Source organism: Rickettsia amblyommatis, from assembly GCF_002078335.1.
Lineage (GTDB): Bacteria > Pseudomonadota > Alphaproteobacteria > Rickettsiales > Rickettsiaceae > Rickettsia > Rickettsia rickettsii.
The window spans coordinates 57,672-115,342 of the sequence record NZ_CP015012.1 but is presented as its reverse complement, the minus strand read 5'-3'; the positions used below and the strand labels follow the sequence as shown (position 1 = coordinate 115,342).

Genomic DNA, 57,671 nt, shown 5'->3' with positions numbered 1-57,671 from the left:
GGTACACTAAATTTAGTATCAGGCAGTACTTTAAATATATCTGGTGAGGGTACATTAGGGTCAAATATTGTTTCAAAAGGTATAATAGAAAATATAAATAATGGGCAATCAGTAATGCACAAAGGAATAACTTCTGAAATTCTTTTAAATAATACTATTGCACTCAATTTAAATTTTATGGAAGAAAATACGGATAGTAATTCAGATACAACAATATTGGGAAATACTGATCCGGAGATTTAAGAAATATATATTGCAAGTTCTTTCTAAACTCTATTTTTATTCGCAACTAGGGATAAGATTTAAAAAAAAATCTTATCCCTTTTTTGCCGGTTACTTTATAGCCTTATTTTCAATGCTATTATCTATAATTATCAACTCTCAATTTTTATAAATACTATATAGCTTTATATGATTTTTTCTTATTAAAAACTTAACAGCTATTAATAAAATACCAACCCTATCTTGACTTTTGTAAAAAATTACCATAAAATATGGTAATTAAGTTAATTATATAAGAATATAAATATGCAAAAAATTTTACTTCAAGGCCCAGATATAAGTATGACAAATGAAAATCCTGATATCCAGGAAATAAAAACCTTAGCTGACTTACCTTCAGGTACAGGTAGTGAATATTTTATAAATGCACATGGATCAGAGTTTTTCTATAAACCTACTAATTTAGGTTTATGGGGAAAAATTAAATCATATTTTATGTCTGAGCCTTCTTACTTATCAATGAGTATATTTTCTGATAAAGGTACAACTTCTGTGTTAGATATTACACTGCTTAATAAAATACAAAATAATACCACTGCAAATCAATGTAATATTGTTCATATATTTTCTTGTCATTCAGGCGCCGCTCAACATCATTTAGATTGGGTACAGGGCAATATGGTGTTATGCACTTATAATAAGGCCAGCGATGCAAATATTATACGATTAGCTCAAAATAATTACGATGCTAGAACAAAAAATGACTCTTTATTGATTGAATATGTAAGAGATAATTTTCATTTACTAGTAGCGTCAGATTTTAGTATAAGCTATAAATTAGACGATCAAATTTATAGTTTTTCTTTAAGTGCTAATAAAATTAAAAATATGAAAAGCATAGTGGAGTTGCCGGCTTTTCTACATAAAGAATATAAAGCTTTTGTAAAATTTTATAAAAATATTCATTCGGAATATCATGAATCATATCCTGAAATATTTAACTTAAATATAGAAACAAAGCCGAAAGAATTAACATACGCTGACTTAATCAGGGTATTTAGTAGAGCTTTAACCTTAGAAACATATAATTTTAATAAATTTTCTCTAAGCAAGATAGAGACTATGTTAAATCAGAAAGGATTATACACTGATACTAGTATAGGGCACGCTATAGAGCAAGGGAATTCTGAACTATTAATTTGTTTACTTAATTATGGTAATACTAAAATAAATTCCTATAATCTTGATAAGGCTATAGAGAAAGGTGATTTAGCTATTCTCAAAGCTGTACTTGAGCATAGTACTACAAAAATAGAATTATATAATCTTGATAAGGCTATAGAGAAAGGTGATTTAGCTATTCTCAAAGCTGTACTTGAGCATAGTACTACAAAAATAGAATTATATAATCTTAATAAGGCTATAGAGAAAGGTGATTTAGCTATTCTCAAAGCTGTACTTGAGCATACTACTATAGAGGTAAGTAGCTATAATATTTATAAGGCAGAAGAGACGCATAATTTAGACGTTATCGAATTAGTAAAAAAATATTATAATTCTACTATAAATACTATTACGTCTGAAGAAAATACTATAGATACAACACTTACTGTAGTAGAAGAAGTACCAGTATTAGGAGAGGGGACAGAGGGAGTATAAGTAATAAAATTCAATATTATTCCCGTGGAAGGCTTGCTTGCATGAATATCCAAGTCGTCATTGTGAGCGACTAAAGGCTTTGTTGCATGGTTTGAAAAACCTACTCGATGTCATTCCCGCGAAAGCGGGAATGACATAAAACGAGCCATGCAACAACGCAGCGACTGCAAGGAGCGTGGCAATCTATAAAAAATAGTAAAAAATCTGTAAATCAGAATTTTTTACTGGATTGCTTCGTCAAAATTTTCAATTTCTCCTCGCAATGACGGCAAAACCAATCCACGCGAGTAATGCCAAGTCATGCAATAGACCTCTTCGGAAATTCTACTTCTAGAGGTAATTTGTACGTCGATCCGGTACTCGAATCCTCACGTACTCTTTTGTACGTTGCGGTTCTGCGTTCCGTGTCTCCTTCAAATTCCTCTCTATAAGCGAGTTTCTACAGAGGTAATAAAATCTAAATATTTCTTAGAATTACTTTACTTAATTCATAATTCAAGTGTGAGAAGTTTATCTCTTCAAATCCTTTTCTCGGAATAATAATCATTGCAAATTTTATAGCCTTAAAGCTAGAATCACTAACAATAATTCTAATTAGATGTCGTATACGCCTTTTAATTTTGTTGCGTACTACAGCTTTTTTATTTAGCTTTCTGCTAACTTTGATTCCTAAAAAGGTGTTATATTTTGATTCAAGGAAGATTTTTGGAAGTTTTTTGGCGATTACCAAAATAAAATACCTCTCATGGAGCTTCTTTCCAAGCTTATTTATAAGCTCAAATTCTTTTTGATTTTTTAAAGAGGTAATAGACAATTTGATAAGTCAGATTATTTTAAGCAGATAATTTATGTCTACCTTTAGCACGACGTTTTCTTAAGATTGCTCTTCCAGTTGGAGTAGCCATTCTAGATCTAAAACCATGTCTTCTTTTTCTAACTAAATTACTAGGTTGAAATGTACGTTTCATAATATTTATACCGAACGAAAATAAAAATTAATTATTATAAATATGTCATCCCGTGGTCCAGCCACGGGATGACATTAAATACTCAAATATGTGCTTTTGCTTTTTCTACGATACTTACGAATCCGTCACTGTTATTGACGGCAAGTTCTGCAAGCACTTTACGATCTATATCGATTTCTGCTTTTTTAAGAGCTCCCATAAATTGAGAGTAAACAAGCCCATGTTCTCTTACTGCTGCATTTATTCTTTGAATCCATAAGCCTCTAAAATCACGTTTACGGTTTCTACGATCTCTATAAGCATATTGGAGGGCTTTTTCTACTTTTTCAATAGCTACTCTAAAACAGCTATTTGCTCTACCTCTATAGCCTTTGGCTAATTTAAGGATTTTTTTATGTCGATTTTTGGAAATTTTTCCTGATTTTGCACGTGTCATTGCTTTAGCTCCTAGTTAATTAATTTATACCGTACGGTATAAAATATTTTTTAATATTATATCCGTCTTGAGGACAAAGTATTGTAGTTCCTCTAAGGTTACGAATTTGAGCTTTAGTACGGCGACGCATAAAATGTTTTTTACCTGCTTGAGATGCAATAACCTTGCCGCTAGCAGTAAGTTTAAAACGTTTTTTTACGGCAGATTTTGTTTTTAATTTAAGCATATTGTTCCTTATAATTGGTATTTCTAGGTTTAAACGGTAAAACATTAGGCATACCAAAGCCATATTACCGATGAAACCTAGATAATAGTTTTTTTTATTAGTTATTGCAAGATTTTTTTATAAAAATGTACTATAATGTTTTTAATCAATCGATAATAATTTAAAAATGTTTGGACAAAATCCTAAAAGAAGCATATTAAACGGTGACGGTACTAAGTTAGAGGTACAGTCTATTTTTAAGACTATACAAGGGGAGGGCATTTTTGTAGGTTATCCTGCGATCTTTATTAGGCTTGGAGGATGTAATCTTGCTTGTAATTTTTGTGATACGGAGTTTGAAGATTTTGATTTAGTAGATATAGATAAGATTTTGAATAAAGTAGAAAGCCTGGCATTAAATTCTAAAAATGAAAAATCGATTAATTTAGTAGTAATAACCGGCGGTGAGCCGATGCGTCAACCTATAGAGTTATTATGTCAGAAGTTATTAGACCGAGATGTTAAAGTGCAAATAGAGACTAACGGTACGTTATATCGTTCTTTGCCGAAAGAAGTGTCTATAATTTGTTCGCCGAAGGCAGGTAAAACCGGTTATAGTAAAATAAGAGAAGATTTATTGCCTAAAATTAGTGCGGTGAAATTTATCGTTGCTAAACATATTTTAGAATATAGTCTCATACCGGAAGTAGGGCAAACCTCTTATAATATACCGGTTTTTATTCAACCTATGGATCAAAACGACCAAAGACTTAATGGCGAAAATAATGAGTTAGCAGTAAAATTAGCATTAGAAAGCGGTGCTATATTATCTCTGCAAACTCATAAATTTTTAAATATCCCATAGATTTAGGTCGCCGTATGACCCCTTTTCATCACCTAATAATATTACTATTCCAACGTTACCATTGTCAGCATTAGAAGGGTAAAGCTTTAGAAGGGTAAAGCTCTTTAAAAATTTTAATTATATTTTCACCGACTCCATCACTTTCAGAACGATATAATTTCCCTAATTGTCTTTGTTGTTCTATAGAAGGGCAAGGTAAGATAATTTTGTCAGCATCTATGTTGCTTTTTGATGTTGATGTTATCATAGATTCAATTGAACTTTCGGTACAGAATTGTTGGAGTTGTGCTACATGTAATTACCTGCTTTTCATTGTCTAAATTAGAAACCTCCGTATTTTCTGCTTGTTCTCTAACATTTGCTTAGTAGCACATACGTAATGTACTAACTAAATCTAAGTGAATTTTGCATTCCGGTTCTTTAATTTTAACAAGAGTATTGATGCATAAGAATCGTCATCTTCACTATCCTCACTCTCGCTGTCACTCCCAATATAGTCAGCGTCAGAAGAGTACATAATAGATTCAAGGAGAAAATCCTTATTATATACCTTGGCAGCAATTTCTTCTCCACAGTTTGAAGGATTTGCAATACGCTTAGGTTGTATCTGTTCATAATTGCCTTACAAAATAATTTCGGTTAGAACTAAATTTCTTTATCCAATAAATTAAAGAATTTTAACTAAGGAATATATTACTCCTATATTCTAGTCAAAAATTAATTTACTTGAATTTTTAATTGTACTTAAGTATAATAATGAAGATTTATTATAAGTTAATACGGAGTAATAATGAGTGAAATATTAGAACTTGAAGCGGAATCCCGCACGGAATTCGGTACGGGAGCAGCAAGAGCATTAAGAAGAGCAGGGCGTGTTCCGGCTATTATTTATGGAGCGGGTAAAACACCTGTTAGTATTTCTTTGGAAGAAAAGGAAATAACTAAATATTATAGAAAACCGGCTTTTATCTCTCAGTTAATTAATTTAACAATTGATAAGAAAAAATATAAAGTATTGCCGAAGGCTGTAGAATTACATCCTGTTACGGATATAGTACGCCATGTTGATTTTGTCTTTTTAGGAGAAAAAAACCAAAAAATGGAAGTACCTGTAGTATATGAAGGGAAAGAAAGAGCTTTAGGCGTTAAAAGAGGTGGATACTTTAATATAGTAAAAAGAAGAGTTACTTTATTATGTGATGTTAATAATATCCCAAGAAACGTAACTATAGATGTTACTAATATGCCTATTGCTACTTCGCTAAAATCGTCAAAAATAGAATTACCGAAAGGATGTAGTTTTGTTACAAAAAAAGAATTTGTCCTTGCAACTATTATAGGACGTAGAGGAGCAAAAACTGAAGCTGAAGGGGAACAACAAGCCGCTGAAGCAGGGAAGTAAGATAATGCTCACGATAAGGACTTGCTTAGATACTTAAATCGTTATTGCGAGGATTCGTAGGCGTTGTTGTTTGGCTCGTTTTATGCCATTCCTAGCTAGAAGCGGGAATCCGGTAATCTTTAATTGTTATACTGTGAGCTTGTAGCGGTATCCAGTCTTTATTAATTTTTTTTCTGGATACCGTGGTCAAGCCACGGTATGACATCGAGTAGGTTTTTCAGTCCACGCAATAATGCTGAGCTAAGAATGACATTATTCTGTACTTCTTGCAAATCAATATTTCTTCAAATATTTTCCATTACTATTTATTAGGTAAATTATTATGATTCTTGTTATTGGTCTTGGTAATCCAGAAAAAGAGTATCAATATACTAGGCATAATGTCGGCTTTATTGCTATAGAGAAAATAGCAAACCAATATAATTCATCATTTAGTACAAAGAAAAAATTCAATTGTGAAATTGCTGAAACTATTAGTGATGGACAAAAGATAATTTTTATAAAGCCCACCATCTATATGAACTTGTCCGGTAAGTCAGTGATATCGGTGAAAACATATTATAATATCCACCCCGCAAAAATCTTTGTTATTCATGATGATATTGATTTAGAAACGGGTAGAATAAAATTTAAAACCGGTGGTGGTAATGGCGGGCATAATGGTTTAAAGTCGATTGATGGGGTTATAGATAATAATTATAACCGGATTAGGATTGGAGTCGGTAGACCGCAAAATAATCAGGATGTAGCAGATTATGTACTTAATAATTTCTCTAAACCGGAGTATGAAATAGTAATGCAAGCTATAGATAGAATCACTAGTAACTTTGGTTTAATATTAGAGAATAAGTTAGAAGAATTTAAGAATAAAATAGCTTGATATATTCAATGTTATTCCTACGACTTGATCGGCGTTGCTGCGTGGATACCAACTCGTCATTGCGAGGAAAAACTGTAAGTTTTGACTAAGCAATCTCAGGAATTCTATACTACTTCACGAGATTGCCACGTCGATGCTACGCATCTCCTCGCAATGATGGGAAAACGATATTAAAACTAAACAGCAAAGATTTATGACACAAAATTTTGAAATTGTTTATGCTGATGAAATGGATAGAACTCATAGAACTATAATTATTGAGGCTTTGAACAAAGATGCTAGAGAACAAAAGGGGTGGGTAGGAGATATTGAATCTTTTTCATTTTCCTGTTTAGATCAGGATAAAAATTTTGTTGTAGGAATTAGCGGTATGAGTTGGGGGGATTTTATATTGATTCACTCTTTGTTAATGAAAAATAAGAAACTAAAATTATGGTACTGTACCAATACAAAAGGCTGAGGATTTAGCACGTGAACGAGGCTGTAATTTTATTCATCTTGTTACTATGGACTTCCAAGCAAAATCGTTTTATGAGAAACTGGGGTATAAAATTGAATTTGCTATGTACGGTTACGCAAAAGATTCTATAATGTATTATTTACGGAAAAATTTATGACACTAAAACTCGGAATTGTTGGGTTGCCGAATATCGGTAAGTCGACGTTATTTAATGCCTTAACGGCAAGTCAGGCTGCAGATGCCGCTAATTATCCGTTTTGTACTATTGAGCCTAATAGCAGCAAAGTTTTAGTGCCTGATGAGCGTTTGCGTAAACTAGCAAGCTTAGCCGGAAGCGGTAAAATTATTCCGTCTTATATTGAGTTTGTCGATATTGCAGGGCTTGTTAAAGGAGCAAGCAAAGGGGAGGGGCTAGGTAATAAGTTCTTATCTCATATCAGGGAAGTCGATGCAATACTGCACGTACTGCGTTGTTTTGAAGATGAGGATATAACGCACGTACATAACAAAGTCGATCCGCTGTATGACCTCGAGATTATTGAAACGGAATTAATACTTGCCGATATAGAATCGGTTGAAAAGCGTTTAGCTACAAGTGAAAAACGCTTGAAGTCAGGCGATAAAGCAATGGCAGCGCAGCTAGAGCTGTTAAAAGAGGTTTATAAGGTATTAGGTGAGGATAAACCTGCAAGAGTGCTAAATGCAGCTTTAGGAGTTGATAATTTAAAACAATTGCAGTTAATTACCTCTAAGCCCGTTTTATATATATGTAACGTACTTGAAAAAGATGCAGCTATAGGTAATGAATTTACAAAATTAGTAGCGGAAAGAGCAAAGCAAGAAAATGCTAAAAGTGTCATAATTTCTTCAAAAATAGAAGCTGAAATTGCTTTACTTGAAAGCATGGAAGAAAAGGAAGAGTTTTTAAAATTTATAGGTTTAGACGAAACAGGGCTTAGTAAAGTCATTAAAGAGGGGTATAATCTTTTAAACCTTAAAAGCTTTTTTACTATAGGACCAAAGGAAGCCCATAGCTGGACTTTTAAAGACGGCACACTTGCACCGACTGCTGCCGGTATTATTCATACCGATTTTGAAAAAGGTTTTATCAGAGCAGAAGTTATCGGTTATAAAGATTACATAAATCTCGGTAGTGAAGCAAAAGCCAAGGAAGTAGGTAAGATGCGTTTAGAGGGTAAAGAATATAAAATGCAGGATGGGGATATAGTACATTTTAGATTTAATGTTTAAATAACGATCAGCTATGAAAACAATTTGACCAAAACGGTCTCTTGAAGTTCAAGATAGGCTTGATTATATAGTGCAGCAAATTTTGGCTGTTGCCAAGGATAAAATTGCCCTGATTATCTTGTATGGCTCGTATGCTAGAGGTGATTGGGTTAAAGATATGTATATGGAAGATCATATTACTTAGTTATACAAGTGATTTTGACTTTTTAGTAGAAAAAAAGGTAAATTTAAGGAGCATGCTACTTTAAGGGTAGAATCTAAGATAGAAAAAAGGTTAGGATAAACAGGCTTAAGAAAAGCCGAGGTTTTTTCGCTAGAACCTTGGATATCTATAATATGCGAATCTATAAGTGAGGTAAATGATAAGCTTGAAAAAGGGCGTTATTTTTATACCGACATTAAGAATGAAGGTATTCTTTTATATGATTAGTGGCGTGTTGCAGCTTTCTCGAGCTAAAAATTTACCTTGGAGTGAAGTAAAAGAAATGGCTAAAGAAGATTATGAATACTGGTTTGGTAGAAGCAAGAGTTTTTTATTGATTGTAAATACCCATTAGAAAGAGGTAATTTTAGTAAAAGTGCTTTTGAGCTGCATCAAGCCACTGAAAGTGTTTACAGTAGCATTTTATTAATTTTTTCCCGTTACAAACCAAAAATTATAGAATTAGCAGAGAGCAGTTACTTTACTTGATTGAGAGAGTAGAAAGATTAAAAATGATAACGGAAAAAATTTGTTTGGAGCGGATTAATCGATAAAACTCGCTGAACCGAAATAAAAAAATCATTTATGAAAATTATTGCGAAGATTCCAGCATGGATGCTCCTATGCTTATCTATTTTATCACCGACTACGGAAACAATTTATACTTCAGGATTACCGAGTTTAACCAAATATTTTGGCGTTGACGGCGGTATCACTCAAATTACGTCTACATTATATTTTCTAGGGTTTGCTCTTGGTATATTATCACTCGGCAGATTATCGGATATTTACGGCAGGAGACCTATAGCTTTATTAGGGCTTTTTATTTATGTTGTATCTTCAATTATTAGCATTTTTGCAGTTAATATAGAAATGCTGATGATAGCTCGTTTTGTGCAAGCTTTCGGTGTAAGTGTAGGTTCTGTTATTGGGCAGGCTATGGCTAGAGACTCCTATCAAGGCTCAGAGTTATCATATGTCTATGCTAGCTTATCTCCGTGGCTGTTATTTATCCCTTCTCTCGGTTCATCTATAGGGGGCTATATTATAGAATATTCAAGCTGGCATTATGTTTTTGTATTTTTTAGCCTTACTGGTACTATATTATTAGCTTTATATTATAAAGTTTTACCTGAAACAAATTCTTATATAGATTTTTCCCAAAGCAGTAAATATTTTGAGGTTTTGCAGGTAATTATTAAAGATAAAATTCTTGGGTTATATGCTTTTATCATCGGTGCATTTAACGGCATATATTACGGTTTTTTCATAGAAGCTCCTTTTATTTTTATTGATAAAATGAAAGTTTCACCATCTTTTTACGGTAAATTAGCGTTTTTGTTATCTTTTGCCGCTATCTTTGGAGGCTTTTTAGGAGGGTATTTAATAAAAAAACGCCATGTACACGATAAAAAAGTTATGGGTTTAGGATTTATTTTTAGTTTGTGTGGTTGTATATTATTTGCGGTAAATGCTTTTATATTAGAAGTTATTTCAACGAGTCATAATCTTGCAATTGCTATGATATTTGCACCGATGATGATTCATATGGTTGGGCATAATCTACTTATCCCTATGACGCTTCGTTATGCACTGGAGGATTATGCTAAAGTAACAGGTACAGCAGGATCTATATTTGGTGCAATATACTACGTAGTTATCGCTGCTGTAACTTATTTGGTTTCTAAAATACACGGCGCAACGATAAGCAATTTTGCTTTATTATGCTTCGTTTTAAGTATTAGCTCTGCTATTTCGTTTTACTGTATTTGGATTTTATATAAGAAACAGTCAAATATTCCTAACTAAAAACAGGTGTCGTCATTGTGAGCAGCTGTGGCGTGTGGCATGGCTCGAAGAAAGCGTTCGATGTCATTCCTGCGAAAACAGGAATCTAGGGTAAAGAGAGATAAATCGAGCGTTTAGTTTTAAAAGTCTAGCATATTTATACTTTTTTGACTGGGGATTCCCGCCTGCGCGGGAATGACATTAAGAAAGTTAGAGATAACCTGATACATCATCTGTATGCTCTTCACCCTCAAGAGTCATATCCTCTTTTAAGGCTTCCATACTACAGCTAATAAATACATCAAGGTTATTCTGCTCGGCTTGCCATTTTAAGCTAGCTTCTTTAAAACTAACAATACCGTTTTCAATTTCTGCTAATGTCAAATTTTTTATTTCGTGTAAAAAATTCTCTATATCTGCTTTTGCTTCTGGATTTTTTTCGATGCATGGATTAAGAAACTCCTTGATACCTGCTAATAATTCTTCTTTTCCAGGTTCTATATCTTTAGAATCTAGAGCTTGAGCTATCGGTGTATTAACTGCATCCTCATTGTTTGCTGCTATATCCTCTTCCTTTTCAAAACTTTTATCAAGTGCGTTATTAGAAGTATTAATATGGAATAACTCTTTATAAAAATCGTTCATAACAATTTGGGCGTTAGGGTTATTTGCATTATAATTATTTATTATTTTATCAACAGCTTCTTTAAACTTTTCATTATAAGGTGCATATCTAAAGGTGGAGCTTTCATATATAGATTTTTTAGCAAATTCTTTTAGTGCTTGCAGATTTTCAGTACTAGAATTACTCATCTCAGCATGTTTTTCCGGAATATCAGTAGCTATTTCTATTAATTTATCACCCAAAATGCTTTGAGCAGTTATTTCATCAGCTTGTTGTGTTGCTGCTAATATTTTACTGGGCATATTATTTTGTAATAGTTCTATTATTCCTCCGCCGCAACAAACAGTTTGGTAATTATCATTATTTTCTTCTTTTAATGATAAATACAAAGCATTGTCTATGTGGTAGTTATTTTCTTTTAATAATTTCCATGTTTGTAAGGTTGGGTCATTAGCATATACTCCACCATCAATAATTTTATGTAATTTAGTATTGGTTATATTACTGAAATTGTGGCTGGGGAAATATCCAGGTGCTGCAGTGATGCCTTGTACTATATCTGAAAGGTAATAATCATGCTCTTCACTTTGTCTAGCCTCTATAGTAGAGAAGGTCATAAGAGGATTTTGTTTATTATTTAGATCATAACCTGTAACTATAACATCACCGATTAAATCCTTGAGGGTATAATCCTTACAATATTTTTTCAATAATTTTACTAATGGTTCAGGAGAAAATTTATGGCTGAATAAGCCATTAAAACTCCAAAATTTTCTAAAAGTTAATCCTGTCGGAAAAATATCGTGTGCCATTTCTTCAAACAGTTCTTGAGCTTGCTCTGCACTGAATAAAGGTTTTCCAGGATTATTAGGATCTGGTAAATTAAGCAAAATAGGAATAAGTCCTCCAACACTGGTCCCTCCAGTAAAATCGAATACCTCACAAGTAGGCTTACCGGTTATTTGCTCTATTATTTTTAATTTTTCTAAATGGATATTTCCTTTTACTCCACCGCCTTCAAATAGTGCTAAGCTAATCTTATTATTGTTTATATCGACCATAACCACCTTTCAAAATACTAAAGAGAGCAAAATACAATAAAAATTAACTTTTGTCAATAAATTTATCTGTATAAACTGAACAAAGTTTAACTTATAGTAAAGAAAACTTGATTAATATTATAACTCTAATGGTATGAGATATGCTAAGTCATCCTAGTAATATAGATCCTCAGTTATTAGCTCAAGAAGTAAATACAATGATGCCCTTAGTAGAGAAAGATTTAGCTGATGTTGAAGATACAATAACTTATGGCAAAGAACGATTATTTAAATTTGTTAAAGATAAGAAAATTATGGAAGCTTTGGCATTTATGTATTGTTTTGAGGGAAATACTGGACAAACTTTAGATATTAAAGAATTTTGTACTACAAATAATTTATTATTATAGAGATGATTTCAGCGCCCTTACGGAGACACTAGATACTTTAACCCCCCCTACAGGGATATTTTTGCTAAATAATTTAACACTAATTCTACTATAAATAATAATACTAAAATACGAAAACTTTGATCGCTCCTCTAATGAAGAGTTAAAAGAAAATTATACTTTACCTAATAAGTATCTTATTTTTTACTTAAAAATATACTAGATATTCATTATATATATAACTCTGAAGATTTTAAACTTAAACTAGGTTTAGTATTACATAATTTAGCTGATAGATTTTTTAAATATTCTACTATTAGAAATATTTATAAAAAAAATTAAATCTGAAATATTAGTTGTAGATAATGATTATTACGAAGAAAATTTAATATTATCAAAACTGCTTTTAATAAACATAATTATTTAAAATTATAACAAAGAAAATATAAGTGATAAGGATTATCAAAAGCTATTGCACGGTGTATTTAATCCAAATCACTCTATTCCTAAGATATATGCTTTAGCAGACGGTATTACTGTTCAGCATGCAAAGAAAGTATTATTACAAGAATTGCAAAACAGTAATATCAACTTAAAAAAGTATAAGTAATATAACCCATGAAATTTTACAATACATAATTCTAAAGGACTTTTAGCTTTTGCTGAAATGATTGGCAGGAATAATAAAAATCAGCTAAAGCACCGGATTTTAGAAGAAATAAATAGTGATTTATCTACTATATGTAAGATCTCAAATACTAAAGAAGAAACTTTTACAATTAATCATATAGTACATTATAAAACCGGTAATGTACACACAGATGTATCTGGCTTAGGAAAGTATAATGAAATTTTATCTAAATTTGAGCAAGAACATGAATATAAACATGCTATTATAAAACGTATATTTGCAATTGTGCATGCTAAAGCATCGACACAAAATATAGAAGAATTACCGCGAAAACTAAATTACTTTGCAGAAAAGTTAACACATTTGTTATTTATGTTTGCAACGCATAGAAATAATGCAACCTTATTTACGGCTCCTATGTTTTTAGACCTTATTGATAAAAATAGTATATTTTTATCATATAAGGCGTTTTTTCCTATGTCTGCTGAGCATGCCGTTGCTCAAACAAGAGGTATACTGAAAAACTATAAATATGTGTTACCAAATTCCTGTCCAATAGATTATGACACTACAAATGTACAAAATGGTAATCTATTACCTATTAAAGAAGGTAATAGATTAATAGAATGGCTTAGTAAAAAATTAAATAATTATAAACTAGCAAATATAGCACGAATATTTGACATCTTAGCTTCAATGTAATTTTACAAAAATATGAATAATGTAAAAAGCAATGATATAAAATCTTTTTTAGAAAAAGTTCATCAATTAGAGACTTGTCCTATAAATTTGTTAAATTCATTAGACCAAAATTTAACTGCTTTAATTCTTAAAGTAAACAATATAGGAGAACGCAATTTAAAGCTTACAAAAATTAAATTGCTTGAAAAAAAGGATTTTCTCAAGATTTAAAGGATTTAATTGAAATAACCTACTTGGAATTTACTGAAAGCTTAAAAAATATTGAAGGGTTTTTAGCTCAAAAACAAGCATCTCTCAAGAAAGAAATTAAAAAAATCCTACCTGCAATTCTACAAATTTTATGTGCTAAAATAAAAGAATGGTATGACATTGATGCACCTGAATACGCTAAGAATATATTACAAGATATTACCCCCAAATTTAATCAAACTATTTCTCCTACCTCGTCTCAAAAGAGATTAAAACTTTCCTTTTCTAAAAGAAAAGATATATATGGTGCAAATGATGATGATAATAATTAAACTTTGGAAACAACTGATATAGACAATAGTATGAAAGAATATTTTAAACTAATTGGAGAACATACTAATACTATATACGATTAAAAACAGTATTAATATTATGGTCTTTTTGAAGTCCTAGAACTTGGTAGCTAAGAGTAAATGAATCAGGATTTAAAAATACATAGGTAGCATTATATTGAGCTTAACTACATAGATGACTACCTGTAGTTTGTATACTCAAATGATTTGAAGAATTGTTTCTGCAAAATTTCGGAGGACTCGCATGCTCACCTATTAAGTATAGGCTGTGCGTACTCGCTCCTCGTTTTACATTCCCATTCTCCAAATCATTTGAGTATACCCTGTCTGCATCAACAAATTTTAATTGATAAAATAAGCTCTTTTCAGGAGCAATAAAATATTTTGTAATATTACTATTCTTAAAAATATATCTATATTCTTGATTAGCGTGGATTTGATAATAGTAGTCGTGATAGTGATGTAATTCCTCTTTATAGATTAATTCATTTAAACTTTTAAGTAAGAAAAATATGCTACCCCCTCACCGTAACCATAATTATCTATAATTCTGTTAATTCGGTATTTTCCGGAGAATCTTGAAAAATTTCTTTTACTGAATCATTTTTTGAGAGCATTTGATATATATCTATGTCATTCCTGCGACGTTTTGGCTTTATTGTATGGCTGTGTATGTCATTCCCACGAAAGCGGGAATGACATCGAGTCGGTTTTTCGGACCATGCAACAAAGTCAGTGTTGACCACGGTATGACATTTAGTTCTGCAATATTTTCATTAGCAAATTAATCTCTTCGCGTAATTCTATATCGTTTTCCAGTAATTCTTCTACTTTCTTAATAGCATGCATAACCGTCGTGTGGTCTTTTTTACCGAATTTTTTACCGATATCTGCAAGACTTTTCGGCGTTAATGCTTTACTAAGATACATGGCTATTTGACGCGGTCTTGCAACTTCTCGTAATCTCCGTGATGAAGACATATCGGATAACTTAATATTATAACGGCTAGCTACCTTTTTCTGAATATCTTCAACGGTAATTATTCTTTCATTAGAACGCAGTAAATCCCGCAAAATATTTTGTGTGTTTTCGAGTGTAATTTCTTTTAAAGTAAAATTAGAATGAGCAATCACCTTATTTAAAGCTCCTTCAAGTTCTCTAACGTTTGAAACGATTTTAGATGCTAAAAAATCAATTACGTCTTTTGGTATTTTAACGTTCATCTGCTCAATCTTAGATTCTAGAATACCGAGTCGTAGCTCATAAGTAGTACTATGAACGTCGGCAACTAAGCCCCATCCAAGACGCGATTTTATCCGATCTTCAATATTATCTAAATCTGAAGGCGATCTATCACAAGAAATAACCATTTGACGGTTATTATCAATCAATGTATTAAAAGTATGGAAAAATTCTTCCTGCGTACTATCTTTACCGCAAATAAATTGAATATCATCAATCATTAACACGTCAACCGAACGAAATTTCTCTTTAAACGAGATTACTTCTTTGTTACGCAGAGCTTTAACAAACTGATACATAAATTTTTCTGCCGACATGTATATTACTTTGCGGCTTGGGTTATTCTGCTTGATGTACCAACCGATTGCATGCATTAAATGAGTTTTACCAAGTCCTACGCCGCCATATAGAAAAAGCGGATTAGACTCAGAAACCGCACCTGATGATTCCGCAACCGCTCTTGCTGCTGCATAAGCTAGCTCATTTGGGGCTCCAACCACAAAATTATCGAAAGTAAAACGTACGTCAAGGGTTGAAAAGATATTTTCTGAATTAAGCTCACTGCTGCCGATATCGGCAAAAGTCTTAGTAGGTAATTCTATAACTGTTTTGGTCGTTCCAGGTAACTCTTTAGTAATTATTTCAATTGACTTAATGGTATTATTATAATGTTGAAATAGTTGCAATATGACCATAGAGTACTTAGATTTTATCCAATCTCTAACAAAGTTAGTAGGGGCACAAAGAATAACGGTATTTAATGAAGACTCTATAAAATTGACTTTACTAAACCAGCTATTATATAGAGTTTCACCGTAATGATTGTAAAGATCTTGAGCCACGTGACTCCAGACATTTACATAATTATCACCTTGATCCGTTAAAATTATTTGGTTAGTACTCACTTAAAACTGCCACGGTAAGTTATTTTGTTTCCAGCCTTTATCTTGATTATTTCCTTCAAAGCCGTCACTAATATTATAACAATTTTTATAACCTATATTAGTTATAAAATTTGCTGCGATAAATGACCTATATCCTGAACGGCACAGAAAAAATATTATTGCATGAATTTTATCGTTAACGATAGATAAAAAATTATCTTCAAAATCTTTATTCAATTGCCAACTTAGAAAGATCACCTTATTTTTATTATCTAAATGAGGTATCCCCACTTGCTGCCACTCTTCTCTAGTTCTAACATCTACAAGAAAAGCATTACCATTTGAAATTAGCATATCATAAGCTTTTGTAGAACAGATATTTTGAACCGACATATTTACGCTTTTTTGCTGTTATTGATAATAAAAGTTAATAGAATTTTACCCATGTAGAATGGACTTATTAGAGTGCTGAATTATTAAAGCATTTTAAAATGATCTTGGTATCTGATAATTTTAATAATATTATTATAAAAAAATTTTGCAAGATGTTATAGATGAATAAATTAAATAAAAACTCTTTACAAAAGAAACTTTTTTACCGTAGTAAAAATCGCGGTTGCAGAGAAATGGATTATATACTCGGTAGCTTTGCCGAAAAGTACCTATCCTTAATGGATGAAAAAAAACTTGGAAGCTATTCTTTAATACTTGATCAAAATGATAATGATCTTTATAATTGGATTAATAATAAATCTTCTGCTCCTTCTTATCTAGATGCCGAAATAATTGATACATTAAGCAAAATAGCAAAAATATAAACTCCTGTAGAATGTTACAACAAAAATTTCCGGCGGCTGCCAAATCTTTCTTTGCAATTGATAATTTTACTAAGAATCTTAAGCAAGATTTCATCTTGAGTGCGAGTAATGAAGAGGAGGCGTTGCAATTATACAAGCAAGCTTTATTGTTTTCTTCTAATGAAAATATTTATTACTTTCCAAGCTATGATACCATCCCTTATGACCATACGTCACCAAATGCAAATATCTTATCTAGACGTGCAGAAACATTAACCAAGCTAACAACAAATAATAGTAATAGCAAATTACTCATCACTCATACAGCGAACTTATTAAACAAATTACCGCCGAAAGATTTTTTTTCTAAATATTTTTTGAAATTATCCCCTAAAATGAAATTTACTGCGGATGAGCTTGCTATGTTTCTAGTAGAAAATAGTTTTACAAGAAATGCGATTAGCATCGATGCCGGGGAATTTGCGGTTAGAGGCGAAATCATTGATATAATATTGCCCGGTCCTAAAGCTTATAGAATTCATTTTAGCTGGGGTTATATTGAATCAATAAAAGAATTTAATATTGATACGCAAATTTCAACTAAATCCTGCAGGGAGCTTATTATTAGTCCTGCAAATGAGATAGTTTTAAATAGTGACACTATAAGTAATTTTAAGAATAATTACTTACGAAATTTTGGAGTTAATCATACTGATAATCCTTTATATGAGGCGGTAATATCTGGAAGAAAATTCACAGGATATGAACAATTACTCCCATTATTTTACGATTCCTGCTCTAACTTAATAGATTATTTAAACGATCCTATTTTCATATTCGATAATTTGTCAAAACAAGCCATTTTAGAATTTGAACATAGTTATAACAATTTTTATTCGGCAAGGTCAGAGGCAAATAAACTTAAATTTAATAGTTTCTATCCCACCCTTTCACCGACTAGCCTATATTTTACCGCTTCTGAAATCACGGAATTACTAGAACGAAAAAATAATATACTACTTACTTTTGAAAACTCAGAGCAAGCTAGCTTAATTGAAAATATAGCTGCTACAAGTTTTATAGAAAAGAAAACGGTTTTCGATAAATTATTTGAGGTGATTAAAGCAAATTCTCATAAGAAAATTATTATAGGCTCAAGCGTTTTAAGTAGTGTTGAGCGAATCAAAAGCATAATTCAAAATTATGAATATAAATATAATGAGATAAATAAATTAGATGAGGCTAAGGCTTCAATAATAAATGTCGGGATAATGCCTTTAAATCAAAGCTTTTATACGAAAGAATATTTATTTATTACCGCTAGCGAATTATTAGAAGAAAAACCTAGCTCTACAAACACTAACAAAACACTTAAAAATATCTTGCTGGAGCTTGATAATTTAGCTGAAGGCGAATTTGTTGTTCACAAAGATCATGGAATAGGGCAGTTTTTAAAGCTAGCAGCTTTAGAAATCAAAGGCAAACCACATGATTTTTTAAAGATTTTATATGCCGGCAATGATAAATTATATATACCAGTTGAAAGTATAGAGGTAATAAAAAAATACGGCAATGATAATGCGGAGCTTGATAAGCTTGGTAGCGTTTCATGGCAAAGAAGTAAGGCACAGCTTAAAAGTCGTATAAAAGAGATAGCACTGCATTTAATACAAATAGCAGCTAAAAGGAAACTTAATAGTAGTGCTTCCGTTGAATTTGACCTTGAAGCATATGATAAATTTTGTGCTAATTTTCCTTTCAGCGAAACGGAAGACCAATTAACCGCTATAAACGATATTAAAGAAGATCTAAGAAACGGTATGTTAATGGATAGATTAATATGCGGTGATGTCGGGTTTGGTAAAACAGAGGTAGCAATGCGTGCTGTCTTTATGGTAGCAAAATCTCTAAATGAACATTTACCTCAAGTAGCCGTAGTTGTACCGACAACTATTTTATGTAGTCAACATTTTTCAAGGTTCATAGAAAGGTTCAAAGGTTTTGGTTTAAATATCAAGCAATTATCTAACGTTATTAGTTCTAAAGAAGCAAAAATTATAAGATCGGAGCTTGAAAGCGGTAAAATAAATATAATAATAGGCACTCATTCTTTATTACATAAAAATATAAAATTCTTTAATTTGAAATTGTTAATAATCGATGAAGAACAACATTTCGGTGTCGGTCAAAAAGAATTTCTTAAATCGCTAAAATCCTCTTCCCATGTACTTGCAATGTCGGCAACACCGATTCCTCGAACGCTGCAAATGTCAATGACCGGTTTAAAAGAACTTAGCATTATTGCAACGCCGCCTCTAAACAGGCTGGAAGTGCGTACCTCGGTTATACCGTTTGATCCCGTGATTATCAGAGATGCATTATTACGCGAACATTTTAGAGGCGGAAGAAGCTTTTATGTAGTTCCAAGAATTAAAGATATAGAGGATATCGAAAAACAATTAAAACAAATCGTGCCGGAATTAAGCTATAAAATAGCGCACGGAAAAATGACTCCGAGTAAAATTGATGAGGTTATGAGCGAGTTTTATGCCGGCAAATTCGATATACTAGTCTCAACTACTATTATAGAATCAGGAATTGATATAGCCGAGGCAAATACCATGATCATACATAGGGCTGATATGCTGGGTCTTAGTCAGCTATATCAATTGCGTGGTCGAATAGGTCGAGGTAAAATGCGGGGTTATGCCTATCTAACGGTAGCAAGTTATAAAAAGATGACATCGCACTCCTTAAGACGCTTAGAGATAATACAAAATAGTTGTGCTTTGGGCTCAGGTTTTACTATTGCAAGCCATGATATGGATTTACGAGGTTTCGGTAATTTGATAGGTGAAGAACAATCAGGACAAATTAAAGAAGTAGGTACAGAACTCTATCAAGAAATGCTGGAAGAACAAATAGCTATTTTTAAAGATGAACCGATTGTTTCAGAACAACCCTTTATCCCGACTATTAATTTGGGATTATCCGTCTTTATTCCAGATAATTATGTAGCCGATGCAGCCCTTAAACTTGGACTATATAGAAGAATAGGTAATTTAAGTCATGAGATAGAAGTAGAGACATTTAAAGATGAGATGATTGATAGATTCGGTTTACTACCGATTGAATTTAATAATTTACTTGATATTGTAAAAATAAAACTATTATGCTTTAAGTTAAATATTGAAAATCTAGATTCAGGAGATAACGGATTTGTGATGAAATTTTATAAAAATGCCGATATGACTGATAAAATTTTAAAATTCGTTAGTACTTACTCTAATCAGGCAAAAATCAAACCAGATAATAAATTAGTATATATCAAGAAATTAGTAGATAAAAATATAATTGTTGAGGCAAATCAACTACTTTGGAATTTATTGGAGGTGTAGACTCGATGTCATTCCTGCTCCGTCATTGCGAGCAGCCGTAGGCTGCGTGGCAATCTCATGAAATAATAACAAACTCCTGAGATTGCTTCATCCATTGCTATGCAATTTCCTCGCAATGACGGTAACACGTTTTTAACATAATAAATATGTCCCATAACCTAAAGCAATTATTTCAACAACATAACGTAAAAGGTTTGTCGATTAATTCTAAAACCGTTAAGGATAAAGACGTCTTTTTTACGATTAAAGGGCGGAATACTGATGGAAATGATTTTATTAAGGATGCTTTAAGCAAAGGTGCAGTATTAGTAATTACGGACAATAAAAAAAATATTGTTATAGATAAAGTAATTTACGTAAAAGATGTGCAGGCCGCTTTATATAAAGCCATAGAAATATTCTATCCTAAAAAACCAAAGAATCTAATAGCCGTAACCGGTACTAACGGTAAAAGCTCAGTAGTATCCTATATAGCTCAAACATATTCATTACTTGGGACAAAAGCAGCATCTATAGGTACGATAGGGGTAGAAATATTTGGCTGCGATAATCTTATAAATGATGTACCGGAATTAACAACTTTAGACTATTTAAGCTTTAGAAAAATTGCTCATAATTTAGCTGAAAATGGTATAGAATATTTAGTTTTTGAAGCTTCTAGTCATGGTCTTGATCAAGCAAGACTTAGGGCAATAACAGTAAATATCGCATGTTTTACTAGCTTTAGTCAGGATCATCTAGATTACCACCATACAAAAGAAAATTATTTATTAGCCAAACTGAAATTATTTATAAATCATTTATTACCGAACGGCATCGCAATATTAAATTCTGATATAGAAGAAATAGAGTTTGTTAAAGATTATCTACATAATCATAATATTAAATTTATAACCGTTGGGAAAAAAGGTGATTTAGAAATAACTAGAATTAACGGTTCTTTAAAAGGACAAAATATTAATTTTACATTTAATAATAGAGAATATAATTTTAATACCCCGATAATTGGTAGCTTTCAGGCTAGTAATTTATTAATTGCTGTTCTTAGCATTCATTATACTGGTTTGGCTTTTGATGATGTTATAGATTCTTTAGTAGAAGTTAAAGCAGTAAAAGGCAGAATGGAGAGAATAGATAACACTAATATCTTCGTTGATTATGCCCACACTCCGGACGCTCTTGAAAAAGCTTTAACGGAACTGAAAAATATTAAATTACGTGATAGTAAGCTAAGCGTAGTTTTTGGCTGCGGCGGTAATCGTGATAAGGCAAAGAGAAGTCTTATGGGGCAAATAGCCGCAAAACGTGCCGATACCATCATAATTACAGATGATAATCCACGCAATGAAGACCCAAAGCTTATTAGAGCTGAAATCATAAGAGGTATAGAGAAAGCAGATTATACAGAAATAGCAAATAGAGAAGAGGCTATTAAATACGGTATAAATAATTTAAAACAAGATGATATCTTATTAGTTGCCGGCAAAGGTCATGAAAATTACCAAATTATAGGCGATAAGAAATTACCTTTTGATGATGCTGAGGTTGTGAGGAAGTGTGTAAAAGTTTGTCATCCTGTGGTTTGACCTATAGTACCGGACAGTTTAAAAAAAACCTTGATGTCATCCCCGTGGAAGCGGGGATCCAGAAAAATAACTTCAATATTAATACAGAAGTTACATATTTGAATAAACATATAAAAAGCTTGCTTTTTATATGTTTACTGGCTTCCCGCCTATGCGGGAATGACATCAACAAGCCATACAACAACACATAAATAACAAGAACATATGATCTGGAACTCTAAAACTTTCAGTGCTGCTCTCGGTATAACAATCTCTCATTCTATAAATTGTAATGAAGTGCAATTTAATTCCAAAGACGTTAAAAAAGGTGATTTATTTATAGCACTTCAAGGTAATAGAGATGGTCACGATTATGTTCTAGATGCAATAGATAAAGGAGCAGCAGCCGTAATTATTAGTAAGCGAGTAGAGCTCAATGATAAAGATAAAATTATCTTAGTCGATGATTGTTTTGAAGCTCTACAAAAAATGGCTTTATATAAACGAGAGAATTCAAAAGCTAAATTTATAGCTATAACAGGCAGCGTCGGTAAAACTTCTACCAAAGAAGCACTGAAAGTATTATTACAACATGATTTTCTAGTTTTTGCTAGCCGAGGTAACTTCAATAACAAACTCGGTATGCTTATTAATCTTGCTTCAATGGCTGATGATACGGAATATGCTATTTTTGAGCTTGGCATGAACCATAAAGGTGAAATAAGAGAGCTGGTTCAAATATTAAAGCCGAATATTGCCATGATTACTAATATTTCGGAGGCTCATTTAGAATTTTTTAACTCGCTTGAAGAGGTAGCTGAAGCTAAATGTGAGATTTTTGCAAATTTTAGCAAAAATGATATTGCCGTTATTAATGCCGATACTAATTGCTATAACAAAATATTATCGATATTAAAAAACCTTTCTATCACCGATATACATAGCTTCGGTAGATCATCTAAAACTTCAGCAGAATTAATTTTATATGAGAACCTAGGAGAGCAAGTCTACTTAAAGTATAAGATAAATAATAAAGTCTTAGATGTAACGATACCGTTTATTCCTCGGCATTTTACCGAAAATTATACCGGTGTACTTTTAATTATCGATATATTAGGTAAAGATATAGAGATAGTTGCAAATCACTTAGCAAATATTTCTCCTACTAAAGGAAGAGGGGAAATGATCAATATACAAAATTGTCGTGTAATTTGTGATTACTATAACGCAAGTCCGCAGTCAATGAAAGCTGCATTAGAATATTTAAAACAAGTACCTGCCGAGAATAAAACTGCTATAATAGGCGATATGCTAGAGCTAGGGGAAAATTCTAAACGATTACATGAGAAACTAGTGCAGTACATATTAGATGCCGCTTGTTCTAAGGTCTATTTAGTAGGAGTAAATACTAAATATATTGATGATTTACTACCTTCCAAAATAGCTAAAAGATACTTTAAAAATGTTGATGAATTAATTACGCATATTACGGATTTATTTGAAGGTAATGAGCTTATTCTAATAAAAGGGTCAAGAGGCGTAAAACTTGATAAGATTGTTGATTATTATAAATAAAGACACTAGGATATTCTTAATATTGTGTGTGGTTTGGTTGCCCGTCATTGCGCGGAAATTACGTAAGTAATTGACTAAGCAATCTTAGGATGTTTGACGAGATGGCCGTGTAGTCTACGACTGCTCGCAATGACGGTTTGGTATCTCCATGCACAATGAATAACATCAAAATATACTTTTAAATTTAAATCTACAAATGTTATACAATCTTTTACTTCCTCATATCCATAATTCACATATAGCTAATTTATTTCACTATATTACTTTTCGTAGCGGTCTTGCTATTATTATAACTCTAAGCCTTAGCTTTATCACGGGTCCGATATTAATAAAATTTCTGCGATCTCTTCAAAAAAACGGTCAGCCTATACGCTCAGACGGACCTGAATCGCATCAAACAAAAGTAGGTACTCCGACAATGGGGGGCATTATGATTATTTTGTCTAGTTGTCTTTCTACTTTATTACTTGCTGATTTAACTAATAAATATATTTGGATTACGTTATTTGGTTTTATTAGTTTCGGTATTATAGGATTTATGGATGATTATGCTAAGGTAACTAAAAATAATCATTACGGAGTAAGAGGAAAAAGTAAGCTGTTACTTCAAGGAATTATTAGCTTCATTATATGTGTTTTACTAGAATATCTAGATAAAAGTCCAAGTCATTTACTTAACGTACCGTTTTTTAAAAATTTAAGTTTGGATCTTAGTTATTTTTATATAGTTTTTGCTATATTTGTTATAGTCGGCTCTTCTAATGCCGTGAATCTAACGGATGGGCTTGATGGTCTTGCTACCGTTCCTATTGCCTTTACTGCCGGTTCTTTTGCTTTAATAAGTTATTTAGTAGGAAATCTAATTTACTCGAACTACTTACAGCTAACCTATATACCGAATACCGGAGAGTTAACGGTGTTATGTGCGGGATTAGTTGGTAGCTGTCTTGGATTTTTATGGTTTAATGCACAACCGGCAGAAGTTTTTATGGGCGATACCGGTAGTCTCAGTCTTGGCGGTGTGCTTGGTATTATTAGCGTTATTACTAAGCATGAAATAGTTTTAGCTATAGTCGGCGGCTTGTTTGTTATTGAAACGGCATCCGTAATTTTACAGGTATATTACTTCAAAGCTACTAAAGGAAAAAGAATATTTAAAATGGCACCGCTCCATCATCATTTTGAAAAACACGGCTGGGCAGAATCAAAAGTCGTAATAAGATTTTGGATTATTTCAGTTATATTTGCTCTTATAGGCTTATCATCCTTAAAATTACGTTAACTATATTCGTTTATCTATCTTTTATTTATCAAAAATACAACATAAGTTAACTTTCTCTTTGCTTTTGTACAAGAAATTTACTATAATGCTGACATTAATTTATAGTAGGTGTATGGCGTGGCTAAAGAAATAGATATAAATAAATTATTAGCACAAGAAAATAGTGCTTTAAATACTATATTAAGCCAAGTAAATGAATTATGCGAACAAAATAAGCAGTTGCAAGGTTTAATCGAAATACAAAATGAAACTAAAGAACTGGAAAAAGAACATGATAGATCGCTGCCTTGGTTTAAAAGATTTGTAAAAACAGTTTCTAATGTAAAGTATATTTTTATAAAAAGTGAAGAACAGTTAACAAATGAAGCAATAAAGTATAATAATAAAATATTAAAAGATATTGATAATAAGATATATAATATAGCGGCAAAATCTGCACCTTTAAAGCAAGAATTACAAGAAGAAATCGAAAAAAATTTTAAGGATTTAACAAAGAAAGATTTATCTAAAGATCAAAGAGAAAGATTATCGGAAGTATTTTTTAGTTATAAGAGTAAACCTGAAAGATTCTCAGCTCTACATATGACAAATCCCTTACAATTCATTAATGCTGAAGAACTAGAGAAACAATATAATTCTTTAAATGCTACAAAACAAAACATCCAAAATTTAATATCCGAAAATTCTAATATCAAAGAACTTAAAGAAATACAAAAACAGGTTGCTGCAATTAGGGAAGAAGTACCTTATACATTTTTTGAAAAATTAAATAATATTTGGCAAAATGTTAAAAATGTTTTTGTAAATAATAGTGAGCAGGTTTTAGCAAAAAACAGAGAGAGTAATACTAGAACAATTAGCAAGATTGATGAACAATTATATAAAACGAAGCATAAATTTGAGGAATTAATTGAAAATAAAGAAAGAAATATTAATGATATAATTGCAAAATTACCTGACAATGAGGCGTTACAAAAGATAGTAAGTAACCTTACAAATCACATGGCTTCAAAAAAAGAACCAATATTAGCAAATTCGTCCCTAGCTAAACCTTTGGAAAATAATATAACACCTCCGCCTCCTTTATCACACAATAACATTCCACCTCCACCTCCACCTCCACCACCTCCTTTATCACAAAATAACATTCCACCTCCGCCTCCGCCACCCCCACCTATGCCTACTATGGCTCCGGCTTCGGCTCAGACTGAGACATTATCTAAGCCTGTAGAAGCTACTATGGTTAAAAAACCGGAAAATCAACCACGTCCTGCTATAGATACTTCTGATTTAATGAGAGAAATAGCAGGGCCAAAAAAACTAAGAAAAGTTGAAAAAACGGATGTTAAGGCACAAGATGCTAGAGATTTATTGCTGCAGTCCATAAGAGGTGAACACAAACTAAACAAAGTTGAATTTGATCCTAATACAGGAAAACCGGTTGCACATTCTCATAGTAAGCCTGCTCAGAATGTTAACAAACCTAATGGAGTTGCATCAATTTTAGCACGAAGAGTTGCTATGGAGATGAGTGATAGTAGTAGCAGTAGTGGCAGTGAAAGCGATAGTGGTAACTGGAGTGATGTTAGTGTTAATAGGAATAAATCAAAAATTCTAAAAACTAAAGGAGAACGAGATGCTAAAATGACTACGCATGCTCCAAAAATTCTAAATAATAGGAACTCACAAAAACCATCATTTGTTAGATAATAAATGTCATTCCCACGGAAGCGGGCAGCCAGTTTCCGCGGGGATGACATAAAACACCATATAAATCTACCCTTTAAACTTCTTAGTTATTTCGACTATTCTTTTACCAAAGAAATTAGCAGTTTTTAAATCGCCTTGAGTAGGAGTAATATCAGGAGAAGATTTGTGGTTAGGCGGTTAATTTTATCGGGATCAGGCATCTCATGATCGGAAAAATTTGGAGCAGCTTTAGCTTGCCTGACTCAAATCATACAATGCTGCATAGCGAAGTGCAATAGCTGCTGAATACTGCATAACTTATCACCTGAATAAGAAGCAGAGTTAGTAAAAGCTGCAGCTATTTTATCTTTCCATTTTTGTTATGCCCATCTAGTTGAGGTAGCTTCTATAAATATTTTAAACGATCCGGCTAAACTACCCATATAGGTTGGGACTCCAAAAATGATAGCATCTGCATTGTTTAATAAATCCCAATCGAGATTATCAGGTTTATCTTTATTTATTTGTATAATAGAAACATTTGCTCCTGCTTCACTCTTATTTAGTCCTTCAGCTACTTTTGCAGTATGACCGTATCCACTATAATATACACGATAGCTACTTTAACCATTTTATTCTCCATATTATAAATTAACTATAAACTCGGCTTCAGTTTTAGATTTTATTTCTTCAATAGTAACATCGTCAGCTTGTCTAACTAATATCATTTCATCTTTATCAATATCAAAAATTCCAAGATCGGTAATTACTCTGTTAACTACTTTTTTACCTGTTAACGGAAAGCTGCATTCTTTTAATAATTTAGCACTGCCATCTTTTGCGTTATGTTCCATTATAATAACTACTCTTTTGGTGTTAGCGACCAAATCCATAGCTCCTCCCATACCTTTAACCATTTTACCTGGAATAGTCCAGTTGGCAAGATCGCCTGTTTGTGAGACTTGCATAGCACCTAAAATAGTTAAATCGACATGCGAACCTCTAATCAGCCCAAATGAAAAGCTACTGTCGAAATAGCTGCTTTCAGGAATAGCAGTAATAGTTTGCTTACCGGCGTTAATTAAATCAGGATCTTCCTCTCCTGCGTAAGGAAATGGTCCCATACCAAGCATACCGTTCTCGCTTTGAAATATTACATTCACTCCTTGAGGTATATAATTTGCTACATGCGTAGGCATACCTATACCAAGATTGACATACAATCCGTCTTTAAGTTCCTCTGCGGTTATTTGATAAATTTCTTCTTTGCTCCAAGGCATATCTTATTTTTCCCTGACAGTTAATTGCTCAATACGTTTCTCGTATTTTTCACCTACTATTAATCGCTGTATGAAAATATTAGGTGTGTGAATATTGTTCGGGTCAAACTCTCCCACCTCAACTATTTCCTCTACTTCACAAACTGTAACTTTAGCGGCACCTGCCATGACTGCATTAAAATTTCGTGCAGTTTTATTGTAAATCACGTTGCCGCTTTTATCGGCTTTAAAGCCTTTAATAATAGCAAGGTCAGCTTGAAGGGCAGTTTCCATTATATATTTTTTGCCGTTAAACTCCTTTGTTTCTTTACCTTCCTCTACAATTGTACCTATACCTGTTTTAGTATAAAAAGCCGGAATCCCCATACAAGCAGCCCTAATGCGTTCAGCTAAAGTTCCTTGTGGGTTTAGCTCAAGCTCTAAAACCTTATCAAGATATTGTTGCTCAAAAATCTTATTTTCTCCGACATACGAAGAAATCATTTTTTTTATTTGTGTAGTTTGAAGAAGAAGCCCAAGTCCGAAATTGTCAACACCGCAATTATTGCTTATAACTGTTAAATTTTGAACATTGCTTTTAAAAAGTGCATTTATTAAATTTTCAGGAATACCGCATAGACCGAATCCACCCGACATTATAGTCATGCCGTCATAAAGAAGTCCCTCAAGAGCAGCTTCAGCCGAAGGATAGATTTTATTCATAAATTTTAAATTACTTAATATCTATTATTTAAGAAATTAGGAGGATTTTCAAAAGAAGTCAAGGACATACACAAGTTTGGTATATTAAAAAAAATACTTTATAAGAAATTAAATTTAACCATTGCTGCTTGTTTTTTGTATTCATCAACAATTAGTAACTGCATCAAATATTGATGACGATATAACAATTCAAGAAAAAAATTATAGTTATGTAGTGACTTATTATAAAGATATGCCCTCAAGAGCGAGTAGCGATGTTGCTATGTCATTAATTGAAAGTTACCGTCAATTAGATGATGCTATGTTTGCCGATTCAGATAATATAGTTATGAAGATCTTAAGTTATATTACAAGATTTACTGCTACATCTTGGATTATGGTAGGTAATCATGAAATAGGAGGTCATGGAGCAAGAGCAAAGAATTTGATTTAAAAGTAACAAAATATGAAGTTGATCCTTTTGAGGGTACAACATATTTTAAAACTAAAGATTTTAATTCTTTGCAAGTTCATAAGCAAATTGCTATAGATACAGGGGGAATGCAAGCAAGTTATTTGTTATCTGAAAATATTAAAGATAGATACATGGCAAGTAACAAAATTAATCCTACTTACGGTATAGGTTATTTATGGACAAGACTAGATCAAGCAAGTTATATTTTTAGTACTAAGTTTGATGGCAAAGATAAAAGCGGTAATGATATAAATGCATATGTAAAAGCAATTAACTCCATATACGGTAAAAATTATATTACTAAAAATAAAATTCGTTCATATGCTTATTTAGATTTATTTGATCCGTTTTTATTCTATTCAGGATATTCATTTATAATGAATACTAACTTAAATGATATTCCGATGATTGAATTAGGACCGGTTAAATATTTACCGGCTACTATAGCGATACTTGCTCCATACGGTTTAGAGCGTGGTTTAGTTAACCATTTTGTTGTTGATAACAAATATATTCAAGTTAATATTAATTACGGCAAAAATCAAAAATTTAAGTCTTACGGTGTCGGAGTTAAAGCTAATAACTTAGTCAAAGTTGAATTTATCGGTTTAGGTTTAGAAGCGACATTTTGGAATCAGCCTAAAATGTTAACCGCTACCCCTTTAAAAGAACGTTGTAAGCAAGGTGGACTTGGAGTCGTTAATTTTGAGCTTAGCTTAAATGTTTCATTTAAGCTAGTCGGCTCAGGCGGTTACAAAACAGCGGGATTTATAGAAAGTATGCCTTTAAAATCCTCAGCTATAGTTAGAGCAGGGTTAAAATTAGATTTATAAGAGAAGGCTTTGTTGCATGATTAATATGTCATTCTTGCAAAAGCAGAAATCCAGAAAAAGCGCGATACAGCGAGCTTTTAATTTTAAAAATTTACTGTGTATGCACCGTTTAATTACTGGATTCCCGCTTTTGCAACAATGATATATTAATCATAATTTGTATATTTTGTTCTTCTTCTTTTATTATAAAGTATATATATTTGTATATAAGATAATTATGACTATATATGCTAACTATTTTAGAAAAATTCTTATTCTCTTCTGTAAAAACGTTCATCAATATACGTGAAGATACCGTATCTGCTCTTAAAAGGCTTGGTATTAACAATATTCGTGATTTATTATTTTATCTACCTGTTTCATATCAAAATAAAATATTATCGCCTAATTTAACTGAAGTTAGAGACGGTGACATAATCCAAACAGAAATTGTAGTTGAGAGCATTAATTTACCAAAGAAAAGTAGTCAGCCTTTAAAAATTACAGCTAGCAATGATACTGGTTCTTTGTTATTAGTGTTTTTTCATAAACCCCCACCGTTTATTTTTAATAAGCTGCAAGTTGGTACTTCTCATATTATCAGCGGAAAGGTACAATTTTTTGATCATTACTTACAAATTTCACATCCTGAATTTATTGTAAATCCTAAACTCGCAAAAGAAATAGAGCCGATTTATTCCTTGACATATTTACTTAGTAACAAGCAGTTATATTCATATATCATAAAAGCAATAGAGATATTTGAAGAGAAGTGTAAGAGTATAGAAGATAAAGAAGTAAAAGATTATTTAGATATTATATTGCAGAATTTGCAAATGTTGCATGTTTTCCGTCATTGCGAGGAGGCATGCATGCCGACGAAGCAATCCATTAATGTAAAATTAATAAATTCTAGATGGCCGCGGCCCCTAAAGGGGCTTCGCAATGACGATTTATATACTAACGCCAAAAAACAACTAGCAGCTAAGGAGCTTATCGCTAATCAAATATCTCTTTTAAATGTACGTACGCAAATAAGTAGAAGACAAGGTAATATTTACCCTAAAGCTGTATCTATTCAAGCAAATATATTAAATGAGCTAGGATTTGAGTTAACTTCTTATCAAAAGCAAGTCATAGAAGAAATAGAGTGTGATCAAAGCAATAAAATAGAAATGGTGAGATTGTTACAAGGCGATGTTGGTTCCGGTAAAACTTTGGTAGCTCTGCTGACGATGGTAAATGTGGTAGCCACTGGATTTCAAGCAACGCTTATGGCTCCAACTGATTTGCTTGCCAATCAGCATTATGAGTTTTTTGTTAAAGCTTTAAAAAATACTAATATAAGAGTCGGATTACTTACAGGTAAGATACTGGGGGCAGCTCGTAAAAATATTATGATACAACTTGACAACGATGAGATTGATATATTAGTCGGCACTCATGCTTTATTTCAAGAAAAAGTAAGTTTTAAGAAACTAGGTTATATAGTTATTGATGAGCAGCATAGATTTGGGGTGCAACAGCGTTTGAATTTAATAAATAAAGGAGTCAATCCCGATGTGTTAGTTATGACTGCAACGCCGATTCCTCGAAGCCTTGCACTTACTATGTTTGGTGATATGACTATCTCAAAGCTAATGGGTAAGCCGAAAAGTCGTTTACCTATCGCTACAAATACCATGTCCGTTGATAAGATAGAGCATATTATAGCAGCAATAAATAAGAAGCTTATTGCAGGTGAGCGGGTATATTGGATTTGTCCATTGATAGAGCGGGGAGAGAAAGAAACGCCGGAAGAAGATAGTTTATTGATGGATGTAATGAATCGTTTTAACTCTATCGACAATATCTATCAAGGTTATACCGGTATTATTCACGGTAAGATGAAGAACGAGCAGAAAGACCAAATAATGAAGCAATTTAAGGAAGGTGAAATTAAGATATTAGTTGCAACAACCGTTATTGAAGTCGGACTAGACATACCTGAAGCCACTTTGATAATTATTGAAAATGCTGAGCAATTTGGTCTTGCTCAACTTCATCAGCTTAGAGGTAGAGTAGGGCGGGGTAGTTTGCCGTCATATTGTATATTGTTATACAATCCTAAAAGGCTTAGAAAAGTTGCACGAGGTAGGTTTGAGATAATGAAACAAACTAATGATGGATTTTATATAGCTGAGCAGGATTTAAAACTTCGAGGTGGCGGTGAGATTTTAGGAGTAAAACAAAGCGGCGAAATCGAATTTTTCTTCGCCGATTTAGCGGACGATTATGACCTACTTCTTAAAGCGCATAAATTTGCGGAAATATACTCCAAAGGTAATATAAATTTTGTTAACTTTCAGATAAAGCTCTTCGCCAAATCTCAAGTAAGCGAGTTGGTTTAGTTTGAATATGCTATTTCCGCTTCCTTTGCTGTTGAAGTTAAGAAACAGCTAGAGGTTAAAATGTTAAAGTTTAGTATACTCAAATTTAACCTCTGAACTAGAACTGCACCGTGCGGCTCTCAACAAGGGCAGGTATCACCACAATTCTGTGAAGTACAGAGGATTTAAGAGCTTTTTTGACAGATTTTTATACAATTGGGCAAAGAGCTGCATAAAAGAGACATCTTCAAATTGTTTTACTCATTACAATAATTGTTAAGTTATTAAATTTAGTCAAAAATAGTGTTAATTACGCTAGAAAATCATCAAAAAAAATCCTATGCTCATAGAGCTTTTACTGGCATTTAGGGCTGTTTTCTACTATACTCTAGTAGAAAATAAGAACCTTGAAATAGTAGCTCTATGTCAGAAATAATTTAGAAAAGCCTGGGCCATTTCTGCAATGGGTCGGCGGTAAAAGAAAAATTGCCAGTCAATTAGTTAAATTTATTCCGTCAGGGTTAAATAATTATTATGAACCATTCCTTGGTGGTGGGGCTTTATTCTTTCAGGTAAGAGATAGATTTAAACAATGTTTTCTATCTGATATTAACCTCGAGCTAGTGACGTCCTATAATGCTGTTAAAAAGAATCCAGAGCAGGTCAGTAAATTGTTAGATTCCTATAACGAAAAACACTCCAAAGAGCATGATTATCAAGTAAGAAGTAATAATAATAGTAACGATCCAGCCAAGATTACTGCTAGGTTTATCTATCTTAACAGATATTCTGTTAAAGGTATTTATCGGATCAATATTAACGGAAAACCAGCTCAAACCTTTTCTGGTAGGAATTATAATAAATCTGATATTGCCTCTAGATTAAAACAGTGTAGTCAGCTTTTAGCCGGTACTTAATATTTGTGCCATGGATTTTTCTTTCATTGAACCACAAAAAAATGATTTTGTTTATTTTGATCCACCTGATCATCAATCAGGGGAGAAGTTTTATACTAGATTACCTTTTGATGAACAAGAGCAAATTAGGCTAAGAGATTTCGCTCAAGCACTCGATAATAAGGGAGTTAAAGTGATGATTTCCAATAGTAATACTCCTTTTATTAGAGATCTATATAAGAGTTTTTACATCAATACTATCAAGGTTAAATATTCTATGCCTCAACAAAGAAAAATTTCTAATGAGGTAATCGTAACAAATTATCAGCTACCATAGTAAGATATAAATCATTAAAACTAAACTTCTCTCTTTTTTAATTGTTACTATCCTGATATGATCATAATTCACAATTCCATATTATTCTTTATTTGCTTTAGTTATTATGTTCATAATTTCTTTTAAATCATTTTTAGTAGGGATACCACTGTCATAATGCATCAACCATCGATATTCAGCATTTTTTATTTGCACAATCTCTTCTTTTGAAGCGAGTAGAAGATAATTTTGGATATCTTTTATTTGATTTTTAAAAAATTTTCTCATTGCTTCTTTAGTAATAACTCTGTTAGTACACATAATAGCTTGTTGCCCAATAGAATGTGTACGTGTTAAATCACGTAAATAAGCAGCTGTATGCTCACCATAAAAAGAATATATGTTATAAATTAGCGCTTTTTATCGCCTCGTATAAACACTAAAATCTATTTCCCCAGGTGAAGGAATCGGATTAGCTTCAAAATTACCAAATATTGCACGTAAACACGGTACTATAGGACCATGTTTCCAAGCTTCAATATCTTCTTTAAAAAGTGGCTTGTCAAATAAAGCTAGATTACTATACCGCAAAATTTAAGCTCTACAAGTAGCTCCCATATTCCAACTAAAGAAAATTTACGATCAAATTTTGATAAAAATACCAAGCAGTTACATGATCAAGCTGCTATTAGTAGTATTGATGACAGAAGGAATGATCTTTATGATACAAGTGTAGAACAAATGCTTATTCAAGGTGTAGATAATAATGAAGTAGAAAAAGTAAAGATTCTTGAGCAGTGATCTGCTAAAGTAAAAGATAAGAGGGCACAAATTGAAGATGAGTTTAATAAAACTCCTGAATCAACAATTATCAGAACTGGCAAGCAAATAGCAGATAATATTGGCATTAGCGATAAGGCGATAAAGAAAAGAAATATTAAGCTACCAGGCTATAAAAATGAAAATAATTAAAAGAAATTTATGGAAAACATCAAAAAATTAACATTCATATTTATCTTACCATTAATATTTTTTAACGTTGTTTTAGCACAAAGTGCAACTAATCCTGTTAATACACAACAACAAATAACTCAACAGAGCAAAATTCAAGATTCAAATATTTTAGCAGAAGAATATTTAAATATTGGTAGATCTTTATATAAATTAGGTGAATATAAGGAAGCAGTAAAAAATTTCAATCTAGCAATTCAATATAACTGAAATTGTAATTTTTTATTATCATTTGTTCTTAATGATGATTGAAGTTCAGCTACCTTACTATCTGGTATTAATTTTGCTATTTCAGGCTCTATAAGTTTTCTGACTGATTCAGCTCCTTGTGATTTTAACATATCATTAAAATCACCTTTTTCTGCGGGTTGTATTATTGATACCACAGCTCCTTTACGTATTAATTCTTCTTGAGCCTTAATTACGGTATGCACTGATACTGCGTCTTTGCCATCATTATCAGCAGCAATTATTATTCTCTCACCTTTCAGAGGCTCATAGTTTCTTATATTACTTACACCTAAACTACATAGAATTTTGCCTTTAATCCCAGCTTCCCTAATACTTAAAGACGTCTCAAGTCCTGCTGCTATAATCGTTACATTATTTGTGGAATTATTGCCATCTTTGCTGCTTGGTATGTTTTGCTGTTCTTCATGATTTTTACTAATCTCAACAAAAGAACCTTTAATTTTTCCAAAAGAACGTTTATGAACCTCAATTTCAGCTTTATTATTTGTTTTTTTGTTTAAATAAATTGCTTGTCCTCCAGTAATATTGCCATCTTTATTCCTTGCAAAGGCCATTAAGGCAGGATAATATTGTTTGCTATTACTGTCCCACATCATATTGGTTCTGAGATCAAAGCTTAGTTGGTATTTTGTTAATGCTTCTTGAATTCCACGATGTTCTGATAAATATCTTTTTGCTACATTATTGGACATGACATATTTTAAAGCATCTGATTTTTCATATAATATTTCTGCTCTCTTCATTTTTACTATTTCAGATTCTTGCTCTGTTTGAGTTTGAATTTGTCGCTTTTTGTTTGCTGATAAATTTTCTTTTAAAGAAACAAAAGCTCCTAGTAAACTGTTAGTGGGTAAATCATCAAGTTTAGCTTTAACAACTAAGCCGCCGATTTCAATTAAATGACGGGTGCGAGCTTTCCTTGCTTGAATTTTAAGTCTTGCTTCTTCAGTAATAATTTTAGCTTTTTTTTGTTCTAATTTTAATCTACGTTTTATGACATTCTCCATAGAGATAGTTTTATTTTTGATTGTTATAATCATCATGAATCATCAATAAATTATGGAAGTCAACTCCATAATTATCAGTGTTAAGGAATTCTACAAATTTTTTTCTCAAACAGGTTAGTGCTGTATACAACTTCAAACTTGCAGAGTCTAGCATAGCAAGAAAATAACCAGCCATGCAAAATCAAGATAATCCCATACCTAACTCTGAACCAACAAACTAAGATCAACAGAAATAAGCAAAGATGGTTGCTATTAATCAAACTACGTTGACAATTAGCAGATAGAGAGGTTGGTTTTTGTTTGATAAAACAAAGCACCAGGCAATATATAAACCTAAAGGTTTATTATTTGCTTATTTGTGCTGATTCAATGGATGAGCAAAAAATTTCATGTTAATGTCAATGATAGATTGAAGAAGATTAATGTTAATAAACTATGGCAATACAGTTTGCAAGAATAGAAATAGTAGGTAGCAGCTCAGGAGGGAACGCTTGTCTGAAAGCTGCCTATAATGCCAGACTAACTATTAAAGATGAGAGAATTAACGTTACTTACAACTTTAGCAAGAAAGGCGATAATGTTTACCATGCAGTTTTGTTACCTACTCGTGTAGATCAAAAATTCAAAGACTCAAGCGTCTTGATGAATGAGGTAGAGCGTACAGAGAAAAGAAAAAATAGTCAATTATTAAAGGATGTAGTAATAGCATTGCCTGATGATAAAGAGCTAGATTTACAAGATAGAATAGCAATTACTCATGAAATAATCGAAGAAATGTCATGGGTTAAAAATGGTTTAGGGGTTCAGGTTGATATTCATCAACCACATGATGGAGAGAAGAATTGGCATGCACATTTGCTTGTTACTACCAGAAGATTTACAGAAGACGGTAAATCTTTAGGAGCTAAGGCAGTAGATTTGAATCCTAAATTTGCCAAAGTAAGTGGCAAAGCGTTTATTATCCCAGAAGATAAAATCATTCATGAAAGAGCTAAAGAAGTAATTAATAAATATTTTGCTAAGTTAGATTTGGACATCAGAGTAGACCGAATAAGTTTCGTGCCTCAGCAGCATGTTGGTCCTACTAGAATGAGAAATATTATCAATGAAATATCTGAGCAAAATAAAATATGTAATCTCGCTCATCTTGAGATCATCAAAGGAGCGGATGGGGTACTTGATCGCATTATTCGTCATCAAGCTATTTTTACTAAATTCGATATAGCAAAGGCAGTTAAAGAGATTCCAGAAAAAGAAGAAAAATTAAAACTACTAAGGGATGTATTAAATTCTGATAGATTAATCAAACTATATAATGCAGATGCTACTGATACTAAATACTATACTACTCACTACGTAAGAGAAGAAGAATTAAGGATAGTTAGAATAGCAGATAAGGTAAATAGCCAAATGCATTTTAGTAATGTTCTTAAGATTAAAAGTGATATCGCAAATATTACCAGTGTTAATGAAGCACAAAGAGCAAGCCTGCAACATATTTTAATTAATAGTCAAGGTATTAGAATCCTTCGAGGTAGAGCTGGCACTGGTAAATCACAAGTACTTGCTGAAGCTTATAAAATTGCCACCAATCATGGACAAAATGTTATAGGGCTAAGCCCTACGCATAAAGCAGCATCAGAGTTTAAAAGTAAAGGTTACCGGCAATGTTATACAGTCAAAGGTTTTTTATTTAGATTGTATAATGGTAAAGCTGAGCTACCAAGAAATACTACGCTAGTAGTAGATGAAGCAGGGATGGTAGGTAATAGTGATTATTTGGAATTACTCAAAGTAGCAAGGAACAATAATTGTAATTTAATACTTGCTGGAGATGAAAGACAACTAACTTCCGTTGAGCGGGGAGGAATGCTTGCAATATTGGCCAACAAGTTTGGCTCATATGAACTGAGTAGCATCAGAAGACAAAATAAACTATGGGCAAGAGAAATGGCTTCATGCTTTGCACAATCAGATATTACTGGTGGGTTGCATTTACTTAAGCAACATAACTGTTTAAAGGTTGATCATACACTAGCAGAATCAATGGCAAGATTAATTGATGATTGGAGCAACAGCAAATTTGCTATAGATGAGCGTTTAATAATTACCATGCGTAATGCTGAAGTAGATAGTATCAATCAAGGCATTAGAGAATTACTAAAAGCTCAAGGCTTTCTTACTGGTCAAGAGTATAGACACTATGTGTCATCTGAAAAGTATGAAGATTATATGGCAGGAGATCGTATTTTATTTAAGACAACTAACAAAAATTTACAAATAGATAATGGAGATTTTACAACAATTACTTCAGTAAGTAACGATAGATTTATCGCTAAAACAGATAATGGTAAGGAGGTAGCATTTAATCCTCGTGAGGTAGGCTTTAAACACGGATATGCCTCTACAGTATATAAAGCACAAGGCTCATCAATTAAAGATGTGTATGTGCTACATAATTTAGCTGGCAATAGTCGTAATTCTTATGTTGCAATGACAAGGCATATAGAAGAGGTAAAACTCTACTCGAATAGAGAAACAACAAAAGATATGGCAAGTTTAATATCTCAGCTAAGTAAATCAGATAATAATCTAGCAAGTATTAATTTTAAGAGCTTAGAAGAATTAAGAACTCAGGAAATAAAGCATAATACTGGACTTCCTGGTATCATCATTAAGATAGGCAATTGGTTTAAATGGGTAGTAGAAGATATTCACGATAGGTCACATAGCAATGATAATTACTACCATCCAAAAATATTATCAAATACAGCTAGCAAAATCAAAAACATTTTTGGGAACACTAAAAATCTTTACCAACACCATAACGCTCAAGAAGAGATAAGAACCTCTTCTGATAACCTTAAGCATCATAATCAAAAGGATACAATAACAAAGATTAAGTTGCAAGAGGATGTTATGGCAAAGAATACGATAGACTATAATGCTATTAATAAACAAGAGACAGTAGAATTAAAGCAAAGAGTATCATTTAAAGCTGAAGAAATAGGACGAAATTTATTAGGCAGTCCAAATAAGCATTTATCAAATAGCCAGTTACTCCGCTGGGATCAAGACGGAAAAATAGCAATGAAGATAAATGGCAGTAAAGCTGGCATATGGTATGATTTTAGTAAAGGAGAGGGAGGAGATTTATTTACTTTAGTACAACGAGAAAAAAATTGTGCTTTTGTAGAAGCTAAGAAATATTTACAAGATATGGTTAGTATGTCAACCAAAGTAGATGAAGCTCTAGCAGTAAATTTATCAACAAACAAAAAACGGCAAATTAAGACTCAAACAGAGCAAGAAGCTGAAATAGCAAAAATTAAGATGGCAGAAATGTTATATGAAAAATCAGAGGATTTAAAATATGTCATGCCCAATAATGTAGCAACAAGATATTTATCAGAACATCGTGGAATTCAAGACATATTAACAAAATACCAACTAAGCTTTGATCTTAGAACCAATATGATGTGGGACAGTAATAGCAAACAATATTATCCTGCCTTAATTGCCTTTGCTAGAAGTAAAGATGGTAATGTTACTGGAGGACAAGCAATTTATTTAAACAAAGAAACAAATAATAAAGCTGAAATTGCGATTAATAAACGTTCTTTTGGAAAAATGAAAGGCTCTTTTGTTGAGATTAGTAAAAATCATGAAGAGCAGAAAAACATACCAAGCAGCAATGATAGCAATAATGCGGCAAATAATGTAACAATTATAGCAGAAGGACTTGAGACATCTTTAAGTATTAAAGAAGCTGGGATTAAAGGCAAAATTCTATGTAGTTTAGGGGTAAGTAATATAAGAAACTATGAGCCTTTGAAAGGTGAAAAAATATTAATTGCTGCTGATAATGATGGCAAAGACGCAGTATCAGTTCGTACCGTAATTAAGGCTGCAGAAGAATTAATGCGAAAAGGAGCTGTGGTAGCAATAATACAACCACCAGAAAAAGGTGATTTCAATGATATGTTAAAATCACAAGGAGCGGAATCAATTAAAAATCTTATAGATCCTGAAATAGCAAAATTAATATCAGATAGTAAGGTAGCTGCACTTCAATCATCGTTAAAAGCAAATGATAATAGTAAAACATCATTTCAGCCTATAGAATTATTATTTACAACATTAAAAAACCAAGATAATAGTGAACTAAGTCATTTGCAACAACAGCAAATAAAAGCTCTGGCCAAGTTTGGCACAGCAGAAAATATCAATACTGCCTTACAACTCTACAGAGAAAAAGGCGTAGATTCTTGTATGCTATACAGTCAGAAGATTTGCATAGCAGCAATAGAGCAGAAGATACAGAAAGATTTACAAATCATGAAAAATAAATTTGATCCTAATTATAATCTTGGTAATAACAGATTTTCTGATATAGTAGTACGTGATTTTCAAGGCAAAAGTCATCTTCTACCTGAAGATTATTTAGTAGCTATTGGCAAAGATAAGCAAGTCATGCAGTATATAAATCCAGCTTCTGAAATAGATAAAGCAATAAAAGCTGAGATTCAAAATGCTGCTGAGATCAAACTCAATCAAGGAATAAGAGTTTAAAAGTACCATAAGTGGTACTGCTATACGAATCAAATAATAAAAGTTATATGGCAAAAAAATTAAAACATGATGCTTTAGTAAAGAAGATTCTAACTGAGAAGATAGCAGCTCAGGAATTTTTAGAACATTATTTGCCCTCAGATTTTAAGGAGTTAATAGATTTAAGAGAAATAACAGTAGAAAAAGAGTCATTTGTTGAAGATGAGCTTAAAAGAAAATATAGTGATATCATTTATTCGGTAAAAACTAGAGATCAAGAAAAAGCATTTGTGTATGTACTAATAGAGGCTCAGTCTAGTTGTGATTATTGGATAGCACTAAGATTATAGAAATATATGCTACTGCTTTGTGAGCGTCATGAAAATAATAAGAATAAATTACCATTAATTTGTCCATTGTTAATATATAATGGTTCTGAAGTATATAATGCGCCAAGAAATTTCTGGGAATTATTTACAAAACCAGAGCGAGCGAAGAAACTAATGGTACAGGATTACCAACTAGTAGATTTGCAAAATCAGTCTGATGATGAAATAGAGCAGAAGAAACATCTTGGCATGATGGAGTATTTTTTAAAGCATATACACCAAAGGGACATGCTGAAACTATGGGATGAGTTTTTAATTAGATTTAAACCAAGTATAATAATGGATGAGGAATCAGGATATATTTACTTAAGATCATTTTTATGGTATACTGACGCTAAGATCTCCGAAGAAAAGCAACAGGAATTAGAACAAATAATAGTTAAACATTTATCAACGGAAGAAAAAGATAATATTATGAGAACAATAGCGCAAAAATATATAGATGAGGGCGTTCAGCATGGCATAATTCAAGGTATACAACAAGGGATTGAAAAAGGTAAAGCTGAGGGTAAAGCTGAGGGTAAAGCTGAAGAAAATATCAGAGTAAAAACAGAAATAGCAAGGAAAATGCTATCCCAAGGTTGTGATTTTTCTTTAATTTCTAGTGTTACTGGTCTTGAAGAAGCTTTTATTCGTTCTTTATCGTAAAATATTGTTGATAGGATTTACTATAGTAGTATGTGTATTTTAAATCGATAAAATTTCGTAAATGCTCAATTAAAAAAAAGATATTTTTATAAAATTTTTTGATACCGTCTTAGTTACAAAGTTTACAATGCTAAATTAGCGATTTTAAGTGGTGTTATAATAAGATTTCTTGTGTTCAGTTAATTTCCCCTATATCAAGTAATAAAAATCTTTTAAAAATACTATTAAAATGATTTTTATATTTTTGGATTAAAATCAGTCGGTAGATTCATTTGCAATTTAGTAATAGGAACATTACCGACAAGTTTTACATAGCATGTAAGATCTGGTAGATTCATGATTTCAGATGGCATGACTAGTAATTTTTTCTTCTCAAGGTGATTGATATTGACTCCGTCACGCATAGTGTTAGCTCCATAAGATAGACTTTCTTGAGTTTCAATAATTTCTTGTTCACCAAGCATTAAAGCTGATCTATGAGCTGTTTGATAATCACTGACACGAAAAATAAACTTACTTCCAAATAGATCAAGCATTGAAGCTGCTCCTGCAAGACCATATATTTCTTCTAACTGGTAAATATTTTGCACTCCAGCAACAAAACAACCACCATATTTTCGGCCTTCCGCTAACGCTACTGACAAAGCCGGTATTTTTTGTAGTGATGGTAGTTCATCAATAATAAACCACATATTCTGGTTAATATTATTAATGTTTCTATCCATTAATGCTTTTATCACAATACTAATCCACGCAGCAATCAGTGGTCTTAAAGTTACCCTTTGATTAGAAGAAGCTGTAATAAACAGCCAGCCTTCTTCACTATTAAACCATCTTCTAATGCTAAAATTACCGTTAGGCTGTAAATGTTTTAATGCAGCAATATTCTTGCTAATTGTTGCTTGAATGCTAGAAGATGTTTCAGGAGCACTACTGCTTATAATACTTGATACAGCGGTAGATTTAAAAATTCTAGCAAATTCTTTATTGCTTGAGTAAGCTAAAGCACTAATTAACTTTTGAATATCTCTGCTATCTTGATATAGTTTTAATCCTTCAGCTAACACTAATTCAGCAGTTTTAGTAAAGAAATCATCTATCTTAAGGGTATAACTGCTAAAACTACTAGCTATATCATCAAAGTCAGCAATCTCCTTACAATCATTTCATGGTAGCCAGTACTCACTCCCTATTGCAAATGGATTAAGCAGTTTATCAGATTTAGGATCAAAAAACTTACTAAAGCTACCTGTTAAATCAACAATAATCGCTCTACCACGCTCTTTCCTAATCTGTAAACCTTCAGATTTGATCTGACATATTAAGATTGAAATTAGACGAGTTTGTGGGTATGTAGATCACTAAGGAGTTATCTATCATATCCACGAACTAAATATAAAACTCAATTAATAGGAACAATATGTCAAATTATGATCAAAAAATAATCAAACCTAAATTAGGATTATTAGAACTTGCAAAACAACTAGGTAGTGTTAGTACTGCGTGTAAAGTAATGGGCTATTCAAGAGATAGCTTTTACCGTTTCAAGGAACTATATGAGATGGGCGGAGAAGCGGCTCTTGTGGATATGAGTCGTAAGAAAAACCTATAGTAAAGAATCGTGTATCAGAACATATAGAACAAGCAGTAATAAATCTTGCTATAGAGAATCCTGCTCTTGGTCAGCTTCGTGCGGGCCAAGCACTAATAAAGCAAGGTATTATAGTGTCATCCAGTGGTGTACGTTCTATCTGGCTACGCAACGATCTTGAAACTCTAAAGAAACGACTCAAAGCTTTAGAAGCTAAATCTGCACAGGACGGTATCTTACTGACAGAAGAGCAGATATCTGCTTTAGAAAAAGCAAAACAAATTAAAGAGGCTCATGGAGAAATTAATACTCAGCATCCCGGTTATCTTGGTGCACAAGACACCTATTATGTCGGTAAATATGAAAGGAGTAGGTAGAATATACCAACAAACCTTTATTGACACTTATTCTAGAGTGGCTATTTGCAAACTCTATACTGATAAATCTGCAATAACATCCGCTGATATTTTAAATGATAAGGTAATACCTTTCTTTAATAATCATGATGTACCACTACTGAGAATCCTTACAGATAGAGGAACGGAATATTGTGGTAAGGTAGAACATCATGCTTTTGAGTTATATTTGGCTATAGAAAATATTGATCATACTAAAACTAAGGCACGTTCTCCTCAAACTAATGGAATATGCGAAAGATTACATAGAACTTTAAAAGATGAATTTTATGATATAGCTTTCCGTAAAAAGATTTATAGCTCATTAGAGGATTTACAGATTGACTTAGATCAATATTTAAACAAATATAACAATACTAGACCGCATTCTGGAAAGTTCTGTTATGGAAAAACTCCTATGCAAACTTTCAAGGATAGCATTAAAATTGCTCAAGATAAGTCTATTAATTCTTACTTATCTGACAGCACTTTTGCTGCTTAATCAATCTCTACCTGTCAGATCAAGTGTAGAGTTTTACACCTAATCTGTGGTAATAGCTCATTTAACATATTAGTTTTACCACTACCCGTAGTACCAGTAATTAAAACATGTTTTCTTTCGCTATCTTTTACTAAAGGTAATCCTGAAAATCTAATCTTTGAAGCTTTATTGGATTTTTTAAGCATTTTAGCCAGCAACTTTGCTTCGATCAAATCTGAACCTCTTACTTTATCCTTGAGAACAGCTTGTCTGCCTTTAAAAGTAAAAAAGATTATAGCAAGTAACGTTGCTATAACAAAAACAATAATAATTTCTTCTAAAGAATCATATAATATAAAAGTCCACAATTTATTAATATTAGACCCATGAGGTGTAATATGCCAGAATTTATAAATAAACTCTTTAGCACTGCGATAAACCCAAGCTTTTTGTTCTAAATAATAGAATTTGATTCCTATTTGCTCTAATGGATAAAAATGCTCCCCTATTATAAGTTTTAATTGTGCATATTGCTCTATGATAAAATAATATAGACTTATTCAAGATAATTGCTTCAATACTCTGAATATCAGCCAAATTATTGAAAATATTAATCCAGCTATGACAGAATTAATACTTCCTTGCCCAAGCATTCTCATTTGATGAGCAAAAATTTGAGAGCCACGAGTAAAATTATTTTGATTGTAACGGCTCATATCAGTTGCGACTGCTGATAAGATTATTGCAGATGCTAATTGCTATAATCTCAACTAAGTTCAAGTTTATATATTATTTTTTAATATTTGTAATTTTTCTTCAAATTCATTAGCAATCAGATTATTACTGAGTTTTCTTAAAGCATGAATTATCGCTTCATATTCTGTTATAAGATTAAGCTTATATTTAATAGCTAAATGAAAGTTTTCTTTCGCTTCTTTATGTTTATTTAAATGCACTAAAGTAATACCTTTTTCTAAATAACTCTCTGCATAATCAGGTTTATACTTAATAGCTAAATCATATACATTTATTGCTTCCTTTATATTTACCTAATTTTCTAAGAGCTATTCCTTTTTCTAAGTATGATCCTATATAACTAGAATCATACCTGATTGCTAAGTCACAATTCTCTATTGCTTCATAATGTTTTTTTAATATGTTAAAAGACATAGCTTTGTTATAATATGTTTCTACACAATGAGGATCATATTTTAGAGCTATATCACAAGTATTAAGTGCTTCTTGATATTTTCCTAAGTTTAATAAAGATCCACATTTGTTATTATAAGCATATGCATAATTTACTTTATATTTAATTGCTAAATCAAAATTCTCTATTGCTTCTTGATACTGCCATAAAGACATTAATGATATTCCTTTATTATAATAAGCTTCTGGATATCTTGGGTTGTATTTTAAAGCAAGATCAAAATTCTCTATTGCTTCTTGGTATTTTTGTAGGATATTTAATACATTTCCCTTGTTATTATATGCTGATGCAAAATATGGATTATATTTTATAGCTATGTTATAAGCTGCAATAGCTTTTTGGTATTTTCCTAATTTTTTATATGCTACTCCTTTGTTATTATAAACTTCTGGATATTGTGATTGATACTTAATAGCTAAATCATAATTTTTGATAGCTTCCTGATATTTACCCAATTTATAAAAAGATTTACCAATATTGACATATTCTTCAGCTAAAATATTTGGATCTTGAATCATGCTCTGTTGATCTATTTGTTGTTGTCCACTAACAGAATTAGTTGCGTGTGATGCAGAAGTAATGTTAAAAAACATTAATTGTAAAATAAATAAAACTGCCAACTTTTTAATATTTTTCATAAACTGATGCTTACTGGTTTTTATTTTTATAATTTCGTAATTTTATGTTTCTTTTTTTTATAGCCTTATCGCTAATACCAAGATTATCTGCTACTTCTGCAGCCGTCCTGACGATAGTTGATTCAGGAGTATTATTAAATTCATTCTGAATCTTCATTTTCTTATCTTCCACTGTAGCCTATTATCATTGTTATTACTCACTTCTGTTAAGTCTACTTCTAGAACCAGATTTGTTGTTATTTTGAGTAATTGAATTTGTTTGCTTATCTAATTCTTGAAAAAAAATCATCGACGTAGCAAAATATTTCTGTAAAATCTATTCTCATAGGTTATTGCTCTTTATGTTGCTTTTCAATAACCTATAAACTTTTTCTAATACTGTAAAGACACTATTTTAATTCGAAACTCGCGTTAATTAACAAGATAAAAGGGATTGATACATGCCTAATGATTTATATTATTTTTATGAAAGTGATTTAAACAAAGGAAGCTGGACAGGTTTTGTCAATAGTTTACCACACCATTTACAGGAAATGTTTAAAAATTCAATGGGAGAGGGGGTTGTTGGTAAAGGTCCTGCTAATGTGCTGCAAGGCTATCGTGGTCCTCATAATAATGGAACTAGCGGAGATAGTGGATATTTAGGTGCTAGTAATGGTTTACAAGAAGTAAGATATTGGTGGGGAGCATCAAAGCATATGAACTGGGTGCCTATAAGTGGATGGATAGCTTATGGTACTTGTAGAGCAATAGGAGATACCAATTGGCACAGTCTTTATTTTGACAGTAAAACTGGGGAGTGTTTAAGTCATAATAAAAATCAAGCGACTGAAAAACTCAATAACAAAGGTTGGCAATTATTTCAGGAGGGAAAATACAGTGAAGCTGCTGAATATTTCAATAATGCTTATCAAGCCTGTTCTTCTGGCTATCAAAATGAACAAACATTTAAAAATAATATAGACAAGGCTAAAGCTGAACTAGATGCTATAAACTTAAATTCCCAAGGCGATAATTTATTTAACCAAGGCAAGTACCACGAAGCTCATAGTAAATATCAGGAAGCTTATGATAAATCTCAAGTTAGTACACAGTATAACAAATATAGCACTAATAGAGATAAGGCAAAAGCCGAACTAGATGCTATAAACTTAAATTCTCAAGGCGATAATTTATTTAACCAAGGCAGGTATCACGAAGCTCATAGTAAATATCAGAAAGCTTATGATAAATCTCAAGTTAGTACACAGTATAATAAATACAGTACTAATAGAGATAAGGCAAAAACCGAACTAGATGCTATAAACTTAAATTCTCAAGGTGATAATTTATTTAACCAAGGTAGGTATCACGAAGCTCATAGTAAATATCAGGAAGCTTACGATAAATCTCAAGTTAATACACAATATAATAAATATAGTACTAATAGAGATAAAGCAAAAGCCGAACTAAATGCTATAGGGCTAAAAGAATTGGGAGATATAGAGTTTAATGCCGGTAGATATGATAGTGCAAAAGTCAAATATCAAGAAGCTTACGATAAATCGCAAATTACAAAAGAGAAAAACAAGTATGCGGTTAATCAAGAAAAAGCCCAAACTATCATAAATAAATTATTGAAACTTGAGACCTTATGGGACAACGCTTGGAAAGCTGAAAACGACACAGAAGATGATAGATCTGAAGAAGCAGGAGGATTTTTGCAAGAAGTCCTGAGAGAATCCAAGGATGGTTTAAAAATAGTTCCCAATGATTCAAAATTTAAACAATATGAAATCCTTGTTTCTTTAAAAATGGAAGGAAATGCCCTATTTAATGAAGGCCTTGAATCGCAACAAGATGGGCTTGAGTTGCTACAAGAAGCACACAAACTAAAACAACAACAAAAATATGATTTAGCTAATGTAAAATTTTATGAAGCAAAAGAAAAATTTTCTAATGCAAAAGAAAAATTTGAGATAGGAAGTAATGAAGATCAACGATTTGTATCTTGTGTTGAGTTTGTGCAGAAGCAACTTCATGAGGTTATGGCATCACTAGAAATCACTGAACAACATACTCTAGCTTCAGGGTTATCTAACTTAGATATCAATATTAGTAATATCAGTTATTTAGAAACCGATTCTCTTGAGACTAATATAGTTGGAGATCATAATAATTATCATGCACAAATGTAGTGGAGATCACTTATGAAAAGAAATTTAGCACGGAATATTAATAAAGATAATAAAAAAGTTAATGAACAGATAGCAGAAGCTAGTGTAAAGGTAAGTGATGTTGGTAACAAACTCTTAATAGGTGATGCGTTAACTCTTGAAAATATTAATGAATTAGGACAACGTATTGCCGAGCAACAAGAATACGATAAAAATCAACTTATTGTTTGTGATATTACCGCATTAAATGAACGGTTAGAGTTACATAAGGATGATAATATTAATGAAAAACCAATTTTTATTATTTGTCATAGCAAGCACAACGTTAGAGCTACTTTTTGTATTGTTAAACAATTGGATAAAACTATTTGTTTATATCAGGATTTTTCAAATATACAAATTCCAGAAAATATCAAAAATATTTTAGCACAGTATTTTGATAAAGATATAGAGTTTAAGATACATGCTAAAATAGCAGAGATAAAAAATCAAAAAGATGAGGATATTTTATCTTTAACAACTCTAAAAACTATGATGGTTTATTTAAAGTCAGATAACAAGAAGGATTTTATTGAAGGTTTTGCTAATCCTAAAAAAACATTTTTTGGATGGTTTAAGAATGGAATTACAAGTTTAAAAAAAGAGTTATTTTCCCTAGTGGAAGAAGGTTATTATAAAATAATTGCTAGTGATATTGATCAACTATCAAGAGAAACAGAGTTCAAAAAAGCAATTAAAGAACTTATTAATAATATTCCATTAATAGAAGAAGTTGATAACTTCAAAAGCTATCAACTTCTTTTGAAAGAATTCGTAGAAATGGAAGAAAATGAAATCGATACTGATACTGTTAAAATCAAAGAACTGGAGACAAAACTAGAGGAGGCAAGAGAAAAGGCTTTTAGCAAAACTAAGGCACTAAAAATAGGGGTGTCTAAAAATAAAGAAGGTAATCAACAATTAGACATTGTCAAAAATTTTCCAACTCAAATGGATAAATTTACAAAAATTTTTGAGCCACTTACAAACTCTACAGTAGATGAAAAGTTAGATAAGGCACTTGAAGAGATTAGCTCAAAGTTAGATCTTGAATATGACAAGTTAAAAGGTTTTTTTAGAGTCACAGAAGAAAAAAAACAAGATGATAATTATAATACTTCTAGTGTCAGAAATATTGAAGATGTTATTAGTGTTTTACCAAAAGCTAAATCTTACGATACTAACCTGATAAATACAAACAAACCGTTTGAGAAGTTATTATCAGAGATAGGAGAAGAATCAGATGTTTTAAATATTAAATCTTCAAAGGAAGGTTATAACAAAGTCAAAGAGTTTTATGAATTATGGGAAAATAAGGAAGCATTGGAAATTAATCAATGGGCAGTTTCTAAGAAGGGACAACTTGCCGACACTGAAATTTATGAAGCATTAGCTATAATGGATAGGGCTAATGAGCTTGTGACGGGAGGACATAAACTGCGCGATACTCAGATTTTAGCTATACTTACATTTTTACAACAAAAAGATAAGGGACAATTATCTCAAATTCAAACAGGAGAAGGAAAAACTACTATTGTATCAATACTTGCAGCTATTAAAGCTTTGCAAGGTGGAGCTGTAGATGTTATCACTAGTAATCCTGTTTTAGCATCTGATGGAATTAAAGATAAAAAGCTCTTTTATGACTTATTGAATTTGAATGCGACAACAAATAATTTAGATGAAAACTATAAGAGTGGTGAAAGAGAATGTTATAAATCTGACATTGTATACGGAAGTATTAGCAATTTTCAGTTTGATTATCTAAAAGATTCATTTTTAGGTCTTGGAACACGTGCAGGTAGGGCATTTGAGAGTATTATTCTTGATGAAGTAGATAGTATGATTATTGATAATGCAAGTCATATTGCTAAATTATCTGGACCATTAGCTGGCATGGAAAGCTTAAAATATGTTTATATAAAGATATGGCAAGCACTTTATAAAGCAGAAGAAAAGATTGTAGAAGAATTTCAAAAAGAATTAAAACGAAAAGCTCAAGAATTACAAGAATTACCAGATAGTGAAGAAGCTCAACTATTATACGAACAATTTAAGAATGAATTACAAGACTCAATAATTCCAAAAATCAAAGATTATATTAAATCATCTAATCCAACAAAAATTGATATTATTCCTTCACATATTCAAGAATATGCTGACAACTCGTTAGATAGATGGATCAATAGTGCTATTGATGCAAAATTTAATTATCATGAAGATGAACAATATATTATTCGTAGTAAAGACGGAGAGGAAATAATACAACCGGTAGATTATGCAAATACAGGCATTACTTTAAAAAATACCATATGGCAATATGGTCTTCACCAATTTTTACAACTAAAACATAATTTACACTTAACTTCCGAAAGCTTAACTAGTTGCTTCATTTCTAATCTTAGTTACATTAATAAATATGGGAAGAAAATATTTGGTCTGACAGGTACTTTAGGTTCTACAGCAGAACAAGAATTATTATCTTCAATTTATAATGTAGGTTACGCAAAAATTCCAACTTATAAAGAAAAGAAATTTATCGAAATTGATGGTGAGGTTGTAGATGATGAAATCTTTAGTAAGAAAGTTGCAGATGATACTATAGCTGAAATAAAGAGCGGGCGCTCTTCTTTAATTATTTGCGAAACAATAAAGGATGCAAAAACAATACAGGAAATATTAAAAAGCAAAAATCAAGATATCATTATTAGGACTTTTTTTGATGAAGAAAATGCACATATTACTAAAGAAGAAATAAAGCCCGGTGAAGTAGTTATAGCAACAAATATAGCTGGGAGAGGAACGGATTTTAAGACTTCTGTCGAACTTGAAAATAATGGTGGACTACACGTATGTGTTGCTTTTTTACCTTGTAATAAAAGAGTAGAAGATCAGGCTTTTGGTAGAACAGCACGTCAAGGTAATAATGGTACTGCTAAATTAATGATCAAGAAAAGTGCAGTTGAAAAATTAGGTATTAATTCTTATAGCTTTACAGACATTAAACTTGTAAGAGATTTAAGAGAAGAGGACAGAATTGCACAAATTAAAGAAATTAAAATACTGGAACTTAAATTTCAAGATAGATTATTTGAACTTTTTTCTGATCTGTATAGAAAATTAAAAAGAGAGGGGCAAAGTAAAGGAGAGTATAAATATGTTTTGGATGATTTAAAAGAGTTTTGGGCTTTTTGGTTAGAGAAACAGAATTTTAAAGGATTGGAATTAGCTAATAAAAGCCCGGAAGAAGAATTTAGAAATTTCGAATCTGAAGCATGTAAGACAATTAGTGGAGAAATTAAATTTAATCCATATTACAGTATACAACAAGCTGAACACTTTATTTCAAATGAAGAATTAGATAAAGCAGAACAAGCCCTAAACCATGCAATTGTAATAAGTAAAAATCCAGAAATATTACACAGTGCTTATATAAAGCTTTTTGAAATTGCGATTGAAAAAGGCAGAGTGTTTATAGAAAAATGTCAGAAAGCGGTAGGAGATGTTTTTGTTATTCCGGCAATTGGTAAACCTGATGGGGGATATAAAGAAAATGCTAAAAAATATTTAGAACAAGCAAAGGCAGCATTGAAGAAGGAGCTAGATTACATTGAAAATCTTTTTAAAACTGAAGAATTTACAAACATTCTGAAAAGTGATGATAATAATGAATCACGAAACTTATTTATAAAGCACATAGTGTCAAAACAGCAAGCTTTAAATCTTAACATGCAGCATGCAGATAGCTTGGTTCAGCAAATTGATAATCATAAAGGAGGTATTTCTATAGGCGGTCGTGTTTCTGATTATTTTGCTAATTTGAAACCACAAAATGATCATGAAGAGAAAATAAAAGATACCATTGCTAACTCTGAATTATCTGAGCTTGCGGCTGTTGGTACAAATACAACTTATACTCTTAGAGAAGTGCATGATGTTTGTCCGGAAATAGCTCAAGGAGCACAAATTCAAATAGGAGGAGGAATTGCATTACTTGCTACTGGATTTTGTTTTCCGCCGGCTCTGCCTATAACATCTGCAATCGGCGGAACAATGATTACGGAAGGAGTATGTGATGTTGCAATTGAATTAATTAACAAAAATAGTGACGGTAAATTTCATAAAGAAGCTTATATTAAGGGTAAAGTCATTAGTTATGGTGTGTCTATTCTGACTATGGGTATTAGTGCCGCTATGCAATGCCCTAAGATTTTAAATACAGCAAAAAAAGCATGTAGGTGGATATCGGAAACTTTACGTAAATGTCCTTTTTTACAGACAGCATGCGAATTTTTAGCAACTAAATTTGATAAACTTGGTAATTGGTTCGAGAAAATGGAAACTATAGCTAAGTTTAGCAATATGAGTAAAGTTGAAAAGTTAAAATATGTGCAGGATTTAGAAAAATCCAAAGATTTAACACAATTAAAATATTTAGGGGAAAATATAAAACAAATTCAAGATTTAATGAAAGAATTAAAAGAAGTGGGTAGATTAACAGAATTAACTCATTTTGAAAAATGTATATCAACTCTGCAGCAAGTGGCAATTAGTACTGTTAAAAACGTAACAACTAGAACTGTGGAAAATGCAATAATGGGTAAAGTTGTTACTCCAGCCCTTAGTTCATTAATGTCAGGATTAAAACCAACAATCAAAAAACATGTTGATAAATCTATAAGAGAAAATATAGACCAAGAGAAATTAAAATCTAGCTCTTATGAAGATATGCAAAATATAATTAAAGAAATAAGAGAGTCTATAGATTATGAAACTGTAATGGGTATTTTTAAAGACGCCGTCTTAGGAATAACTAAGTATTGTAGTAATTGGCAAGTTCAGCTAGGGGCTTTAGCAGTAGATCAATATATTTCCTGGAAAGAGGTTTATAATTACGCTAAAGATCTATGTAAAAAAATAAATGATAAGTTAAAATCTACTGGTAAGTCTATAAATCAAAATATTGATGAGCTAATAAATCAGCTCATTGAACAGCTGTCAGAAGAGATGTATTCTCAGGTTGTAAGTACTACAACAAAAACATGTAAGGATGTTTATTTGGTAGGAAAATCAGCATACACAAATTATAAACAAGAAAAACAAGAAGAAGCAAAATGTCTTGAAGTAAATAAAGATTTTAAAGAAGGTGGGTTAGCAGGGCAAGAACAAGCTAAAGCTTTAAGTGATGTGATCAAAAGACCTGTTCATATTTATGAAGAAAGCGGTAACATAATTGTTATAGGAGAGCAATATTTAGGTACCCCTATAAAGGTTAGTTATTTTCCTGCAGATGAGCACAATCCTACTGGTCATTATGTTCCTTATGGCAAGAATGAAAACTGGTCTTCAAGCAATGGTAAAAATAATTGTCTTTTCGATGCCGTAGGATCACAAATTGGGAAAGATTCAAGTGAATTAAGAACACAAACTATACAACGAATAGAATCTGATGCAACAAGTTATATAGTTTCTAATGTTCTTGGCGTATTTGGTACAGAGCTGTTATTAAAAGGTGGTACTCCACGTCAATATGAAGAAGACAATACTTCTAGTGATGCAGGAGAAATTCTTGATGGATCTCAGTACAAACCAAGCCAATCTCAAGTAGATGTAGCAAAAAATAAAAACATCAAGCTTGCAAAAGGACATCCAAGAGCACATGCTCTAAGCAATTCTCTTAATATAATACCAGCAGAGGAAGATTTCGATTCTGAAGACAAAATCTCATGTGCTGAAAATATTACCAAAGTAACACAAAGTACAAAAACCGCTTTTATTTCACGGAAACAACAAGATTCTATTGCTAATGAAGTCCTGAAAATGTCAGAAAGCAGAGATGCTATAGAGCGCCTTAATCAAGGTGAACTAGAAGTAGTAGTATCAGTACCAACTAGTAGACTTGAAAAAAATAAGGATCCAATGATGTATAAAGTTAGTGAAGGTAATGTTAAACAACTACAACAAGCAAAAGGAATTAAAATAATATTAGGACACCATGAAGGAAAACAAGATGATCCAGATGTGTATCCCCACATTAAGACAATGTATCCTACCAATAAAGAACCTCCCAGCGGTTTGCAAGGTATAGATCCAATGAGTTCTAATATTGGTTGGATTTGTTCTTATTTTGGTGAGTATACCATTAAGGCTATTGAAGAAATATTAAAATTAAGAATCAATAACGTCAGTCTAGAAGATGTAAACATAGTAAGAGGTTATATATTGCAAGAAAATTGTAATAATCTACAAAGAATGATTGCTGATTTAATCCAAACTAAATCAAAAATTACACTAGCTCCACTAAATTTGTACAATAAGCATGCTGTTGGAGTTATATGTATTAAAGATCAAGGAAATAATTTGCAATTGTATTATCTCGATTCGTCAAATGAACACATACCAGAGACGTTAAAGCAAATGTTTATAGACAACAGCTTGCAAATCATACAACTACCGACTAAACAACAAAGTTATGCTAACTGTGGTCCTGAATTGATCGAAAATTTTATATTATATTTAACTGGTGATAGGGCTTCAGAAGATAAAGCTATAGAGCTGCACTCAAAATTAGTTGAAAATGAACTACTTGAAAAAGGTGATTTAAAATCGTACTTATTATTTGGACAAAGTACTGAGTTATTAGGAGGGATTAGTAGCGGCACTGTCCCAGAATTTGCGTAAAAATTTCATATAACATTAAATTTTTATGTCAAAGGTAAATCATATTTCATTTCAGAATTATTCTAAAAAGCAATAAATAAGATAAAGATTTTACCAAGACAAAATTTTACAATTATAATTTTAGCATCTTACTAACAAATAGATTAATAAGTTTTGCCAATTTCTTTAGTAAGTAAGCAAAGATTAGGATTTTTGGTTATCGAAAGCACTTGTGCCAATCTGAGTCCATTGATTTTGTATATTTGGATGACTGGTTAATTCATGTTGCAGCGAAAGCAAAGCACCAAGTAAGCTGTTAGTAGGCAGACAGTCTAATTTAGCTTTAACCACTAAACCACCCATGCTAATTAAATGGCGAGTACGAGCTTTTCGTTCGTGAATTTTAAGTCTTGCTTCTTCAGTAATAATTTTAGCTTTTTTTTGTTCTAATTTTAATCTACGTTTTATGACATTATCCATATAAATAGTTTTCATTTTTGATTGTACAATCATCATGAATCATCAATAAATTATGGAAGTCAACTGCATAATTATGAGTGTTAAGAAATTATTAAGATAATCCCCATACCTAGCCGAACCAATTAACAATAATGACGCGAGATTTTAGTTGTAAAGTAGAGTTTAAAAGCACAGAGATAGGAAAGTTCAAGTCTACTCTTTAGAGTAGGCAGACGCAATATATAAACCTTACGGTTTATTTTTATTGTTTGCTAATTTATTGCTGATTCAATGGATGATGAAAAACATTCATGCTAATGTAGTGCAGGATTGTAATAATCATAAGAAAAAGAATCATGGCAATACAGTTTGCAAGAATAGAAATAGTTGGCAGAAGTGAAGGTAAAAATGCTTGTCTGAAAGCTGCTTATAATGCCAGGCTGATTATTAAAGATGAGAGAACTAACATTACTTATAATTTTAGCAAAAAAGGCGATAATGTTTACCATGCAGTATTATTCCCTAATTATGCAGATAAAAGATTTAAAGACCTAAGAGTTTTGATGAACGAAGTTGAACATACGGAAAAGCGCAAAAATAGTCAATTATTAAAAGATGTAGTTATAGCACTGCCTGATGATACGGAATTAGATTTACAAGATAGGATTGCCATTACTCATAAAATCATTGAGGAGATGGGGTGGGTAAAAAATGGACTTGGAGTTCAAGTTGATATTCATCAGCCACATGATGGAGAAAAAAATTGGCATGCTCATTTGCTTATTACTACTAGAAGATTTACAGAAGACGGTAAATCTTTAGGAGCTAAGGCAGTAGATTTGAATCCTAAATTTGCCAAAGTAAGTGGCAAAGCGTTTATTATCCCAGAAGATAAAATAATTCATGAGAGAGCTAAAGAAGTAATTAATAAATATTTTGCTCAGTTAGATTTAGACATCAGAGTAGACCCAATAAGTTTCGTGCCTCAGCAGCATGTTGGTCCTACTAGAATGAGAAATATTATCAATGAAATATCTGAGCAAAATAAAATATGTAAGCTCGCTCATCTTGAGATCATCAAAGGAGTAGATGGAGTACTTAATCGCATTATTCGTCATCAAGCTATTTTTACTAAGTTAGATATAGAAAAAGCAGTCAAAGAGATTCCAGCAGAAGAAGAAAAATCCAAACTACTAAGGGAGGTATTAAATTCCGATAGATTAATCAAACTATATAATGCAGATGGCACTAATACTAAATACGAGTGTTCTTTAACAAGTTTTGGAAATGGAAATCGATAAACCATTTCCTTAGTACTCCATCCCCATTTCATAAAATATTTCAAACTTAATATTTTACGGTTTATTGTATTGGGCTTAAATTCATTATCTATTAAAGATTGTTTATATAACCTAATATCTGTTGGAGTAATTTTATTAATAGTAAAAGAATAGTGATTTACTTTATTAAACCAACGAGCAAAAATAATAAGATCATTTTTATAACTAATCAATGTAGATTCTGATTTACTAAGATTTTTTTGGTACTTTATAAAATCTTCAATTTCCTTTATTTTGGACATAACTTATTATACGATTAGTTTTTATATAGATAATTCTATAAAATACTATTTATACGATCAATTTGGTGATATTACAACGTATAATAATACTTATACGATAAGAAAATTATAAGATGATTTCAGAGGAGTGCATGAAAATTGCCAAAAAACGCCTTTTAATGTCTGATTTGGCCCGCATTTGTCATATTACCCAATATGAAGAAATACAAAAATGTGCATAAATAACTGTCTGAAAAAGTGTTGACACATCAGTTTTGTTCTACTTAGTCCTTAAATTTTCACTTTACGGAGCTCAATCCATTCACTTTCATTGCGCGGTCTGCTTTATCGCTAACTTGAGCTTTACAACCCTTGTTACCGTATGCTGTATCAAGTTAGGTTCTACGCTGTTGGCTATTCTTTACATAGGCTGGATTTTCACCAACTGTTCCTTACGCACTTTGCTTGGCACACTGGCGGAGCTACTATGTAATAGTTGAGATACAGTCTTGACTGTCAACAACTTTTTTTACATTCCGTATCAACTACTATCAGTTAAATAAGTATATACCCTATTTCATACGAGTTATTTCTAATATATAATGTGTGTTACCATCATTGTGTATATCCTCGCCTTTAAGTATCTTACAATTTAGTTGATACTCTGAGCATAATTGCTCTATTCGTTGAATTTTTCTTAGTGATGAAGTAATAAATATTCTTCCTTGATTTGATAATAAATTAAAACCTTGCAACATAATATCTTTTATGAGTGCATTATCAACATCATAAAAAGCACGGCTGATTGATTGTCTTGCAGGTATTATACCGTTAAATTCATTTTTAGATAAATTATCCCAAGGCACCCCTGAGACAAGTATATCTATCTTACCGAGAAATTTTGGTAACAACGGTAATACACCTTCTCCATTAAATAAATACATATTTTTTGTAATACCATGAAGTATCAAATTATCTTTTGCACATTGTATTGCATATTCACTTATATCACTACCAATAATTGTATGAGCCCCGTTCTTTGCAGCTATTATACCTAAGGCAAAGCATCCAGATCCTATATCTGCAAACACCTT

Annotated in this window: 42 protein-coding genes and 16 pseudogenes (2 of these 58 cut by a window edge); 32 read left to right on the top strand and 26 right to left on the bottom strand. The window is 31.8% G+C overall.

The genetic code is table 11. From position 1 onward, the window contains the following. Both A3305_RS00505 and A3305_RS00500 read left to right on the top strand, forming a co-directional pair. Window positions 1-129 (top strand): annotated as a pseudogene (locus A3305_RS00505) (hypothetical protein) (its annotated part extends 108 nt beyond the left edge of the window); the annotation flags it as partial. A gap of 399 nt (window positions 130-528) precedes the next feature. Continuing rightward, window positions 529-1,881: a hypothetical protein gene (locus A3305_RS00500; protein WP_045799462.1), complete on the top strand. Its 1,353-nt coding sequence runs from the start codon at window positions 529-531 to the stop codon at window positions 1,879-1,881. A gap of 298 nt (window positions 1,882-2,179) precedes the next feature. Here A3305_RS00500 and A3305_RS11085 read toward each other — a convergent pair. The 5 genes and pseudogenes from A3305_RS11085 to rpmI form a co-directional block, all read right to left on the bottom strand. After that, a pseudogene (locus A3305_RS11085) lies at window positions 2,180-2,320 on the bottom strand (palindromic element RPE1 domain-containing protein); the annotation flags it as partial. A gap of 18 nt (window positions 2,321-2,338) precedes the next feature. Continuing rightward, window positions 2,339-2,695 carry a ribonuclease P protein component gene (gene rnpA, locus A3305_RS00490; RefSeq protein WP_014392581.1) on the bottom strand — a complete coding sequence of 119 codons (357 nt, stop codon included), beginning with the start codon at window positions 2,693-2,695 and terminating at the stop codon, window positions 2,339-2,341. Between the two features lie 19 nt (window positions 2,696-2,714). After that, window positions 2,715-2,849, bottom strand: coding sequence for a 50S ribosomal protein L34 (gene rpmH, locus A3305_RS00485; protein ID WP_011270688.1), 135 nt, complete (start codon window positions 2,847-2,849; stop codon window positions 2,715-2,717). Between the two features lie 82 nt (window positions 2,850-2,931). Next, window positions 2,932-3,285: a 50S ribosomal protein L20 gene (rplT, locus tag A3305_RS00480; RefSeq protein WP_014392580.1), complete on the bottom strand. Its 354-nt coding sequence runs from the start codon at window positions 3,283-3,285 to the stop codon at window positions 2,932-2,934. 19 nt (window positions 3,286-3,304) lie between these two features. Then, a complete protein-coding gene (gene rpmI, locus A3305_RS00475; RefSeq protein WP_014392579.1) occupies window positions 3,305-3,511 on the bottom strand; it encodes a 50S ribosomal protein L35 in 207 nt (68 codons plus the stop codon). 166 nt (window positions 3,512-3,677) lie between these two features. Between rpmI and A3305_RS00470 the strand changes: the two genes are divergently transcribed. Next, window positions 3,678-4,355 carry a 7-carboxy-7-deazaguanine synthase QueE gene (locus tag A3305_RS00470; RefSeq protein WP_014392578.1) on the top strand — a complete coding sequence of 226 codons (678 nt, stop codon included), beginning with the start codon at window positions 3,678-3,680 and terminating at the stop codon, window positions 4,353-4,355. Between the two features lie 70 nt (window positions 4,356-4,425). On the opposite strand, the gene A3305_RS00465 is transcribed toward A3305_RS00470, so the two are convergent. Further along, window positions 4,426-4,602, bottom strand: a complete 177-nt coding sequence (locus A3305_RS00465) for a hypothetical protein (RefSeq protein WP_231289092.1) — start codon at window positions 4,600-4,602, stop codon at window positions 4,426-4,428. A 543-nt stretch (window positions 4,603-5,145) separates the two neighbouring features. Between A3305_RS00465 and A3305_RS00455 the strand changes: the two genes are divergently transcribed. From A3305_RS00455 to A3305_RS00420, 8 genes and pseudogenes are all read left to right on the top strand, one after another. Further along, entirely contained in the window at window positions 5,146-5,757 is a 612-nt protein-coding gene (locus A3305_RS00455) for a 50S ribosomal protein L25/general stress protein Ctc (RefSeq protein ID WP_014392576.1), read from the top strand. Between the two features lie 322 nt (window positions 5,758-6,079). Then, window positions 6,080-6,637 carry an aminoacyl-tRNA hydrolase gene (gene pth / locus A3305_RS00445; protein ID WP_014392575.1) on the top strand — a complete coding sequence of 186 codons (558 nt, stop codon included), beginning with the start codon at window positions 6,080-6,082 and terminating at the stop codon, window positions 6,635-6,637. 193 nt (window positions 6,638-6,830) lie between these two features. Then, entirely contained in the window at window positions 6,831-7,097 is a 267-nt protein-coding gene (locus A3305_RS00440) for an acetyltransferase (RefSeq protein ID WP_014392574.1), read from the top strand. Next, the gene (locus A3305_RS00435; RefSeq protein ID WP_041860526.1) at window positions 7,084-7,254 is read left to right on the top strand and encodes a GNAT family N-acetyltransferase; all 171 of its coding nucleotides are present in this window, start codon (window positions 7,084-7,086) and stop codon (window positions 7,252-7,254) included. The genes A3305_RS00440 and A3305_RS00435 overlap by 14 nt, the downstream gene beginning before the upstream one ends. Beyond that, window positions 7,251-8,348 (top strand): redox-regulated ATPase YchF, encoded by a 1,098-nt coding sequence (gene ychF / locus A3305_RS00430; RefSeq protein WP_014392573.1) that lies wholly within the window; start codon window positions 7,251-7,253, stop codon window positions 8,346-8,348. Before A3305_RS00435 ends, ychF begins: the two co-directional genes overlap by 4 nt. Window positions 8,349-8,430: 82 nt before the next feature. Further along, a pseudogene (locus A3305_RS11355) lies at window positions 8,431-8,596 on the top strand (nucleotidyltransferase domain-containing protein). 174 nt (window positions 8,597-8,770) lie between these two features. Beyond that, window positions 8,771-8,905: a hypothetical protein gene (locus A3305_RS11080; protein WP_014392571.1), complete on the top strand. Its 135-nt coding sequence runs from the start codon at window positions 8,771-8,773 to the stop codon at window positions 8,903-8,905. 230 nt (window positions 8,906-9,135) lie between these two features. Further along, window positions 9,136-10,359, top strand: a complete 1,224-nt coding sequence (locus tag A3305_RS00420) for a Bcr/CflA family efflux MFS transporter (protein ID WP_014392570.1) — start codon at window positions 9,136-9,138, stop codon at window positions 10,357-10,359. A 189-nt stretch (window positions 10,360-10,548) separates the two neighbouring features. Here the strand turns inward: A3305_RS00420 and A3305_RS00415 are convergent, their stop codons facing one another. Further along, window positions 10,549-12,024 carry a patatin-like phospholipase family protein gene (locus tag A3305_RS00415; RefSeq protein WP_014392569.1) on the bottom strand — a complete coding sequence of 492 codons (1,476 nt, stop codon included), beginning with the start codon at window positions 12,022-12,024 and terminating at the stop codon, window positions 10,549-10,551. 140 nt (window positions 12,025-12,164) lie between these two features. On the opposite strand from A3305_RS00415, the pseudogene A3305_RS00410 reads away from it, so the two are divergent. The 4 genes and pseudogenes from A3305_RS00410 to A3305_RS09790 all read left to right on the top strand — a co-directional run bounded on the left by A3305_RS00410 (window position 12,165) and on the right by A3305_RS09790 (window position 14,246). Continuing rightward, window positions 12,165-12,507 (top strand): annotated as a pseudogene (locus A3305_RS00410) (hypothetical protein). A gap of 552 nt (window positions 12,508-13,059) precedes the next feature. Continuing rightward, a complete protein-coding gene (locus A3305_RS09795) occupies window positions 13,060-13,725 on the top strand; it encodes a hypothetical protein (protein ID WP_014392566.1) in 666 nt (221 codons plus the stop codon). Between the two features lie 12 nt (window positions 13,726-13,737). After that, entirely contained in the window at window positions 13,738-13,935 is a 198-nt protein-coding gene (locus A3305_RS00395; protein ID WP_226983936.1) for a hypothetical protein, read from the top strand. A 23-nt stretch (window positions 13,936-13,958) separates the two neighbouring features. After that, window positions 13,959-14,246, top strand: coding sequence for a hypothetical protein (locus tag A3305_RS09790; protein WP_226983935.1), 288 nt, complete (start codon window positions 13,959-13,961; stop codon window positions 14,244-14,246). A 70-nt stretch (window positions 14,247-14,316) separates the two neighbouring features. Here the strand turns inward: A3305_RS09790 and A3305_RS09785 are convergent. The 3 genes and pseudogenes from A3305_RS09785 to A3305_RS00380 form a co-directional block, all read right to left on the bottom strand. Further along, window positions 14,317-14,379 (bottom strand): annotated as a pseudogene (locus A3305_RS09785) (hypothetical protein); the annotation flags it as partial. A 644-nt stretch (window positions 14,380-15,023) separates the two neighbouring features. Beyond that, on the bottom strand, window positions 15,024-16,415 hold the full coding sequence (dnaA, locus tag A3305_RS00385) for a chromosomal replication initiator protein DnaA (RefSeq protein WP_014392565.1): 1,392 nt from the start codon (window positions 16,413-16,415) through the stop codon (window positions 15,024-15,026). Then, entirely contained in the window at window positions 16,416-16,787 is a 372-nt protein-coding gene (locus tag A3305_RS00380) for a rhodanese-like domain-containing protein (RefSeq protein WP_014392564.1), read from the bottom strand. A gap of 161 nt (window positions 16,788-16,948) precedes the next feature. Here A3305_RS00380 and A3305_RS00375 point away from each other — a divergent pair, with 161 nt between their 5' ends. The 6 genes from A3305_RS00375 to rickA all read left to right on the top strand — a co-directional run bounded on the left by A3305_RS00375 (window position 16,949) and on the right by rickA (window position 26,721). Next, the gene (locus A3305_RS00375) at window positions 16,949-17,212 is read left to right on the top strand and encodes a succinate dehydrogenase assembly factor 2 (protein ID WP_014392563.1); all 264 of its coding nucleotides are present in this window, start codon (window positions 16,949-16,951) and stop codon (window positions 17,210-17,212) included. Window positions 17,213-17,223: 11 nt separating this feature from the next. Then, window positions 17,224-20,589 carry a transcription-repair coupling factor gene (gene mfd, locus A3305_RS00370; RefSeq protein ID WP_014392562.1) on the top strand — a complete coding sequence of 1,122 codons (3,366 nt, stop codon included), beginning with the start codon at window positions 17,224-17,226 and terminating at the stop codon, window positions 20,587-20,589. 146 nt (window positions 20,590-20,735) lie between these two features. Further along, entirely contained in the window at window positions 20,736-22,175 is a 1,440-nt protein-coding gene (locus A3305_RS00360; RefSeq protein ID WP_014392561.1) for a UDP-N-acetylmuramoyl-L-alanyl-D-glutamate--2,6-diaminopimelate ligase, read from the top strand. 204 nt (window positions 22,176-22,379) lie between these two features. Beyond that, window positions 22,380-23,729, top strand: a complete 1,350-nt coding sequence (locus A3305_RS00355) for a UDP-N-acetylmuramoyl-tripeptide--D-alanyl-D-alanine ligase (RefSeq protein WP_014392560.1) — start codon at window positions 22,380-22,382, stop codon at window positions 23,727-23,729. Between the two features lie 196 nt (window positions 23,730-23,925). Further along, entirely contained in the window at window positions 23,926-25,011 is a 1,086-nt protein-coding gene (gene mraY, locus A3305_RS00350; RefSeq protein ID WP_014392559.1) for a phospho-N-acetylmuramoyl-pentapeptide-transferase, read from the top strand. 117 nt (window positions 25,012-25,128) lie between these two features. Beyond that, a complete protein-coding gene (gene rickA, locus A3305_RS00345; protein ID WP_045799459.1) occupies window positions 25,129-26,721 on the top strand; it encodes an Arp2/3 complex-activating protein RickA in 1,593 nt (530 codons plus the stop codon). Between the two features lie 66 nt (window positions 26,722-26,787). On the opposite strand, the pseudogene A3305_RS09780 reads toward rickA, so the two are convergent. The 5 genes and pseudogenes from A3305_RS09780 to A3305_RS00330 all read right to left on the bottom strand — a co-directional run. After that, window positions 26,788-26,963, bottom strand: a pseudogene (locus A3305_RS09780) (transcriptional regulator); the annotation flags it as partial. Window positions 26,964-27,080: 117 nt separating this feature from the next. Further along, a complete protein-coding gene (locus A3305_RS09775) occupies window positions 27,081-27,164 on the bottom strand; it encodes a hypothetical protein (RefSeq protein ID WP_231289134.1) in 84 nt (27 codons plus the stop codon). Further along, window positions 27,159-27,251 (bottom strand): annotated as a pseudogene (locus A3305_RS09770) (flavodoxin family protein); the annotation flags it as partial. The pseudogene A3305_RS09770 and the gene A3305_RS09775, both read right to left, overlap by 6 nt. 93 nt (window positions 27,252-27,344) lie before the next feature. Further along, window positions 27,345-27,980, bottom strand: a complete 636-nt coding sequence (locus A3305_RS00335; protein WP_014392557.1) for a 3-oxoacid CoA-transferase subunit B — start codon at window positions 27,978-27,980, stop codon at window positions 27,345-27,347. Between the two features lie 3 nt (window positions 27,981-27,983). Next, the gene (locus tag A3305_RS00330) at window positions 27,984-28,682 is read right to left on the bottom strand and encodes a CoA transferase subunit A (protein ID WP_014392556.1); all 699 of its coding nucleotides are present in this window, start codon (window positions 28,680-28,682) and stop codon (window positions 27,984-27,986) included. A gap of 121 nt (window positions 28,683-28,803) precedes the next feature. On the opposite strand from A3305_RS00330, the gene A3305_RS00325 reads away from it, so the two are divergent. The 4 genes and pseudogenes from A3305_RS00325 to A3305_RS00305 all read left to right on the top strand — a co-directional run bounded on the left by A3305_RS00325 (window position 28,804) and on the right by A3305_RS00305 (window position 33,550). After that, window positions 28,804-29,115 (top strand): hypothetical protein, encoded by a 312-nt coding sequence (locus tag A3305_RS00325; RefSeq protein ID WP_226983934.1) that lies wholly within the window; start codon window positions 28,804-28,806, stop codon window positions 29,113-29,115. Between the two features lie 68 nt (window positions 29,116-29,183). Then, window positions 29,184-29,969: a hypothetical protein gene (locus A3305_RS00320; protein ID WP_226983933.1), complete on the top strand. Its 786-nt coding sequence runs from the start codon at window positions 29,184-29,186 to the stop codon at window positions 29,967-29,969. 227 nt (window positions 29,970-30,196) lie between these two features. Continuing rightward, window positions 30,197-32,338 (top strand): ATP-dependent DNA helicase RecG, encoded by a 2,142-nt coding sequence (locus A3305_RS00310; RefSeq protein WP_014392555.1) that lies wholly within the window; start codon window positions 30,197-30,199, stop codon window positions 32,336-32,338. A 437-nt stretch (window positions 32,339-32,775) separates the two neighbouring features. Next, a pseudogene (locus tag A3305_RS00305) lies at window positions 32,776-33,550 on the top strand (DNA adenine methylase). Between the two features lie 81 nt (window positions 33,551-33,631). Here A3305_RS00305 and A3305_RS08655 read toward each other — a convergent pair. Next, window positions 33,632-33,850 (bottom strand): hypothetical protein, encoded by a 219-nt coding sequence (locus A3305_RS08655; protein ID WP_155845506.1) that lies wholly within the window; start codon window positions 33,848-33,850, stop codon window positions 33,632-33,634. Window positions 33,851-34,510: 660 nt separating this feature from the next. On the opposite strand from A3305_RS08655, the gene A3305_RS00295 reads away from it, so the two are divergent. Then, complete coding sequence (locus A3305_RS00295; RefSeq protein ID WP_014392554.1) at window positions 34,511-34,750, top strand: tetratricopeptide repeat protein; 240 nt, start codon at window positions 34,511-34,513, stop codon at window positions 34,748-34,750. On the opposite strand, the gene A3305_RS00290 is transcribed toward A3305_RS00295, so the two are convergent. Together A3305_RS00290 and A3305_RS08645 are read right to left on the bottom strand one after the other, a co-directional pair. After that, the gene (locus A3305_RS00290; RefSeq protein ID WP_373604507.1) at window positions 34,738-35,484 is read right to left on the bottom strand and encodes a toprim domain-containing protein; all 747 of its coding nucleotides are present in this window, start codon (window positions 35,482-35,484) and stop codon (window positions 34,738-34,740) included. The two genes, A3305_RS00295 and A3305_RS00290, sit on opposite strands and share 13 nt — an antisense overlap. Before the next feature lie 84 nt (window positions 35,485-35,568). Then, window positions 35,569-35,799: pseudogene (locus A3305_RS08645) on the bottom strand (conjugal transfer protein TraD); the annotation flags it as partial. 435 nt (window positions 35,800-36,234) lie between these two features. Between A3305_RS08645 and A3305_RS00285 the strand changes: the two are divergent. Then, on the top strand, window positions 36,235-40,371 hold the full coding sequence (locus A3305_RS00285) for an AAA family ATPase (protein ID WP_014392552.1): 4,137 nt from the start codon (window positions 36,235-36,237) through the stop codon (window positions 40,369-40,371). 47 nt (window positions 40,372-40,418) lie between these two features. Further along, window positions 40,419-41,387 (top strand): annotated as a pseudogene (locus A3305_RS00280) (Rpn family recombination-promoting nuclease/putative transposase). Window positions 41,388-41,623: 236 nt separating this feature from the next. Here the strand turns inward: A3305_RS00280 and A3305_RS00275 are convergent. Then, window positions 41,624-42,682, bottom strand: a pseudogene (locus tag A3305_RS00275) (type IV secretion system DNA-binding domain-containing protein); the annotation flags it as partial. 125 nt (window positions 42,683-42,807) lie between these two features. Between A3305_RS00275 and A3305_RS00270 the strand changes: the two are divergent. After that, window positions 42,808-43,875: pseudogene (locus tag A3305_RS00270) on the top strand (IS481 family transposase). Window positions 43,876-43,889: 14 nt separating this feature from the next. On the opposite strand, the gene A3305_RS09765 reads toward A3305_RS00270, so the two are convergent. The 4 genes and pseudogenes from A3305_RS09765 to A3305_RS09200 form a co-directional block, all read right to left on the bottom strand. Beyond that, on the bottom strand, window positions 43,890-44,222 hold the full coding sequence (locus A3305_RS09765) for a type IV secretion system DNA-binding domain-containing protein (RefSeq protein WP_014392549.1): 333 nt from the start codon (window positions 44,220-44,222) through the stop codon (window positions 43,890-43,892). 3 nt (window positions 44,223-44,225) lie between these two features. Continuing rightward, window positions 44,226-44,363: pseudogene (locus A3305_RS09760) on the bottom strand (conjugal transfer protein TraD); the annotation flags it as partial. Window positions 44,364-44,636: 273 nt separating this feature from the next. Continuing rightward, window positions 44,637-45,702, bottom strand: a pseudogene (locus A3305_RS00260) (tetratricopeptide repeat protein). 10 nt (window positions 45,703-45,712) lie between these two features. Then, on the bottom strand, window positions 45,713-45,859 hold the full coding sequence (locus tag A3305_RS09200) for a hypothetical protein (RefSeq protein WP_014392548.1): 147 nt from the start codon (window positions 45,857-45,859) through the stop codon (window positions 45,713-45,715). A 283-nt stretch (window positions 45,860-46,142) separates the two neighbouring features. Between A3305_RS09200 and A3305_RS00255 the strand changes: the two genes are divergently transcribed. Beyond that, a complete protein-coding gene (locus A3305_RS00255; RefSeq protein WP_014392547.1) occupies window positions 46,143-47,879 on the top strand; it encodes a tetratricopeptide repeat protein in 1,737 nt (578 codons plus the stop codon). A gap of 12 nt (window positions 47,880-47,891) precedes the next feature. After that, the gene (locus tag A3305_RS00250) at window positions 47,892-54,578 is read left to right on the top strand and encodes a hypothetical protein (protein WP_014392546.1); all 6,687 of its coding nucleotides are present in this window, start codon (window positions 47,892-47,894) and stop codon (window positions 54,576-54,578) included. Between the two features lie 183 nt (window positions 54,579-54,761). Here A3305_RS00250 and A3305_RS00245 read toward each other — a convergent pair whose 3' ends face one another. After that, window positions 54,762-55,052, bottom strand: a complete 291-nt coding sequence (locus A3305_RS00245) for a conjugal transfer protein TraD (RefSeq protein ID WP_041860629.1) — start codon at window positions 55,050-55,052, stop codon at window positions 54,762-54,764. Between the two features lie 320 nt (window positions 55,053-55,372). Here A3305_RS00245 and A3305_RS00240 point away from each other — a divergent pair. Further along, window positions 55,373-56,278: pseudogene (locus tag A3305_RS00240) on the top strand (MobA/MobL family protein); the annotation flags it as partial. Between the two features lie 119 nt (window positions 56,279-56,397). On the opposite strand, the pseudogene A3305_RS11735 reads toward A3305_RS00240, so the two are convergent. Together A3305_RS11735 and A3305_RS00230 are read right to left on the bottom strand one after the other, a co-directional pair. Continuing rightward, a pseudogene (locus A3305_RS11735) lies at window positions 56,398-56,598 on the bottom strand (hypothetical protein); the annotation flags it as partial. 551 nt (window positions 56,599-57,149) lie between these two features. Next, window positions 57,150-57,671, bottom strand: the 3' portion of a protein-coding gene (locus A3305_RS00230; protein WP_014392543.1) for a 50S ribosomal protein L11 methyltransferase. 246 nt of this gene lie beyond the right edge of the window; 522 of the gene's 768 nt are visible here — the last part of the coding sequence; the start codon falls outside the window, past its right edge — the gene reads right to left on this strand; its stop codon occupies window positions 57,150-57,152.

What these genes read in the sequence shown, in the direction of transcription:
- mfd (WP_014392562.1), top strand. Translation starts at nt 17,224, where the DNA reads ATGTTACAACAAAAATTTCCGGCGGCTGCCAAATCTTTCTTTGCAATT.
- A3305_RS00420 (WP_014392570.1), top strand. Translation starts at nt 9,136, where the DNA reads ATGAAAATTATTGCGAAGATTCCAGCATGGATGCTCCTATGCTTATCT.
- A3305_RS00285 (WP_014392552.1), top strand. Translation starts at nt 36,235, where the DNA reads ATGGCAATACAGTTTGCAAGAATAGAAATAGTAGGTAGCAGCTCAGGA.
- A3305_RS00465 (WP_231289092.1), bottom strand. Translation starts at nt 4,602, where the DNA reads ATGATAACATCAACATCAAAAAGCAACATAGATGCTGACAAAATTATC.
- A3305_RS00500 (WP_045799462.1), top strand. Translation starts at nt 529, where the DNA reads ATGCAAAAAATTTTACTTCAAGGCCCAGATATAAGTATGACAAATGAA.
- rpmI (WP_014392579.1), bottom strand. Translation starts at nt 3,511, where the DNA reads ATGCTTAAATTAAAAACAAAATCTGCCGTAAAAAAACGTTTTAAACTT.
- A3305_RS00470 (WP_014392578.1), top strand. Translation starts at nt 3,678, where the DNA reads ATGTTTGGACAAAATCCTAAAAGAAGCATATTAAACGGTGACGGTACT.
- A3305_RS00415 (WP_014392569.1), bottom strand. Translation starts at nt 12,024, where the DNA reads ATGGTCGATATAAACAATAATAAGATTAGCTTAGCACTATTTGAAGGC.
- A3305_RS00245 (WP_041860629.1), bottom strand. Translation starts at nt 55,052, where the DNA reads ATGAAAACTATTTATATGGATAATGTCATAAAACGTAGATTAAAATTA.
- A3305_RS09200 (WP_014392548.1), bottom strand. Translation starts at nt 45,859, where the DNA reads ATGAAGATTCAGAATGAATTTAATAATACTCCTGAATCAACTATCGTC.
- A3305_RS11080 (WP_014392571.1), top strand. Translation starts at nt 8,771, where the DNA reads ATGATTAGTGGCGTGTTGCAGCTTTCTCGAGCTAAAAATTTACCTTGG.
- ychF (WP_014392573.1), top strand. Translation starts at nt 7,251, where the DNA reads ATGACACTAAAACTCGGAATTGTTGGGTTGCCGAATATCGGTAAGTCG.
- A3305_RS00395 (WP_226983936.1), top strand. Translation starts at nt 13,738, where the DNA reads ATGAATAATGTAAAAAGCAATGATATAAAATCTTTTTTAGAAAAAGTT.
- rplT (WP_014392580.1), bottom strand. Translation starts at nt 3,285, where the DNA reads ATGACACGTGCAAAATCAGGAAAAATTTCCAAAAATCGACATAAAAAA.
- pth (WP_014392575.1), top strand. Translation starts at nt 6,080, where the DNA reads ATGATTCTTGTTATTGGTCTTGGTAATCCAGAAAAAGAGTATCAATAT.
- A3305_RS00255 (WP_014392547.1), top strand. Translation starts at nt 46,143, where the DNA reads ATGCCTAATGATTTATATTATTTTTATGAAAGTGATTTAAACAAAGGA.
- rpmH (WP_011270688.1), bottom strand. Translation starts at nt 2,849, where the DNA reads ATGAAACGTACATTTCAACCTAGTAATTTAGTTAGAAAAAGAAGACAT.
- A3305_RS00290 (WP_373604507.1), bottom strand. Translation starts at nt 35,484, where the DNA reads ATGTCCAATAATGTAGCAAAAAGATATTTATCAGAACATCGTGGAATT.
- A3305_RS00250 (WP_014392546.1), top strand. Translation starts at nt 47,892, where the DNA reads ATGAAAAGAAATTTAGCACGGAATATTAATAAAGATAATAAAAAAGTT.
- A3305_RS00440 (WP_014392574.1), top strand. Translation starts at nt 6,831, where the DNA reads ATGACACAAAATTTTGAAATTGTTTATGCTGATGAAATGGATAGAACT.
- mraY (WP_014392559.1), top strand. Translation starts at nt 23,926, where the DNA reads ATGTTATACAATCTTTTACTTCCTCATATCCATAATTCACATATAGCT.
- A3305_RS00355 (WP_014392560.1), top strand. Translation starts at nt 22,380, where the DNA reads ATGATCTGGAACTCTAAAACTTTCAGTGCTGCTCTCGGTATAACAATC.
- A3305_RS00335 (WP_014392557.1), bottom strand. Translation starts at nt 27,980, where the DNA reads ATGCCTTGGAGCAAAGAAGAAATTTATCAAATAACCGCAGAGGAACTT.
- A3305_RS00455 (WP_014392576.1), top strand. Translation starts at nt 5,146, where the DNA reads ATGAGTGAAATATTAGAACTTGAAGCGGAATCCCGCACGGAATTCGGT.
- A3305_RS00380 (WP_014392564.1), bottom strand. Translation starts at nt 16,787, where the DNA reads ATGTCGGTTCAAAATATCTGTTCTACAAAAGCTTATGATATGCTAATT.
- A3305_RS00375 (WP_014392563.1), top strand. Translation starts at nt 16,949, where the DNA reads ATGAATAAATTAAATAAAAACTCTTTACAAAAGAAACTTTTTTACCGT.
- A3305_RS08655 (WP_155845506.1), bottom strand. Translation starts at nt 33,850, where the DNA reads ATGTGTACTAACAGAGTTATTACTAAAGAAGCAATGAGAAAATTTTTT.
- A3305_RS00295 (WP_014392554.1), top strand. Translation starts at nt 34,511, where the DNA reads ATGGAAAACATCAAAAAATTAACATTCATATTTATCTTACCATTAATA.
- A3305_RS00310 (WP_014392555.1), top strand. Translation starts at nt 30,197, where the DNA reads ATGCTAACTATTTTAGAAAAATTCTTATTCTCTTCTGTAAAAACGTTC.
- A3305_RS00360 (WP_014392561.1), top strand. Translation starts at nt 20,736, where the DNA reads ATGTCCCATAACCTAAAGCAATTATTTCAACAACATAACGTAAAAGGT.
- A3305_RS00330 (WP_014392556.1), bottom strand. Translation starts at nt 28,682, where the DNA reads ATGAATAAAATCTATCCTTCGGCTGAAGCTGCTCTTGAGGGACTTCTT.
- A3305_RS09795 (WP_014392566.1), top strand. Translation starts at nt 13,060, where the DNA reads ATGATTGGCAGGAATAATAAAAATCAGCTAAAGCACCGGATTTTAGAA.